This is a genomic window from Bacillus cereus group sp. BfR-BA-01522 (genome assembly GCF_022662635.1).
GTDB classification, from domain to species: domain Bacteria; phylum Bacillota; class Bacilli; order Bacillales; family Bacillaceae_G; genus Bacillus_A; species Bacillus_A cytotoxicus.
Genome location: NZ_JAKUDY010000002.1, coordinates 288,357 through 346,027, shown reverse-complemented (window position 1 = coordinate 346,027; position 57,671 = coordinate 288,357). Strand labels below are relative to the sequence as shown.

Here is a 57,671-nt window from a genome sequence, read left to right as displayed (position 1 = left end):
ACAATCCATTTCCTAACATCTTGTACTTGCATAGCATTCGCTTCTACTACCTCAGCCGTTTTCTTTAATAACTTCGTAATTTTTTTTCGCTCATCTAACTTTTCATATGGAGCGATAAAAATCATGATCGAAAATGGAGATGGTTCAGCAATATATTCCTCAAGGATTTTTATATTTTGCTCCAATTTTTCTTTCTGTGATGTTAAAAATAACGGGGACTTTATTAATAATATTTTTCGCTCTCCAAAGAATGGAAGCGTCCTTGCATCCTCTACTACATCCTCTAAATACGCCTCTTCTAAATCATATGTAACAATATTAAAATCACGATCTTCTTCGGCAAGTGCCTCTACTGTAATTAAATCGATTGTTTCATTTATAAAATAGGCTTCCGTTCCATACAATAAATAAAACGGAGCAAACTGTTTCTTTTTAATTTTCTTATGTATATCACTCATACTTTTCCTACTCCCTAATTTGGCAATATACCTTTATACTACTGGTGGATGTAATGTTTTACAAGTCCAAAGGAACAGGTATTTGCCTGTTCCTTTATTTATATAAAACGCCACGCAATAAGCCCCGGGAATCTTATTGGTGTGCGGTAAACCACTTTACTTTTATTATTTACAGCAACCCTCCAAGTATAAGTACCAACTGTTAACATACTTGGTAATGTAAATCTTTCTTATTTTTTGGGATATTCACCTTCTAAAAAAGAGAATACACGGGATACTCTTACTATCTATGCGGAGAAATTGTAGATTTTTTTCTGACAATATTTTATACTAAAGTGGAATGTTGGGGAGGGATGCTAAATGAATGAATTTGAGCAAAACGTTCAAAGCAAACGTAATGATGCTGTTGATTCAGGGGTAGGATTTATCGTCTCATTTGGTTTTTTCGCAACACTTTTTATTATTGCAACAATCATTAAATTTATAGGTTCCTAAAGACCGCTACTTGCGGTCTTTTTTCATCCTTTTCTGTGTTTCATCATATGTTAATTTGCTTTGAAATGTTCCATTCTTTCCTTGAAAAGTATACAAAATGGCTCCTTCCCTATCTGTCCGCCACACTTCCACTTGCATTTCCTCAAGGCGCTTTAATACTTGGTCATGCGGATGTCCATATCGATTATGCTCTCCTACCGAAATAATCGCTTTCTTCGGCTGAATAAGCCGCAAAAACGGGGCAGTAGAAGATGTCTTGCTCCCATGATGCCCAACTTTTAGTATGTCCGCTCGCAAGTTTGGATATTGTTTTACTATACGTTCCTCACCCTTTTCTTCTAAATCTCCTGTAAACAACCATGTAAATTCTCCTATTTTCGCCCATAGAACAATAGAAGAATCATTATCACTTGTTTCGCTTCCCTCTGGTGATAATACTCTAAATTCCACTTCATCAACTTTCCATCCGTCGCCTTCTTTCACCTTATTGATTCGCATGTCTTTTTTCTGCGCAAGGTACTTCAATTCAGCTTCTAATACAGAATCTTTTCTCTTTTTTCCAAATATAATTTCTTTTACATCAAGAGCTGCTACTACCTCTTTAGCCGCTCCCATATGATCGACATCACCATGTGTCACAATCAACTTATCAATCGTGCGAATTCCTTGCTTTTGTAAAAAAGGAATGAGCACATCATCCCCAATAGAAAATTCATGTTTCTTCTGTTGCCAATGTTCTTTTTTTATCGGAATTGTCCCTCCTGTATCAATAAGATACACTTCTTTATCATACGGAAGGCGAATCAATATCGCATCACCTTGTCCCACATCAATAAATGTCACGCTGCCACTTGCGCGAAAATATGGAGATAGATAATGACACATACATAAAAAAAAGAAGATACCAAAGGCGAAATATAAAAATATTTTCCTAATCGCTCTTTCCCACACGATACATATAATAATGATACTAAAGGAATAAAGCACTACAAGAAATGGAGGAGTTTGTCCAAACGTAAACCGTACAAAAGGAAAGGCTTCACAATACTGCAAAACATCATTAGACATGCGTAAACATATAGATAGTAGATGTGCAATTCCTTTTGCCAGCGGAGGGAAAATCATCATACATAAAAAAATAATGATGCTACACGGTAATACAATACAAGACAGGAATGGAACATAAATCAAATTGAGGGGAATACTGTATGGAGAAAAATAACCGAAATGATAGAGCGTAATCGGGATACTGGCAAGTTGTGAAATAAGAGAAAGGATGATTGCATTTTGAATCACTCCGCGGTTATGCTGTAACAATGTATTTGCAGATAACAATAACGCCAAACTACCAATAAACGAAAATTGAAATCCAATATCAAAAAGCATGTATGGATCATATATGAGCATGAATATAGCTGTTACACTAATCGCATCTATACTGAATAAACGAAAGGAATGCATCACCCCTATGAGCAATAAAGTACCCATAATAGAAGCTCGCATAACAGAAGGAGATGCCCCCGCAAAAAACATATACAGCGGGATACAAATTATAAGAGCAGTTGTTGTTCTTTCCCTTGTTACACCAATTCGAAGCAAAACAAAATATACAATTGCCGATAGTAATACAATGTGTGAACCTGAAATAGCAAGCAAGTGAATCAAACCAAACTGTTGATATTGTTGTTCCACTTCATATGACATGAATTGGCGGTCTCCAAATAATAGTGCATTCATAAATGCACCCGATTGTTCGGGAAACATTTCTGCAACTGCCAACGTTGCTTTTTGTCTCAATTGAAAAAGCCAATTTACAAATGTAACATGATTGTTGCTACAATCCATTATTGCGGTTGCCTCAAACAAAAAATGAATCCTTTGTTTGTACAAGTAATTTTTATAATCAAATCCATAAAAATTCCGAGCGCTTGGCGGTTCCTTTAACGCTCCTCTAAAAGTACATACCATCCCCACACGTAACCCGCGCAGCACATTCTTTTCCTTCTCTGACTGCATGTTATAAAATAGCTGCACTTTATTTTTTGAGTTATCTTCTATTTGAAAAGAGAGGCGATTCCCATTAATAAGAGGAGTATTTAGAATCACACCCGTTATGGATTCTAAATCATAACGTATAGAAGGCTTATTTTCCTGTTCAATATATGATGTATAAAGAAAACTACTAAGACACGCTACTATACAGAACATGAGGGTTTGACGCGAAGTACGGTATGTGCAGAATAAAAAATAGCACCCAAATAAAATCGTACCCAATAATTGGGACGAAGAACAGGCAATTGCAATTCCTATTACAAAAGAAATTGCAATATAGCCCCATTGCCTACGCAACTCATTCTCACTCCTTATAGCATTTGTTTCGCTTTTGTGAATACTCGTTGTAGTTCGTCCATTGTTAAATCTTCTTTTTCTAACGAAGAAAACAGTTCTTTCAATTGCGTATGACGCTCTTGTTGCTCTAATGATGCAATATCATATTCTAAAGGAACATGTTTTACAGTCACATTTGCTTGTTTAAATAACTCTATCGCATACGGATGATTTTTATAATCTTGCGCATAATACACGGCCGTAATACCGCTTTGAATAATCGCTTTACAGCATTGCAAACAAGGAAAATGCGTAACGTAAATTTCAGCACCCTCTGTTTTTACACCAAATTTCGCACACTGTAATAAAGCATTCATTTCTGCATGTATTGTACGCACACAATGATTATCAATGACATAGCACCCTTCATCTATACAATGAACACCGCCCTTAATTGAACCGTTATAACCACCTGCAATAATTCGCTTGTCGCGGACAATTGTCGCTCCTACTGCAAGCCTTGTACATGTGCTACGTAGCGATAACAAATGGCTTTGCGTCATAAAATATTGATCCCAAGAAATTCGTTCCATATCTTCACCCACCTTTTTGTCTATCTGTAGTGTAGCGAAAGAAGAAAAAGCTCGTCAATATTTTATTATATTCCCATAAAATTTGCAGTCGTATAATCAAAGAGGGCTTTACACTCCTTTCATCTTTTGAAATTCATATGGTACGACTCCCGTTTTGCTTTATGGAATCATAATTTGATCTTTCATCTTTTCAAGTGATTTCTCTCCAATCCCATCTATCTCCAACAAATCTTCTATCTTTTGAAATGCTCCATGCTCTTCGCGATATTTTATAATTGCCTCCGCTTTCCTCGGACCGATTCCTGTTATGTTTTCAAGCTGTTCTTTTGAAGCTTGATTGATCGATATCTTTCCAGATTGTTGAACCGGTAGCGTTGTTTCATGTAATCGTTCTCCTTTTTTAGGAATATATAAAAGCATTTGATCCTGCATAATTTGAGCTAAATTTACTTGTGTTACATCCGCTTCTGGCAAAAACCCTCCTGCTTTTTCAATACCATCTTTCACGCGAGAACCTTCTCTTAGCTCATAAACTCCCTCTCTTTGCACAGCCCCTTTTATATCAACTATAATTTCTTTTTTCTGCTCTTTTGTTTCCAATTCTTTTGATTTATTTTTCTCTTCGCGTTTCATAGCTGTCGCTGATTGAAGTTGAACCGTTGCTTTCTCTTCTTGATTGTTTGTCTGCCATAAAAAAAGAACAATCACACATCCAGCAGCTCCTAATAAAGCTAACCACTTCTTTTGTAAATTCCACATCATTTTATTCCTCCCATTCATAAATTCACAACATAGTTCATATTGTTTAGGAGAAAGATGTTACGAAGGAGGGATGAAACATTGAACATCGGAATCATAGGGACAGGAAACATGGGAAATATACTCATTGATGCTTTTTTAGAAACACGCGCTGTCAAACCTTCGTGCCTCACTATTATTAATCGTACGCCTGCCAAAGCATATCATATAAAAGAGAAGTATCCTTCTATTTGTATAGCAAAAACAGTGCAAGAAGTAATAGAACGTTCAGAACTTGTTTTTATTTGCGTCAAACCTTTAGATATTTATCCTATTTTAAAACAACATACCGCCTACTTGACCGATGAAAAATGTTTAATTTCTATCACTAGTCCTATATCAGCCAGCCAATTAGAAAAAGTGGTTTCTTGTCACGTTGCACGCATTATTCCAAGCATTACAAACCGAGCATTCTCTGGCGCTTCCCTATTCACATTTGGAAAAAACTGTTCTGAGGAATGGAAAGAACAATTACTGAACTTATTCAAAAATATTTCTACACCTATAATCATTGAAGAAGATATTACGCGCGTTTCATCTGATATTGCAAGTTGCGGACCAGCGTTCTTTAGTTATTTATTACAGGCCTTTATTGACGCAGCGGTAGAGCAAACAAAAATTACTCACGAAGAAGCTACTACTTTAGCAAGTGAAATGGTCATTGGGATGGGGAAATTGCTTGAAAAGGAAATTTTCACATTACCGACATTACAAGAAAAAGTATGTGTAAAAGGTGGGGTCACTGGAGAAGGAATCCAAATTTTAAAAGAACACGGCGGGGATATGTTCCACAAGTTATTCGAACGAACACATAAAAAATATGCAGAAGATTTAGCTGGTGCAGAAGAGCAATTTAGCAGGCACACGTAAAGAATACGCCATCTATATATAAAATCCTTTATTTTCTCTTATTTTTGCAAAATAAAACGAAAAGCAACCAATGAATAGGTTGCTTTTCGTTTTATCCATTCTTTTTCACCATAAAAAAGATGCGTTCTGTCTGTTCTGTTACTTCCATACGTTCAAAATCACCCATAACACGGATTACAGAAAAACCCGCTTCTTCAAGCCATTTCGTAATCAATTCAACCGGATATGCACGCTGGATATGATATTCATCAAATCGGTGATATACCCCTTCTTCTGGATCTTGGACAAAGAATGATAATTCATGTTCCACACTATCTGGTACTTCTCCAGGAAAACAGTTCCAAATAAGGGCTATCTCTTCTCCATTTACTGTATACGTTTCATTTTGAAAGATGTGATGAACTTTATATAAAGAATGCACATCAAATAAAAATAAACCATCTTTCCGTAAATGTTGAAATACTCTCTTAAATGTTTCTTGTATCCCTTCTTCTTGCAATACATAATTTAATGAATCACAAAAAATCGTTACACAATCGAATTCTCCAGGAACATCTAACTCTCTCATATCCTGTTGATAAAATGGGATGAAATGCCCTTTTGCTCCTAATTTTTGCTGGGCAACTGCTAACATTTCTTCCGAAAGGTCTACACCAGTCATATCATAGCCTTTTTGTACAAGTGGAAGCGTTACATTCCCAGTACCACAAGCTACATCAAGGATTTTCGTTTCTTTCATCCCCGCCTGCTGCAAACTCTCCTCTGTAAACTCTACCCACTTGTCGTATGGGACATCATTCATAAGTTTATCGTACAGTAATGCGAATTGCTCATATCTCATTGGCTTAACTCTTCTGTAATATCTTCGCGCGGTACGTCGCCCCATAGGCGCTCTAGATTATAATGATCACGCTCATCTTTATGGAATACATGTGCTACAACATCACCAAGATCTACAAGAACCCAGCGCGCCTCATCAAACCCTTCCATACGCTTTACATCAATTTGAAATTCATGTGCCTTCGCTTTAATTTCACGCGCGATTGCTTGTACTTGCTTATCAGAATTCCCATGACAAATGATAAAGTAATCAGCAATTGGTGAAATCCCTTGCATATTTAATACTACGATGTCCTCTGCTCGTTTATCATCAGCTGCCTTTGCTGCTAGCATTAATAAGTCTTTATTATTCATCCAGTAATTTCCTCCTTTACAACTGCATTATACGTTTGAAATGTTAACGGATAAATCGTTTGGTTCTTTTCCATTAAAAATTGAATCGTACGCTTTAATGCAAATAATAATGCTTTATTTATATCCTCCTGCGCTAACTTTCGCGCCTCATCCACGCCTGGAAACTTGCGTCCAGGTTCAATATAGTCTGCTACATAAATAACCTTATCAAGCATTGTCATCTTCTCATGTCCACTCGTATGATATGTAATAGCTTGCAAAATTTCTGGATCTGTAATGCCTACTTCTTTTTCTACTAAGTATGCCCCAACCGGTGCATGCCATAACTCTTTATTATATTGAAGCAAATCTTTTGGCAAATCCGTCCGTTTAATGATATCTTCCATTTCTTGAATTGGTTTACACTTCGCATAATCATGAAAAATAGCAGCCATCTCTGCTTTTTTCTCATCCACACCATATCGCTGAGCCAATTCAATCGCTGTTTCCATTACACCAATCGTATGTATATAGCGCTTTTCATGCATTTGTTTTTTTACAATCTCAAGAGCTTTGTCACGATTCATACAACCCATTCCTCTCAATATATGACTGTACTTGTTCTGGAAGCAAATATTTACACGTCTTCTTATTCTTATACCTCTCTCGCAGTAAAGATGAAGAAACAGCAAATTCCGGAATTTCTATCGTCAAAATTTTATAAGGTGTCTGTAAAGTATAGCCCGGCCTTGCAACGCCAACAAACGTTACAAGTTCAAGCAGTTTTTCGATGTTATACCACTTTGGCAAATACTCCACCATATCACCGCCAATAATAAAATAAAACGTTGTATCCGGGTGCTTCTTCGTTAATTGTAACATAGTGTCATATGTATAAGATGGTCCTTCTCTCTCAAGCTCCTCTAAACAAAGTGAAAAATAGCCTTCTTTCTCTATTGCTAACTCCAACATCTTTCGTCGATCTTCTGCGCTTGTAACATTTCGATTCCTCTTATGAGGCGGTATTTGATTAGGTAAAAACCAAACTTCATCCAATTCTAATGTATGATACACTTCATTCGCAATTAACAAATGTCCATAATGCGGCGGGTCAAATGTACCACCAATAATTCCGATCTTTTTCAAAGGAAATGCCTCCTTTATTTTATCCCGCTATTTTGGGGCAACCCGATTCATGAGGGCCTTTAATCAGCGAGGAATCCTCCCTACTGATCAAAGTTTCACTTTCTCCCCCTCAAGAACTGCTCTTTTGGAAAAGCTTACTTCTGTTCATTTCATCTACAATACGTATTTTTTCGAAAAAAAACTATACAAGTCCTCGACGATTATGGAAGTTGAATTTGCTTATTTTCTCTTGATTCTTTATATAAAACGATTGTACTTCCAATCACTTGAACAATTTCTGCCCCCGCACCTTGTGCTAGTTCTTCTGCAACTTCACGGCGGTCAAACTCACAGTTTTGCAATACGCTCACTTTAAATAATTCACGAGCCTCTAATGCATCTGCAATTTGTTTAATCATATTTTCATTTACGCCACCTTTTCCTACTTGAAAAATCGGTGTTAAATGATGCGCCTTTGCACGTAAAAATCTTTTTTGTTTTCCTGTTAACATATCATTATCCTCCAAGCTTTCTTATTACTAATTGTTTCATTCTATTAATGTCTGGCATCATTCCAGTCCACATCTCAAAGGCAAGTGCCCCTTGATAAACAAACATATCAATACCGTTTTGAACAATCGCTCCACTCAATTTTGCATCATGTAAGAACTTCGTTTCAAAAGGATTATAAATAATATCAGAAACAATTGCCCCTTGTTTTAAAGAGCCAATTTGCATTGGCGTATGTTGTACATGTGGATGCATACCTATCGTTGTCGTTTGAATCAGCACATCATAATTCTCTTGTGCTTCCGTCGCTTTCTCTAGTGAAAGCGCCTTTGAAACAACCCGTTCTTTGCTACTTGCAATCAACTGCTTTGCTGTTTCTACCGTCCGGTTGGCAATATCGATTTCTTTTACTCCTGCAGCTACTAGCGAACAATAAATAGCACGACATGCACCACCTGCACCGAGTAATAACATACGTTTGTGACGTAAGGGTTCTTTACTAATAGCCTGCAAAGAACGAACATACCCAATTCCATCTGTATTATAACCAACAAGCTTGCCGTTTCGATGAACAACAGTATTTACTGCACCGATTTGCTTTGCTAACGGATCGATTTCATCTAAATATTTCATAATAGCAACTTTATGTGGAGTCGTTACATTGATCCCTGAAACTCCTAACGCCTTTAACCCTTTCACAGCTTCCCCTAGCATCTCTTCTTCTACAAGAAACGCATGATAATGAGCATCTATTCCTAAATGTTCAAACGCATCATTATGCATAAGCGGTGATAAGGAATGTCCAATTGGATTTCCGATTACACCATATAATTGTTTCATAAATCCCTCTCCATTTAAATTAAAGATTTACGTAATGAAACACTAACTCCTTTTGGTATATGAGCAACAATTTTTGCTCCTGGTTCGTTCACAGTAACCCATCCTAATCCAGAAAATACAACATCTGTTTTTGGCTCACGAATATTAAATTCATATTTCACAAATTCAGGCATGCTTTCTAATTCCTCTGGAGTTGGTGGATTTAATAATTCCCCAGCATGTTTTTCATGTAATTGATCTGCTTTTTCTAGCTTTGTACGATGAATTGTTAAACGGTTTGAGAAATAGCAAGTAAATGAACGACGACCACCGCTCACATAATCAAAGCGTGCCAATCCACTAAAGAATAATGTTTGTTCTTCATTTAATTGGAATACCATTGGCTTAATCTCTTTTGTTGGTGTAATTATTTTTAAGCTTTGCTTCCCAACATAATGAGCCATTTGATGATGATTAATAATTCCCGGTGTATCATATAAAGAAGACGTATCATCTAATGGGATATCAATTAAATCTAACGTTGTTCCTGGAAAATGAGATGTTGTAATCACATTTTCAGTTTCTTCGCTAAATTCTTTAATCATGCGATTAATAAATGTTGATTTCCCAACATTCGTACATCCTACAACATATACATCTTTACCGTTTCGATACTTTTCAATCGCCTCTGCAAGTTCTTGAATACCTTGCCCTTTCGCTGCACTAATTAAAAAGACATCTTCCGCTTTTAAACCAAGCTGCTTTGCACTATAGCGCATCCAATGTTTCATCTTATCATGTTTTACAGATTTCGGAATTAAATCCGCCTTATTTCCTACAAGTAACACTTTGTTGTTCCCAACAAAGCGATGTAATCCTGGTAACCAACTTCCATTAAAATCAAAAATATCAACAATTTTAACAACTAATGCCTCTGACTGGCCAATTCCATTTAAAATACGTAAAAAGTCATCATCCGTTAGCGACACGTCCTGGATTTCATTATAATTCTTTAAACGGAAACAACGTTGACAAATTACTTGCTCTTTTTGCAAAGATGAAGCCGGTGCATATCCAACTTCACTTTTGTTTTCTGTCTGAATCTCTACACCACAACCAATACATTTAATCGTTTCAATCAAACTTTATTCCTCCCAATGAATTAAACCTTTTTTCTTCATGTTTTTCATAATTCTTCGCTCAATTTTTCGATTGAAGCGCGTTACTAATCCATCCGTTTGTGCAACTGGTACAACTAAAATCGTATGTAGCCCAACTCGATTGCCACCTAATACATCTGTTAAAATCTGATCTCCAATGACTACAACTTCCTCTGGCTTCAAATTCATTTGTTCTATTGCACGTTTAAACGCACGAACAAACGGCTTACGTGCACTATGAATAAATGGAATTCCAAGTGGTTCTGCAAAATCCTTTACTCGTTTTTCATTATTATTTGACACAACCGTTACTTGAATGTTTTGTTCCTTCATTTTCAAAAACCATTGTTCAAGCTGCGGCGTGGCATTAGGACGATCCCATTCAATTAACGTGTTATCTAAATCTGTAATAACGCCTTTAATTCCACGTTTTTTTAGCTCTTCTGGTTGAATATGATATACGTTTTTCACGTATTCATTTGGTAAAAATAGTTTCAATTTCTTTCACCTCTTTGAGGATTTTTCATAAAATTTTTCGACAACATTTTTCGATAGACAGCATGTGGATAAACTTGTACACATTTTCCACATTAATATTTCAGTCAATTTAGAAATTATTAACATTTCATACACAATTTATCCACGACACTTTGTGGATAACCATGCGTTTGTGACCATCATATTTTTTTGATACATTAGATGCAACAAAGAACCTATCCTTAATTACTAGGAGGTGACTCATCTTGAATACAAATCATATAGAACAGTTATCTACCGAATTACTCACTGAGTCTTATTATAAAGCAAAAGAACTAAAATTAAATCCTGACTTTATTTTACTTATAAAACAAGAAATCATTAGACGTTCATTAGAGGACAAGCTTGTCAAATCTTCTTAAGTACATATAAAATAATGCCTTATTTGTAAAAAGAGCCATCGGTAAGATGGCTCTTAACTAAAATGAACTTTCCAACTTTCAGGAATTTTCATTAGACACATTGACACATCTCACTTCCTTGAGTCCATACAAGCTTATTATAGACTTCTACTGTTCACTACTATGAGGTTAATCGAGTTGCAATCTTTTCGCCTACACGGAGTTCTTGACCGCTTGTTAACGTTGAAACAGCTTCGATCATTCCTTTTTCAAACAGCAGAACAACTGTCGACCCAAATGTAAAGTATGCCATCTCTTCACCTTTTTGAACAGTGTTTCGTTTATGAAGAAGTTCAATACTGTTTACAAACATAGCTCCTACTTTTACTAGCGCCATACGCTTTCCTTCACTATCTACTTCTGTAACAGAACGATAATTCTTTGACAAAGGTTCTTTCCCATATTTCATGCCTGCTGCATTTACAGGATATGATTTTCCCCCTAGCTCAAACCGCTCTGTCACAGTACCGGAAAGTGGACTATGAATGCGATGATAATGACTTGGACTTAAATAAATCACCACATATGTACCGCCGGCATAACGACTCGCTCTTTCTTCATTGCCAAGCATATCTACAATCGAATAGCGCTTCCCTTTAATATCAAATGTTTTCGATTCTTCAATCGGTCCAAAATCTGCAAAAATTCCATCAACAGGGCTAACAACAGCTGCTGCCTCTGCATGAATCATTCGCTTTCCTTCTTTTAATTTACGTGTAAATAACTCATGTAACGTTCGATATTCTTTTAAATCTTTTTCCATCTCATCTTGATTAATTTGAAACACTTTTGCATAAGAGGGAATAATAATAGAACTGAAACGAGACTGTGCAAATTTACGTAATATATAAGAAGTAAAACGCCCATTTGTAAGTTCAATCATCAGTCGATATAATGTACGTCGCAAACTGCGAAACCTCCTAATCATTCTTAAAATAACAATTACATATAGCTTTCCCTTCTTTTCTTGCGATATCATGCCGTTTATCTAAATAAACACCTTTACGTTATTACAGACAGTCTACATATTATACAAGAAAAATATAGCCTCTTTCATAAAGTGAAACTATAAGCAGCAAGATTTTCCCTTTCCCGCTGATTATGAACCTTTACCAATCAAACGATTACGGACAATCAAACTCCTATCTATCATCTTTATTTTTCTTTCAATCTACAATGAAAGTCTCACTGCCCGATACTGTTGGATAAATTCGTTAGCACCTTCTAATATTACAGATAGAATCCATCATTTTCAACAGTGAACATATATTTCTTCTTTTCGCTTCGCTTTTTATCACCTGCATCAAAAGAAAAAAGGAACGACTGCCGTATCAATGCAGTCGTTCCTTTTTCTTATTCCTTTGCTTTCATCTCTTTCTCCGCCCTCACAAATTCATGAAACATTTTCATCAGTGCTCGCTTCTCAATTCTTGATACATAGCTCCTGGAAATCCCAAGCGCCTTTGCGATTTCTCGCTGCGTTTTCTCCTTATCCAGTCCGAGTCCAAAACGCTTTACAATAACTTCTTTCTCCCTCTCATCTAAAATATCAATGTACTCTTTAATTTTTTCTAACTCCATACTAAGTTGAATCATATCGATCACGTCTTCTGATTCAGATTTCAAAATATCGATAAGTGATATTTCATTACCCTCTTTATCTTGCCCAATCGGGTCATGAAGTGAAACATCCTTTTTTGTTTTCTTCAAAACGCGGAGATGCATTAAAATTTCATTTTCAATACAGCGTGCTGCATATGTTGCAAGCTTTGTTCCTTTCCCTGCTGAATAGCTTTCAATCGCTTTAATAAGCCCAATTGTGCCGATTGAGATTAAATCTTCTGCATCTTCACCTGTGTTTTCAAATTTCTTAACAATGTGGGCTACAAGCCGCAAGTTATGTTCAATCAATAAGTTTCTCGCTTGAGCATCCCCTTGCTCCATTAACTCTAAGTACTTTTTTTCGTCATCTGGTGACAATGGTTGTGGAAACGCATTGTTTTTCACATAAGAAACAAACACAAACACTTCACGAACCATATATCCAATTGCGGCGAATAAACTCAAACCCTTCACCCCCGCCAAAATAGTGGTCTTTACTATATGTATGTGGGCGTGAAGTTGTTTGTGTCTGTACCCATTTAAATATGAAAATTCATCATTAAAACATATTACCTGTGCGTGGAGAAGTTAAACATCAACGTGCTCACGATTTTGCGGTAGAGACTGATGATAAATATATATGCTGTAGAAAAAGGAATACTTAAATTTCATTAAAACCAATTCACTTACTATTTGAGAGAGGTATTAAAAAGTCCATCGAGAGTCCTCAATGGACTTTTTGGCAAACTTACTTACTCCAAATCTTTTCTCCTGTATGGGCGTCAATATAGCGAATTTCTTTTCTATTTTCATAATCTGCACCATATCCCTCACTTATGTTCCCAGTCGTTGGCACATAGACAAGCTGATACTGAGGCGGATTGGTCTCACATTCTTCAAACCACTTCAACCGTACATGAAGCGCCTGACAGTACGTATCTAATGCTGTTTCTTGATTTACTTTTACATTTGTGTCATAACTGAGTAGCTGTTCAATTACCTGTTGCGATACGCCACGATACATGTCTACTTCTCCTGATGATGCATCAATAACAACGCTCACCATCTCACCTTCAATACGAATCCCATTCACGTACACATAAAAATTAAAATGCCCTAGATCCTCATCATCCTCTTGGTTCTTCCAAATGCGAAGATGTTCTTCAAAATGTGGAAACACTTTCCCTAAAAATTGCAATGCTTTTTCCAAACATTGCTTACGTGTTAATATTGGTTCTTCGCACGCAGTCTTTCCCCACTTACAGTATGTAAGCAATTGATTTGTCTCTTGATCAATTGTTATAGTCGTTGCCTCTTCATACTGTAAGATAGGAATGTGTTGTCTACAATATGTATCAAAAGATTTATCGTTATCTTTTCGATGCTTTTCTTCCGTTGACACCTTTGTCCAAACGCTTGTCAATTCTCTTCCTTCTGACTTTTCATGTACTTTTTTCATTTTTGTCGTATCTATATGCAGTAGTTGATAAACGTCGGTTGCCATTTCCACTTTTTCTTTCAAAGATGGCAATGAGGCTGTTTCAATTATATAATGACTCCTATCATGTAAGTCTGCTCCTGTGCACGGATTTATAAAAGCATGTGCTGTAATCGGCTCATATACAAGATTGTATCCATCCTTCATTTCGCGATTTTCATATGTAAGCCATCCGTTAGAAAGATGTACAAAAACAAGTTCCACTTCCTGTTTTTTTCGCAATTTGTCTAAAATAACCTCCTTCTTAATAATGGAACTTGGCCAAGTTGGTCTTTCTTTTATTCCTTTGTTTCTAAATGTAATAATATTTCCGAGTAGATCTATTTCCACTACGCAACCCGTTCGAGGTAAAGGGCATCCATGTACTTCTTGTTTATATTCAACGGCAATACACTCTTTTTTTGAAGTTACATATATAAAGTTACACTCTCCATGTATATAAGGTGCATGTTTTTTTATAAATGCATCTGCAATTTCCTTCGCTTTTGATTCAGCAATTCCGTTTTGTTTTTGCATTGTTTCTTTACAAATAGATAATTCTAATAATTCTCCATCCTCTTTCCGCAAACATACTTGAATGCTTTCCTCTGGTTTACCACATTTCTCCCACCAAAGAAGATGTACCTCTTCATTCATTTTTTTATCATCTACAACAAGCACATATTCATCTGGAATTTCAATAATATGCGCAACTTGCTCTTTTCTTTTTTGATCGTTTGCATTCATCATATCCTCTCCCATCCTCTGTCTATCCTTTTTATTATTCCATAAAATGGAATGGACATTTATAAAAAAACAGCTAGATATTTCTAGCTGCCTTACTTCGTTTCACGATGCAATGTTACTCGCTTTAATCGTGGACAATATTTTTTTAATTCGATACGTTCCGGATTATTTCGTTTATTCTTTTTGGTAATATAATTACGATCTCCGCATTCTGTACAAGCTAATGTAATATTGACACGCATATGCCCCCTCCTTTCTAATTCAAGTTTGCAACTAAAACGTAATCATTACGATTTATATCATATACAGAAACATCCCTTTTGTCAATTACATACGAAAAATTTTCTATGCATATTATCTATACTCTATCGTTTTCCGACAGAAAACTTCCACTTCAAGGAATATGAAGGGCATCTCCCAATGATTACTTGAGAGATGAATGTCGATTGGCATTAGCGAACATCTTTGCTACAACGGAATTTCTATATCTTTAAAAATTTTATCGCAGATCGTCTAGCATTTGCTAATTTTTCAAAACCAACAATCATTTTTATTCAATATACAAATAAGAGGTTAACTAACCTATCATGCGTAAAGATGTAATTAAAATATCTCAGATCCAAGTAATTCTTGTACTCACTATAAAAAAGACAAACAATCGAAACAATTAGTTCATACGAAATTCACATCAATCTATTACTATTACAATTGTACATAATCAATTTGCTAACAATTTTTTAAATCGATATAGAAAATGGAGATGAAAGGAGTTAAAGAATATGAAAGCCAAATATCGTTTCATGATTTCATCATTTGCAGCATGTGCTTATATGATTTGGTATTTAGTATAATAAGCAACCTAAGTTGTAAATATGAAAAAGGTGTGTATATAAATGGAGTATAACCAATCAACTATTAACTATTGGAAAACATTTGTATTACCATATACATTTGCTTTAGAAGAATTAAAAACAAAATTTGAAATTATGAATCGGGAAGCTCAGTTCCTAGAAGACTATAACCCGTTTGAACATATAAAAACAAGACTAAAACAACCAGAAAGCATCATAAAGAAGTTGGAACGTAAAAATTTGGCTCCAACAATCGCAAATGCTCAAAAACATTTACATGATATTATCGGCATTCGAATTACATGTTGCTTTGTAGAAGACATTTATCATTTAAAACAAGTGATTGAAAATCGTGAAGATATGCAAGTCATAGAGGTAAAAGATTATATAGCCTCTCCGAAGCAAAATGGGTATAAAAGTTTGCATATGATCATCAAGTATCCATTATTATTGAATTCTGGTACAAAGGATGTCTTTGCTGAAATTCAGCTACGTACACTGGCAATGGATTTTTGGGCAAGCTTAGAACATAAGCTCTATTATAAATATGAAGGAAACATCCCTGAATATTTAAAGGATGAACTACATGATGCTGCCATGAAAGCTGAAGAGTTGGATAATAAAATGGCAACAATTCGCCAAGATATCGATGAAATTGAAGCATGTGCAAATCAAATTTCATTGCCATTATAAGGTTAAAAATTAATCCATGTTTTTTCCTTCTAAAAAAATAAAGTGAAACTTTAATCAGTGGGGGTTTTCTTCATCCCCCACTGATTATGAGCCCTCACCAATCAGGCTGCCCTAAAATAGCGGGATAAAAAAGCGAGGCAAATTGCCTCGCTTTTTTTCACAATTAGCGTCTACCTTTATTCGGGTCACCACCACCCACAATATCAAATACACGTTTTGCTAAGTTTGTATTTTCTTGAACACCTGAGAATAAGTATTTACCTGGACCAAATGCATATACATTTACATCCTCGCCGGTATGTCCGCCTGTTGTCCATCCCGTAACAGATCGTTTATTGAAGATATTTTCAATTGCGTTATCAATCTTCGTCACATCTTTTGACGGAGCAATCTCATTTACTGCTTGAATTTCTTCTGGCGTTAGTTCTAAATCAATATACTTTTTCAATGTCTCTTCTACATTGGCACCTTTTGCAATTTCATTTGCCATGAAATCTGGCGTACGTTTAGCAGCTTTCAGAGGATCTACTTTAAAGTTATATTCACCATTTGCGCCTAAAGAGAAGCCTCCTGTAGAATGATCAGCCGTTGCTACAACTAACGTATGCTTATCCTTTTTCGCAAATTCAATTGCCGCTTTAAATGCTTTTTCAAAGTCTTCCATTTCGCTCATCGCTGCAACAACATCATTATCGTGACCAGCCCAATCGATTTGGCTCCCTTCTACCATCAAGAAGAAACCTTTATCATTTTTCTTTAAGCGATCAATTGCTGCATTTGTCATTTCTTCTAATGAAGGTGTTTTATCATTGCGATCAATCATTTTATCTAAACCACCTGGTGCAAATAAACCAAGAATTTGATCGTTTTTATCCTTTAACAATTGCTCTCGATCTGTTACATAACTATAACCAGATTTTTTAAATTCCTCTGTAAGGTTACGATCCTTTCTCACAAAGTTTTTCATGCCGCCACCAAGCATAACATCTATTTTATGTTTTCCATTAATTTTTTCATCAAAGTAATCATCTGCAATACCATCCATATTTTTACGGTTCGTATCATGAGCACCAAACGCAGCTGGCGTTGCATGCGTAATTTCAGAAGTCGCAACTAACCCTGTTGCTTTCCCTTGTTCTTTTGCCTGCTCAAGCACGGTTTTGACTTCCGCTTTATCATTATCAACTGAAATTGCTGCATTATATGTTTTGATACCAGCTGACATTGCTGTTGCAGCCGATGCAGAGTCCGTAATATTTTCATGCTCATCTTCTGGATATGTTTTTTGCGTCCCTACAAGATGTTTATCAAATTCTGTCGGCTCCATTCCAAATGTTTTTGGATCGTCCTTCATATAACGATGAGCTGTCATATAAGAAGGGCCCATCCCATCCCCAATTAATACAATAACGTTCTTGATTTTCGCGTTATTCTCTTTGCTATCTGCTTTAATTGTTTCCGAATGTGTAAAGTTCCATGTTGCAACTGAAGTAATTGCTAACGATGCAACAACAGCAAATGGCCATGCTTTCTTTATCATTTTCTTCACTTTTTGTCCCCCCAACAGATTATTCAGTTCCCACTACCCAATCTACTGAAAAACTGTTAAGAAAAGATTAGGCTCACGTAAACATTTTGTTAAGTTATGTAAATTATCGTTATAATTTGTATAACTTTGTCCTTTCCTATCAAGTATTTTGACCTTTACAAAAAACGAGTTTATCTTCCTTTTCTTATGATAAAATATTTGTATCCATTTTAGACAAAGCAAGCAGTATAAACCGAAATATCTTTCATAACTAAAGTTTACTTAACTAAAAAGAAATGAGGTGCGATTCTATGAAAATACAACGATTAAACAACTTTGACATTCCAGATTTACTATCCCTTTGTGAGTCCGTTGGATGGTTGCAACCTAAGTCTTTCATGCAAAAACAATTTGAACTGTATCTTTCAATCGGGACATTATTAGGCTATATAAAAAATAAAAAACTCATTGCCGCTGGCGGGGTATTTCCCTTTCAACCAGCATATTCTTCTATCGGTATGTTAATCGTTCATCCAAATTTTCAGAGACAAGGTATTGGCCGCGCCTTACTAGAACATTGTTTACAATTCGCCGATTCTTCTCTTCCTACTATTCTTATTGCTACCGACGCCGGCGTACCTTTATATCAATCATTTAGGTTTGAAACAATAACAAATGTCCATCGCTTTGAAAAACTCGTTATAAATCCAACTATGAAATCCCGCCATTTTAAGACAATTACGCCACGCGATTTTGACTCTCTCATCCAGCTTGATCAAACCGCAACAGGTGCCAATCGACGGCAACTTTATTCATTATTACTCCCTAGAATAGCATTCTCTCTCAAACTCGAAACGAATGGTACTATAGATGCCTTTACACTCTGTATACAAAAAGGAAATATTCTATGTGTAACACCTCTTATCGCGAAAAAGGAAGAAGATGCTATTCTATTATTACAGCAACTCTCTCAAATGTGGAATGGTGTGATTCGGATTGATGTCCCGCAATCACACATCACATTTCGCACTTCCTTACAAAATGAACAATTTCAGGAAACATTACGTTCTCCACTTATGATAAGAAATGGAAAACACCTTCCTGGAAATCGTGATATGCTATTTACTATGATAGATGCAGCCTTATGCTAGAAAGGGGACACATCTTTGAATAAAATAAAATGCTATATCGTCGGCTGTCTCGCTCTTATGCTATTCGCATCATGTAGCGCGGCAGAAAAACCGGTAAAACAAGCAAAAGATATCTTTACCGCTGCAGTCACTACCAATGAAAAAATGGTAGAAATAGATGGACAAACCATTTATTTTAAACAAATCGGTGACAAAAAACCTCCGCTACTTATGATTCATGGTTTCGGCGGATCATCAGATGGCTTTCAAAAAATTTACTCAAATTTAGCAAAAGATCATACAATTATTGCTGTTGATGCTTTAGGATTTGGAAAATCATCAAAACCGATGGATTTTTACTATTCTTTCCCAACTCACGCAAATTTATATTATAAATTAATGAAAAAACTAGGTTATGATAAATTTGCAATACTCGGCCATTCTATGGGGGGAGAAATTTCTCTCAATTTAACATATTTATACCCTGAAGCAGTCACGCACCTTATTTTAGCAGATGCTACAGGCGCTACTTCATTAACGAATAAAAACGGATCACCTAAACCAAAGTTATCTGCAGATTTAAGCAATGTTTCTTCTATTTCCGATTACGATGAAAATAAAGTGAAATTTAAACGAAATGATGAAAAGCATTACAACAAAATGAAATTATGGCCTCGCCGTCTAAATATTAATGCGGCGGAAATAACCACTCCGACCTTAATTATTTGGGGAAGAAATGACAATCGCGTTTCTTGGAAAGAAGGAGAAATATATCATCAATTCTTGAAAAATAGCACTTTCCATATTATCGAAAAAGGCTATCATGCTCCATTCCGTCAAGAGCCAGAAGAATTTGTCGGGTATGTAAACAAGTTCTTTGAAAAAAATCCTATTTCACCAATAAAATAATCAAAAGGGTATCCCGTATATGAGATACCCTTTTCCTATATTAAGCAACTTGTTTCTGTCGCTTTTTTTGTTTTGAACCGAATAATTTTGCTACAATCCAGCCGTCAAGTCCCAGTTTGCCAGCATTCATACTCGAAACAAGAATAAGCATAGATAAAATAACCATTTGCGGATTCACACCAATAGACCCACTAAACATATAGGAAAAGTTCATTACAAGACCAAAAAAGATAGCTGTTTTTGTTAAACAACCTACGATTAAGCCTATTCCAACTAGAATTTCTCCCCATGTTACAAGCGTATTGAATAGATCTACATTCGGAATTGCGAAATCTTGTAAAAATGATGCCCACCAAGTTTGTACAGCCGGTTGTGCTCCTTTTGATTTTTCAATGGCTCCTTGTAAATACCCTGTCGCATCAAATCCCTTTCCTTGTAATTTACCGATTCCAGCCATTAGCCATGTATAACCAAGATAAACACGAATAATCGCTAATACAAAAGAAACCGCTTTGTTTTCTCTTAAAAATTGAATAAACATTTCTTCCTCCTATAGTTGTAATTGATTTAGTTACATTAAATATAATAACATTAGTTACTTATTTTTTAAATGTTAATTATGAATGGTTTTTGACAATTATATAAAACATCTAAAGCTAATATTTATATAGTTACTTCTATTACATATAAAAACTTGAAAATATCATACCACAATTGATAATTATTTTCATTAAAAGAATGTAAAAAAATTATGTAATAAATGTGAAACATGCTCATCCTATATGGAATAAGCACGCCATTTTTTTCATCTATATAATTGGAAAGTATACGTTTCATCATCTATTGTTTTTGCTGTTTGAAATGCTTCCGTAATCGTTTGTTTATGATTAATTAGCCCATAAAATAGGCGAATGATAAACATTAATGCTGCATTTCCATCGACATCATCTACCGAACCAATATAAGTTTTTGCTCCGCTATTTAGAAATGCTTCTGCAAGTTTCCTATTTCCTAATGTACATCCACTATTAAAAATATGCTTATTATGCAATCTTGCATATTTGCTAATTTCTGTTACACCAAAGTTTCCTCTCGGTTCATTTTCTTCATATACTTCTTCAGCTAATTCTCCCATTATCATTTCTCCTTCGTCGCCATGGAAACAAAAAACAATATAATTTATATCGTCATACAAAACTTCTCCCGAAAGAACTTCCATCAAATCTCGCGGCCGGCCAATCCAATAGGTAATCACTCTCGCCCCAAAACACTCAAGTGTCGATCGCAGTGATTGTGCTTCTAGATCGGAATAATCACCGACTACTAATGCAATATTCATATACTCCCTCCACTCATCGCTTTCATTCATATATACCTGTTTCTTCTAAAAAATCCTCTCTTGTTAACATGTTTTTTTGGCAAATACTGCCTATATGCTGTAATTGTTCCCTCATGGGATACAAGATAAATTCTGTTTGCATATAATGTATAGCACCATCTTATGCATTCGTCTGCTAGATTCATAAAGTCTTGTTCTAATATTGTATTGATTCCTTCCATAACAGATTATTCTTACTATCTCCTACTAAGAAATTAGGAAATAACTTTTGAATGAGCTTCCAATTTAACAACTAATCACATGGTAAAGTTCGAAGGATCAGACTTACAATTAGCACATTATTTTCATTCAGAGGTAAATTCTTTCGAAGTAACAACGCTTGTTGCTTCCCTTCTGTTGTCAAATAAGGATGCTCGATTTGCAAGCTTGCTGGCACATTTTTGGTATGTACTCCTTGACCATGCCTTACAAAAAAGTTTCATCTCTCACCTCTTTTGTATGAAATTCTATATATACTATCATACTAGTTTCAATAACGACAGCCTAATCCCTTCCACTTACAGTATTCCCCTCAAAAAATTTCATACATAAAATCATTTATCTCCCCCTAAACCTCTAATCATCATTTCTACCACAATTGGTTATAGTAACAGAGAGAACACGAAACTTTGAGGAGGAATCATTCATGAATAGTTCAAATGATTACTTAAACACATTGCATGAAAAGCAAGCAAAAGATGAACAAAACAGAAAGCGGCAAGGAAATGGAAACCCTGGAAAAAAGAAGCCAAATAAAACGCATAAATAATTAGAAGAAACCCACCTAAAAGTATATTTTAGGTGGGTTTCTTAAAATTCTTTAACAGAAGCGACCATTTCGGTTTTGTAATATGTTCTCCTTTTGTTACTTGTGTTTCCTTACCGTTTATTTTTACCCATAAATCATGATCGCGGATAAAATATACAAATTATAAGAAAAAAACACTTTTTACACATTTTCTTTCTCTCCTTATCATTCCCCCATCGCTATATTTTAGATAAGATACAATTTTAATCAGTGGCGCTTCCTTCATCTCTACTCAGTACGAACCTTCGCCAACTAAGCTATCCTAAAATAGCAGGATGAATAGGGGTACTACTATTTCATCTTCCTGATCAAATAATCTAGCACTAACTTTTTTGTTTCTCACAAAACAAATGTTAAATAATTCAAAATTTTATGATAAAATTTTCATAAGCGATTATATTTTTTTTAAATGGTGGTGATAGATTTTGTAAAGGGCGATATTTCAGTGAATTTCTACTGACAGAAAGAACTTACAATCAATTGATTAGAGAAAAAAGGAGGATGTAGAAATGAAGAAGACAGAAATTCCAGCGCATTTAAAGCCTTTTGTGTCTAAGCAACATTATGATCAGTACACACCCATTAATCATGCTGTATGGCGCTATATTATGAGGCAAAACCATAACTTTCTAAAAGATGTGGCTCATCCAGCTTATGTGAACGGATTAAAATCATCTGGTATTAATATAGACGCAATTCCAAAAGTGGAAGAAATGAATGAATGTTTAGCACCAAGCGGTTGGGGAGCTGTAACGATTGATGGTCTGATTCCCGGAGTCGCATTTTTTGACTTTCAAGGTCATGGTTTACTACCAATCGCAACAGATATTCGCAAAGTAGAAAATATTGAATATACACCAGCACCTGATATCGTTCATGAAGCAGCAGGTCATGCTCCCATCTTACTTGATCCTACATATGCCAAGTATGTAAAACGCTTTGGACAAATTGGAGCAAAAGCTTTCTCAACAAAGGAAGAGCATGATGCCTTTGAAGCAGTTCGTACACTCACCATTGTAAAAGAAAGTCCAACTTCAACACCTGAAGAAATTGAAGCAGCGGAAAAAGAAGTAATCGAAAAACAAAAACTAGTTTCAGGTGTATCAGAAGCGGAACAAATTTCTCGCCTTTTTTGGTGGACAGTTGAATATGGACTGATTGGCGATCTAGACAATCCTAAAATTTACGGAGCTGGTCTACTGTCTTCTGTAGGCGAAAGTAAGTATTGTTTAACAGATGCTGTTGAAAAAGTTCCATTCTCGCTCGAAGCTTGCATAAAGACAACATACGATGTGACGAAAATGCAGCCGCAATTATTTGTCTGTCAGTCATTTGAAGAACTGATAGAAGCACTTGAAGCATTTTCTAAAACAATGGCTTTTCAGACGGGTGGTGCGGAAGGATTAGAAAAAGCAATTCGCTCTGAAAACATAGCGACTGCTGAACTAAGTAGTGGTTTACAAATTACAGGTACATTCTCAGAAATGGTGCAAAATGAGGTTGGTGAAGTAATTTATCTAAAAACCAATACACCAACCGCTTTAGCATTCAATCATAAGCAACTGCCTCATCACTCAACAGCTGTACACGAAGATGGATTTGGTACACCAATTGGTTTATTGCAAAACAATATAGCATTAGAAGATTGTACAGAGGAATCTTTACAATCATTAGGTATTCTAATTGGAAACAATACTGATCTTTCCTTTGCAAGCGGTGTTCACGTAAAAGGAACTGTAACTGATATTATAAAACAGGATGAGAAAGTCGTTCTTATTTCCTTTACAAATTGCACTGTTGTTTATAAAGATCACTTATTATTTGATGCTTCATGGGGAACATTTGATATGGCAGTTGGTTCTAACATTACATCTGTATTCCCAGGTGCAGCCGATGCAGCCTCATTCTTCCCCATGGATGAAGAAATAGAAAAAACCCCCGCATCACTTTCACTATCAGAGCTAGATCGTATGTATCAAATGGTTCGAGATATTCGAAATAAAGGTGAGCTGCAAGATTCAGATGTAGCACAATTAGTAGCCATACATGAAGTATTAAATCAATTCTATAAAAAAGAATGGCTACTTCGCCTTGAAATATTAGAGTTGCTTGTAGAATATAACAAAGATCAAAAAACAGCCTCTTTCTTACTGCAACAACTCTCTACATTTACAGAAAATGAGTCTGTACAACGTTTAATCCATAATGGACTTGCTTTACTTCCAATAAAGGATGTGAAAAATAATGCAACGATTAACAGATCATGAAGTACAAGAGGAATTAAAGAAGCTAGATAAATGGACAGTGAAAGATGAAAAATGGATTGAAAGAAAATATATGTTTTCCGACTACTTAAAAGGTGTCGAATTTGTCTCTGAAGTCGCCAAACTATCAGAAGAACATAATCACCATCCATTTATCCTTATTCAGTATAAAGCAGTAATTCTCACTTTGTCATCATGGAATACAAAAGGACTAACAAAACTTGATTTTGATTTAGCAAAACAATTTGATGACCTCTTTTTACAGAATGAAAAAGCGATTATAAAAAAATAAGAAGAAGCCGCGCTTAGGCTTCTTCTTTTGTAATCAAGTGAATACGATGACCAAATGGATCCTCAACTTGTAATACTCCGTCTTTGTACGTTGCAATAATACCAATATCTTTTAAGCTTTTACATACCTTTTCTGTTTCCGTTTCATTTGCTAATACAATTGTAAAATATTTCAAGCCGATAGAATTTGGCATTTGTGATGGCACTCCTTCACCTTGCCATGTATTTAAACCGACATGATGATGATACCCACCAGCAGAAACAAACAACGCACCATTTCGAGGTGGAATCGTTATATCAAATCCTAGACCATCTACATAAAATTGTCTTGCTTCTTCTAAATCAGATACATGGAAATGAATATGTCCTATCACTGTACCACTCGGGAATCCACTCCATGCCTCTCCTTGCTGTAATAATCCTTCACCATCTAACGGGTTACTAACAAACGGGATCTCTCCATTTTCATCACGCCATACTTCTCTTTGGCGATCATGATAAATTTCTATTCCATTCCCATCTGGGTCAGCTAAATAAAGAGCCTCACTAAAGTAATGATCTGCCCCACCATGCAACGGATATATCTTCTCTACAAGATGACGCAGAACATTTGCTAACTCTTGTCTCGTCGGTAATAAAATTGCATAGTGATATAGACCTGTGCGATTTTTCTGTTTCGGTAAAGCATCTTTTTGTTCTTCTATTATAAGAAGTGGTTCATTTGCATTTGTACCAAGTGTAACGATTGTCTCTTCTTCTTGAATTACTGTGAATTGTAATACATTCGTATAAAACTCTAGTGATCTTTTTATATTTGATACGTATAGATGAACAATACCAAGTGCTGTGTTGGGATGAAGCTGAAAGCTCATATTGTTATACCCCCGCAAAGATTAGTCTTTTTTAAACATAGTTGCTTTTAAGAAATTATCTATAAAACCATCAGCTTTTGCAATAAATAGGTGAAGTCCCATTGCTAATAATGCAAGATCTAATTCAAAACCAGGATTTTTCCCATCTCCTAATAAACCAGCTGACCATTTTACTTTTACAATTGCTCCAACCATAATGATTGCAAATAATAGTCCAACATATCTTACACCTAAACCGATAATTAATAATAAGCCGCCAATTAATTCCATTGTTGCTACGCCATAAGCAAGTCCACCCGGTAAACCGATACTTGTAAACCATCCTGCAATATTTTCAATTCCTGATTGGAATTTTACTAAACCGTGCATGAAGAACGTTACTCCTAACACGATACGAATAATTAAGTTACCAATACGTTGATTCATTTCTTTCTCTCCTTTATAGTTTTGTTATATAAAACTTTTATTAACATTACAAAACATATAATAAATTTTTTTATTCGTCAATTCATTTTTTAAGAAAAAATATATTTTTTTTGCTATGATACAAATAGTTGTTACAAAAAGGAGATTGATTTTATGAATATTGGTTCTGCAATACGCGAAATTCGTCAACGCAGAGGCATCACAATCGCTCAAATTTGTGAAGGGACAGGACTTTCTAAAGGGTTTATGAGCCAGGTTGAAAATAATAAAACTTCACCATCTATCTCAACTTTAGAAACGATTTCCAATTTCCTAAATGTTCCTCTTCCTTATTTATTGCTTGAACAAAAAAATCGTATGAAAATTGTCAAAAAAGAAGAGCGGAAATATAGCGTATATGGAAAAGATAAGCAAAGAATTGAACATGTAGCAGAACAAGGTGGTCTGCGCTTATCTTTAGTAGAGATTCCTGTTGAATTCCCGAAAGAGAATAAACCAAACGCTCATGAAGGAGAAGAATGTCATCTTGTTTTACGTGGAAAATTAGAAGTACAGCATGGAGAAGATATTGCAATTGTAGAAGAAGGTGATTCGTTTTCTTGGAGTGCTTGTGTGCCTCATATTGTTCGAAATATTGGGGAAGAACCTGCATTACTACTCATCTCTAGCCATGCAGAAAATCGAAAACACATTTACTAATTACTCTAAAACCAATAAAGTGAAACTTTGATCATTGAGGGCTTCTTCCTCACCAATCGAGCTGTTACGAACAGGAAAAAAGCTTGTTTTTCCTTTGAAAACAAGCCTTTTTCCTGCTCTTATCCCTTTAAATATATAGATTTTCCAACGCATTATCATTCGCTTTATCCTAATATATCTACTCCTCAAGGTTGTTCTTATTGTATAATATATCAGAATATTCTTATATGTTTTTATGCAACTCTAGAAGTATCACTTTCTGCTCCTCATCACTCCGCTCTTTTGATCGCATAGACAAGAACATCCTTCCCATGAAATGAGGCTGTTTGTTCATAGCTCAATCCCGTTTTTCTAGCAACAAAGATAGAAGCGGGATGATCTGGGTTGATAAGGGAAATTAATTTTTTTAGTCTTAGCGCTTGAAATCCATAGTCCCGAAATGCTACTGCTGCTTCTTTTGCATAACCTTTTCTCCAATATGCAGGAAGTAACCAATAGCCAATTTCAATTTCTTCTTTACCGTCTACTTGTTGCCGCACAAGTCCCGCATGTCCAATCGGTACTGCTGTCTCTTTTTCGATCATTAGAAATAGTCCTAAACCATTTTGATAACCTGGAAGAACCCAGTTTTCGAGGTTTTTTTTGCACTGCATATATGTTTTAGGTGTCCCATTTCCAATATAGCGCATTACTTTTTCATTTCCCCATAACGAAGCATAAAAGTCTAAATCAGCCATTGTATATTTCCGAAACTGCAAACGATCTGTATGAAACATACTACTACCTCCTTCTTGTAGATTCTCTTTCTATTATCGCAACTGGCAATCGGATTTGCTGTACATGTTCTTTTCGCGACTGTTTGTGCAATAAAAAAATTGAATGTTGGGCCATGCTTCTAATAGATGTCTGTATTGTTGTTATGTTAGGAGTCATAATCATTGAAAGAGGTTGATTATCAAATCCAATCACTCCTAAATCTTGTGGAACATGAATATGTAATCGTTGTGCTGTCATAATCATACCTGCAGCTATTTCATCACTACCTGTAAAGATTGCATCTGGAATATCGCGCATGGAGGAAATACTATATATCACCTTTTCTCCATCCTTTAATTCAAAACAGTTTGAAAACACCCATTCTTGCTGTAACTGTAGGCCATATTCCTTTAATGCTCTTTTATAACCTTTATACCTTTGGCGCTGTGCTTTACTTTTTAATGTATCGTAACAAAAACCTATCCTTGTATATCCTTTTTCAATCAAATGTTTCGTTCCCATATATCCCGCTAACTCTTCATTAAATTGAACTGTACAAATCTTTTCTGTTTCAACATGTTCATTACAAATAACAATTTTCCCGAAGTGCATTGCCTCTTCTACTTCTCCAATCGGTAACGAAAGTGTCATAAAAATTAATGCATCTAATTTTTTCGTCTTAATGTAGTGTAAAAATTCTCTCTCCTTATCCATCTCATAATTTGACTGTAAAATCACAATATCGTAATGATCTTTTTTTAATATATAACTTAATTCTTGAATTAACTGGCTAAAAAAAGGATGATATATATTTGGAACAACTACACCAACTAAATTTGTTTGAAGACGCCTCAAATCTTTAGCCGTTGCTATTGGTACATAGTTTTGTTCCTCAATAATTGCTTCTACCCTTGCCCGCAATTCTGGACGGACATAAGGATGACGATTGAGTACTCGAGAAACCGTCGCTTTTGATACTCCAGCTAACTTCGCAATATCTTCAATGGTAGAAATGGTAATTCCCCCTTGATCTGTGATACATTTCAGAATGTACAGTATATTGTAAGTTTTACATCTATTATAAACGAGGTGAACAAAAATATGGGGAAAATTCAACTTTTAACAGAAAGAAGTTATTGAGGGAAAAGCAAGTTGCTTTTCATACTGCAAATGATAAACGTGGTGCAGAGGAACTAAATCTCTATGCTGCCTTTATTATTACAGCGATATACAAGTCTTGACGAAAAAAAGCAGTAAACAAAACTTGTTTACTGCTTCCATATGATAACTAGTATAAAGAAAACTACAGGTTTGAGGGGGGTGTAGAATTTTCAGATATATACTAGATATTCCATTTGGTTCTAATCATTCCAAAATCTCACATGAAAACTATCTTCTATTACATTATAATTGATAAAGATTATCATTGTCAATGTAAAACGCATACATTTTCTACACAAATTTTATCTATATAAAAAAACGCTACAAAAAGATATATTCTTCTTGTAGCGTTTCATCTATTCATACTCGTTCTCCTCTAACTGATCACGCAACACTTTAATACGTTTAAAAAAGAAAAACGCCATTCCTAAAAACAAAACAATAACACCCATCATCGCAAAGAATTGTACCGTTTCTCTTCCTCCATTTGGAATCAATAAACCAATCATAAAAAAGGTGGATATTGCAAGGAGGACTTGACCGAAGCGAGTATAATCTGCGATTTTTTGTTGCAATTCTTTCAACTTTTACCACTCCTCCCTATCACTTTATCATATTCTAATAGTTTTTGAAGCAAGTAAATACAGTCAATGAGGGAGAAGTTTGCCAAAAAAAAGAGCCGTTATTCACGGCTCTTTCATTATGCCAACGCTTGCGCTAAATCTTCAATTAAATCTTGACCATCTTCAATACCGACAGAAATACGAATTAATGTATCTGTAATACCTAGTTCTTTACGGCGGTCAGCTGGAATAGAAGCATGTGTCATTTGTGCCGGGATTGAAATTAAGCTTTCAACAGCCCCTAAACTTTCAGCAAGTGTGAAATATTGTACTTTCTCAAGTACCTTATTTAATGTTTCTTCACTATCTACATCGAATGAAATAATAGCACCGTATCCGTTTGCCTGTTCCTTTGCTAGTGCATGATTCGGATGCGATTCAAGCCCTGGATAGTATACTTTATTAACCTTTGGATGGTTATTTAAAAACTCGGCAATTGCACGTGAGTTTACTTCATGTTCTTCCATGCGAATACCTAATGTTTTTAAACCGCGTAGTAATAAGAAACTATCTTGTGGTCCAAGAACACCACCTGTTGAATTTTGAACAAAATGAAGATCTTCTGCTAATTGCGGACTATTTACAACAACTAAACCAGCAACTACATCACTATGTCCCCCTAAGTATTTCGTTGCACTGTGAAGGACAATATCTGCTCCCAGAGAAATAGGTGACTGCCAATAAGGAGTCATAAATGTGTTATCAATAATTGTTAGCAAACCCTTTTCTTTGGCAAATGTAGAAATTGCTTTGATATCTGTAATCTTTAATAGTGGGTTTGTTGGTGTTTCAACATAAATCGCTTTTGTATTTGGACGTACTGCCGTAGCTACTTCATCCAAATTTGTCGTATCTACAAATGTATGTTCAACACCAAAGCGGTTCAATACTTTTGTCACAACACGATATGTTCCACCATACACATCATCCGTTAAAATGATATGATCTCCTTTTGAGAATAACATGATTGTTGCTGTAATTGCAGCCATTCCGGATCCAAATGCAAATCCCGCATGACCGTTTTCTAGTACTGCAATCATTTCTTCTAAAGCTGCACGTGTTGGGTTTCCTGTGCGTGAATATTCATAACCTTTATGCTTACCAACTGCTTCTTGTCTGTACGTACTTGTTTGATAAATGGGCACATTGACAGATCCAGTTGAAGGTTCTCCTATGCGAATACCATGAATTAATTTTGTTTTTGCTCTCATTTTTATTCCCATCCTTTGTATATATCTTTACTTAAGTAACGCTCACTGCTATCTGGAAAGATCGTTACAATATTTGTGCCTGGTTTTGCTTTCTCCGCTTCTAGCAAACTTGCATGAAATGCAGCGCCTGATGAACTTCCTACAAGGAGTCCTTCTTTTTGTGCTAATTCTTTCACACGTTTAAAGGCATGTTTATCAGAAATCGTATAAATTTCATTAAAGTAAGACGGCTTTAAAAACGGCGGAATAAATTCAAGACCAATCCCTTCCGTTTCATGTGAACCTGCTTCACCACCATTTAAAATAGATCCTTCTGGTTCTACAATAACCGTTTTTACATTGGAATTTTGTTCTTTTAAATACGATGCAGTACCCATAAATGTACCACCAGTACCTGCACCTGCTACAAATATATCTACTTCTCCGTTTAAAGCTTCCCAAATTTCAGGTCCCAGTGTTTTAAAATAAGCACGTGGGTTTGCCTCGTTAGCAAACTGACTTGGAGAATATGAATTTGGAATTTCTTTGACTAACTCTTTTGCTTTTTCAATTGCCCCTGTCATTCCTTGTTCAGTTGGTGTGTGAACAACTTTTGCACCAAGTGCTTTCATTAGCTCTTGTTTTTCAATGCTAAATTTCTCTGGCACACAAACAATAACATGTAAGCCATGCTCTAGTGCAGCAAGTGCCAGTCCAATACCAGTATTCCCTGCTGTTGGCTCAATAAGCGTTCCACCTTTTGTGACAAGCCCTTTCGCTAATGCATCTTCAATTAATTCTTTTCCGAGACGATCTTTCACACTTCCACCTGGATTATAAAATTCAAGTTTCGCAAATAATCGAACACCATCTGGAAGTGAAAAACGAGTAATTTCTACCATCGGTGTATGACCAATTAATTCATGAACCCCACGATACACCTTCATCGTGTTCTCCTCCTTACTTGCCAATAAAGAAAAGGCAACTGTATGTAATTCTTTATATGAAACAGTTGCCTTTTTGTTACATTACTTTAACTCTTTCAATACTTTTACGATAAAGTTTGTAGAATGAAGAGCTGCTTGATCTAAAAATTGGTCAAATGAAACATTTGATTCTTTACCAGCAATATCAGAAAGTGCACGAATAATAACAAACGGAACGTTATATTGATGGCATACTTGTGCAACAGCTGCTGCTTCCATTTCTACTGCGTAAAGATTTTCAAATTTACCACGAATTGCTGCAACTCGGTTTGGATCACTCATAAATGAGTCACCCGTTGCAATCATTCCTTTAACCACTTGAATATTTTCTTCTTCCTTCATGCATTGCTCTGCCAATGCAACTAATTCTTTATCCGCTTTAAATCCTGGTGGCATGCCTGGCACTTGACCGTATTCATAATTAAATGCCGTTACATCCACATCATGATGACGAACCTCAGTTGAAATGACAACATCCCCAACATTTAAAGCGTGATGGAAGCCACCAGCTGAACCTGTATTGATTACTTTTTCAGGTTGATATCTTTCTAACAAAATTGTCGTAGACATCGCTGCGTTCACTTTACCAATACCGGATTTTAACAAGATTACTTCATGTCCTACTAACATTCCTTTTGTAAATTCACAGCCAGCAACGCTTTCTGTTTCTGCTTGTTCTAATTTATCACGTAAAATACGCACTTCTTCTTCCATTGCTCCAATTACAGCAATTCTCAATCTAATCCCTCTTTCTATTGCTTAGTTGCCTCCATAACCCAAACGAAATGATTTAGTCTCGTAAATGTAACATGGAAGCCATTCTTTTCAAAAATAGATTGCATGATTGGAATACGTGTATAGTATTCTGTTTGCAAATCATTGGCTAACTGATGAAAACCTCGTTGTTTTGCAGTTTCTACAGTCTTATCATATGCTTCTTGATCTACAAATATCGTATCAGCAAAGACTATTTTACCACCTTTGTTTAGTAATTGACTATATTTCGCAATCGCCCTATCTTTTTCTTCATCTGTTAAATGATGAAATGCATAAGTACTAACAATCGTATCAATCGTATTTGGGACATCAAATTTGAGAAAATCTCCCTCTGTAATTGTAAATCCTTCTGGCAATTTTTCTTTTGCAATTGCACGCATTTCACGCGACGGTTCTATACCGTAAACAGTGCGGCCAGCAAGTAATAATTTATTTGTTAAGTTGCCAGTGCCAACACCAAATTCCAATACATTTCCAAATGATTTGTTTACTACATCCTCTAAAATTTCCTCATAATGAGCGAAAACTTCTTTATATTGTATATCTTCACCCTGTACGAATGAGTCGTATGTATGAGCCCATTCATCAAATAAACCATTAAATTCTGTACCCATGAAAATTCCCCTTTTTCTTATCGGTTTTATCAGTATGATATGCTTTCTTTCCTAAAATGTCAATCTAAATGTACATGGTATTTCTGTCTTTTCTTTGCTACACTAAGTGTGATTAATACAGGAGAGGAGTGTTTCTTCATGTCATTCACCTTTGAAATGTTAGAGGATAAAGTAGAATTTTTTGAAGCAACCGACTTAGTTTCTTTAGAGAAAAAGATTAACGAACAAATAGATAATAATAAAGCACTGATGCTTGAAGTTCATCGCGTTTCTCACCAAATGGTTATGGATCCAGAAAGCAAACGTCCATATTATAGTGCCGTTGTTCATTTTAAGCTAAAAAAATTACGTTAACTAAAAAAGAGAAAGGTTCTTTTAAGAACCTTTCTCTTTTTTAGTTTAGAGTTTGAACAAGTGTTGGCTTCCAACCCTCATTCTGTACCCATTCAATATTTACATAATATCTTTTTCCTGTTTGCTTATCTTGAACATTACCATACGCTTTTTCTTTTCCATTATTTCCAATGCGATGAATAATTAATTGTTCTACAGGAATTTCAATTGCAGAAGAAATTGCTTGATTCATTTCATTCCAATCTGCTGTTCCTTTTTTAAATGTCATTGCCGGCGTTGCGCCTTGCGTTGTGCCTACTGGTTTCCAAGAAGGTTTTGTATAGGCATCAGTCGCCTTTGGAAGTGTTTTTTCAGCTGCCACTTTTTCATTTGCCTTTGCTTCTTCCTCAGCTTTTTTCCTAGCTTCCTCTTCTGCCTTTTGCTTCTCTTCTTCAGCTTTTTTCTGTTCTTCTTCCTCTGCTTTTTCTTTTTCTTTTTCTTTCGCTTTTTTATCCTCAGATTTGTTCTCTTTCTTTGTTTCCTGAGATACTTTCTTATCTTGAGAAGATGCTTGTTCTGTTGTATCAGCAGTAAAGAAGACTTGATAAGCTACAACAATGACTGCTAATAATACAATCGCAATCGCAATATTTAAAACACCGTTTTGACGACGTTTTTGTTGTTTCTGTTGGAATCTAGATCCTCCTGCCATTCTTCAAACCTCCATGCAGTTTTTCCTACTTGCTATTGTAACATTAAATCTAAAAAGGTTGAACAATTACAAACATTTTTTCACAAACTGAAAACATTTTACATACAATTGCAAGATTACTGTGCATGCTCTAATTGATAAATCGCTTCTACAAACTCTTTGAAAATGGATGTTACTATATTTTGGTTTTGAGTTGTTTCAATATCCACTACAACTAAAGCATATTTAGGGTTATCATAAGGAAAATAACCAGCGAACCATCGATTTACTTTATTTCCCTTTCCGGTTTGTGCTGTACCGGACTTTCCAGCAACTGATACAGGTAAGCCTTGAAAAGCTGAACCCGTCCCTTCCTTCATTGTTACTACACTCCGTAACAATTGTTGTAACTTTGTTATCGTTGTATAAGAAAGGCGCTTTCCTTCTACCTTGTGATCTTTAAATTGAAAAAAACTCGTTCCATTCTTATATCGAATTTCTTTTACAGCCTTTACTTCACGTTTCTCTCCGCCCCGAGCAATCGTTGCCATCATATTTGCGACTGCTAACGGCGAAATTCGTACATCTTTTTGTCCAATTGCAGTTTGTACAATTGCTTTATAGCTTCTTTTATTTTCTTCCTCCCCCCAAACAACAGCTTTTTTTTCTTCTGGCAACTGTTTAAACTTTAATGCATGAAATACCGGTCCCGTCCAGCCAACGTCCCCACTTCCACCGAGCGCTTTTAAATATGTTTCCATCACACTTTTATCAAGCTGCATTAATTCATTCCCGAGTTCAGCAAACGTTCGGTTACAACTTCTAGCAAAACTCTCTTTAAAGTTTAATTTTCCCATCATTACTTCTGGAATATCTTCACCATACAAATCTGTATCACAATTAAACATTCTGTTAGGCTGAAGTAATTTTTGATCTATTGCTGCCGCAGCTATCACCGTCTTAAAAATAGACCCTGGAAAATGAGGTGTTACCATTTGGTTTTCCAACGCCTGTTCATATGTACTCTTATCATTTTGCTGTATAGACGGCTTACTTACCATAGCTAAAATTTCATTATTTTCCACATCTAATAGTACTAATCCGCCCCTTTTCATCCTATAAATTTCCAGGAGCGCTTCTGCTTTTTGTTGCATCCGTTTATGAAGCGTTGTTTGAATCGTGACAGGATAAAACGGATTTCCAGGAGAGGTAAGTTTCGCATGCTTTCCAAAAATGGGCTCCCCCCGTCTATCCACTTGATATAATATTTTTGCTTCACCATCAGTCATTAAAAATTCATCAAATGACTGTTGTAACCCTGAAATACCGACAGGGGTTTGATTAGATAACTTATGTTTCTTTCCATATCGTTTTTGAAACTCCCTCTCATTTTCTCCTACTACACCAATGAAATGTTCTGCTTCGGATGTTTGTTTTAACCTTACTTCAGTCGCTACCATCCCTAACATATTTTCACGATTTATCTTTTCCATCTGTTCTTTCGTTAACTGAAACGGCTGATCACCTCTTTGAAATAGGAATGGTTTTCTTTTATTTTTCATTTGCAAATGTATGTCTTGCCCTGACACACCAATGATATGCGCAATTTTTTGTAACATGTCATTTTTTATTTGCAAGAACGGAAAAATTATTAAAGCGGGATAGCTTTTTTCACCGATTCTTTCTCCATTTCGATCAACAAAATGCCCCCTCCCTTCATCCACTGTAAAAGCTTGTGTACGCTGGGTGACACTCTTTTCAATTAAATTAATTTGCCTATCTGTAAATGATTCAGTAGATATAAGTTGTATTTGCGCCAGTCTACCAAGCAAAAGGAGCATAATACATGTAAAACATAATAAAATGATAACAATTCTTCGCTTCATTTTCATAAAAAAACACCTCGTCTTTTCAGTTTAGACGAGGCATTATTCTTTTTATACAAAACTTCCTATTACCTTTGATTTGCTGGTTGCTTTAAAAACTTCCTCAAAATTGACTTATATGTCTCTTCATCTATCCCTGCATTTTTAGCAACCTCAATTGAAGTATTGGTTACCCGTATTGCGGCATTTAAATATTCTTTATGTAAACCGTCCATTTCACTTCTTTTTTCCTTTGCATTTTCAACTGTTACAGAATCAATGCATGCAATCATTTTGTCTACAATCTGTAAATAAGCATTTTCAGTATTTATGAGCTTTTGAATATCATCTTTATTCTTAACTTTAGATTGTTTTAAAAATGTATATGCTTGATTTACTTGATCCTTGAGCACTTTATCATTATTTTTTGCCTGGTCTTGTAACATAGCCTTCATATCATCGATTCTCTTTTGATCCATTGTATCTCGTAGCAAAAACTCTGGATTGCCAATTGCGTAATCATATTTAATCGTTACATCTTGAAACATTTGCATTACAATAGCTAACTGATATTCTAAAGCAAAGTCTTCAAATTTTTGCTCCTTTTTATCTTCTTTTAGTTCCAAATTTTCCTTTGTACGATTTGACGTTGAAGTTTCGGCATCATTCTTTTTCTCTTCTTGTTTCGGTTTCGCTTCGTTTGATGTAGTTGTTTTCTCCGTAGAACCGCATGCAGCTAATCCTGTCATCAGGATCCCACAAGTAATTGTTGTAAATAATTTCTTTTTCATGAACGTTCCTTCTTCCTTATCCCTTTTAAAATCTCTTCATAGCGCAAAATATAATTATATACTATCAAAATTAAAACTCTTTTAATGTCGCATTATGTCGAATTTATCAAAAATTAAAACATTACAGATGTTTATATAGCAATTTTCACTTATAATCTGCCTTTCCTTCGTTTAGAGAAGGAGCTTCTCAGTGAAAATAAAAAAAGTTCACTCATAGGAGTGAACTTTTTTTATTATTTTACAGAGATAATTTCAACTTGCATTTCTCCGCCTGGTGTTTGGATGACTACTTTCTCACCAATTTGCTTACCTAATAGGCTTTTTGCAATTGGAGAATCGTTAGAAATTCTTCCTTCAAATGGATCAGCCTCTGCACTACCAACGATTGTGTAAGCTTCTTCATCTCCGTCTGGAAGTTCTTTAAATGTTACTGTTTTCCCCAATGTAACAACTGTAGATTCTTCGCCAGTATCCTCAATGATTACTGCATTACGAATCATGTTTTCTAACTGCGTGATACGACCTTCTACGAATGCTTGTTCATCTTTCGCTGCATCGTACTCAGAGTTCTCAGAAAGGTCCCCGAAGCTACGTGCAATTTTAATACGTTCTACAACTTCTTTACGTCTTACTGTTTTTAATTGTTCTAGTTCGTTTTCTAATTTTTCTTTACCCTCTTGTGTCATAGGGTATGTTTTTTCTGTTGCCATTCTTTTTCCACTCCTTTTATATACCAATCCCCCGAGAAAAGAGGAGTTCAAATATGAAAACTCCTCCGCATTTCCAATAGCGGAGGTTTCTAGTACATATGCACTAGCGGAGTTGTCACATACAACCCCGTCTTTTCTAATTCTTCCTCATATAAAGAAGATATGTATGGAAAGTTGATATAAATATGCCCTCATCTATATACAGATGTGGTTGCATGTATCATTGTATTCGATAGGAAAGGAAAAAATCCCTTCCTATCGAATATCTTTTACTATGCTATTACAAATTCACTTTTTCTTCAAGAATTGTTGCGATTTTTGTAACCATAATATCAATTGCAACGTGATTTTGTCCCCCTTCTGGGATAATGATGTCCGCAAATTTCTTAGAAGGCTCAATAAATTGGTTATGCATTGGGCGTACAACATTTACATATTGTTCAATGACCGAATCCATTGTGCGTCCACGCTCTTTAATATCGCGTTGCATACGACGTAAAATACGAAGATCTGCGTCTGTATCAACAAAAAGTTTGATGTCCATTAATTCACAAAGGCGCGGATCCTCTAGTACAAGAATCCCTTCTAAAATAATGACATCTTTCGGTTCAACCGGAATCACTTCCTCAGAACGCGTATGCAAAGTATAATCATATACAGGTTTTTCAATCATTTTATATGCAAGTAATTGGTGCAAGTGTTCGATTAGTAAATCATTATCAAAAGCTAATGGATGATCGTAATTTGTTTTTAAACGTTCTTCCATAGGTAAATGACTTTGGTCTTTATAATAATAATCTTGCTCCAAAATTAAGATGGAATGACCTTGAAAATGATCAAAAATTGCTTTTGTTACGCTTGTCTTACCTGATCCTGAACCACCAGCAATTCCAATTACAACAGGCTTATTCGTCCCCATTCAACTACCACTCTTTCTTATTGATATATGCTTTTGCGCATCATATTGTTCACATACACTGGTCGATCCACTTTGATTTTCACGATTTGCAGCGGGTGTCTTGCTGCATCTAATTCATTTCCATCCTCATCCCAAATTTTCTCCACCGTTTGTGTAAAGTTTTCTATTTCTGGTCCAAAGAACTCCACTTCATGGCCTGGTTTAAAATAATTACGTTGTTCGATTGTTGCAATGCCTGTTTCTTCATTATAATCTAACACTAAACCAGCAAAATCATACGTTGTTTTCTTACTATGATTTCCATACATTTGTTCTTGATATCCTGGTACACCTTCAAAGAAAGCTGGAGCTGTGTCACGATTTGCACATTTATCCAATTCGTCTAACCATTCTTGTTTAAATTCAAAATTATCAGGATCTGCGCAGTACGTATCGATTACTTTACGATATACCGTTGCTACAGTTGCAATGTAATGGATAGATTTCATACGTCCTTCAACTTTTAAGCTGTCAATTCCGATTTCAATCATTTTTGGAATCGAAAGAATTAAATTTAAATCTTTCGGACTCATCGCGAAAGGAGCATCTCCTTCTTGGAACAACGATAATTCTTGTGCATCTTTATGTTGGGAGACTGTTTGAATTAAGTCGTAATCCCAGCGACAAGATTGGCAACAACCACCGCGGTTAGAGTCGCGTGCTGTCATATGGTTACTTAATGTACATCTTCCAGAATACGCAATACACATTGCCCCATGGACAAATGCCTCAATTTCAATATCAACGTGTTCTTTTATTTCTTTCATTTCTTCATATCCAACTTCACGCGCTAATACAAGGCGATGTAATCCTTCCTCTTTCCAATATTGCGCTGCTTTCCAGTTAGATAGTGATTGTTGCGTACTTAAATGTACTTCAACAGAAGGTGCGACTCGCTTACATGTTTCAATAATAAGAGGGTCTGCAACGATAATACCTGTTACACCAGCTTTTTCAATGCCTCTTAAATATTCTTCTAGCCCTTCCATGTTCTCATTATGTGCAAAAATATTTGTTGTTACATATATCTTTGCACCATATTTCTTAGCAAATTCAACGCCTTCTGCCATCTCTTCTAATGTGAAGTTTCCAGCATTGGAACGAAGACCAAATTCTTGCCCACCTAAATATACAGCATCTGCACCGTAATGGATAGCTATTTTTAATTTCTCTAAATTTCCTGCTGGGATTAACAATTCAGGTTTCTTCACAATAACGCGCTTGCCATCAATTACTCGTGAAATTTCTTGCATTGTCATATTCTACACCCTCCTCGTTTAGTAAACCGTTTCTTTAAAGAAGAATCCTGTATCAAGCGGACGATTTACTGGTTGCATCTCTTCTATCTCTTTATATAAATTGTCTTTTATGTCATAATACGCATCGCGATCTTCTACACATAAATCAATTGCTTTACGGTATTTCTTTGTAACCTCAACAATATATTCAGAGCTTTTTAATACACCATCAATTTTTAAGCAATCTATTTCTGCATCGATTAGTTCATCTAATTCATCAATAAAGCAAATATCATTTGGACTCATAATATGCGTACCATTTGCATCTTCATAAATTGGGTATTTATTATTACGTTCTTTATCATATAAAAACATATTTTCTTCGTATTTTTTCTTTTCAATTTCCAAATGACGTCCTTGATATTCAAAGTAGTTCCCAACTAGTGAGCGTTTTGATTGAAACATACATGTCATACCGTGAATTTGTACTTCTACTTCTACCTCTGCATGTTCTTTTAATTCAATAATTTCATCTAAACTTAACTCACGTGCGAGCACAGCACGTTTTGCCCCTTTACGTCCCCAATAATTACATGAAAACCAGTTCGTTGCCGTCGTTTCTGTATTCCAATGCAACGGCATGTTCGGTGCTACTTCACGAGCTGTCATAAGTACAGCTGGATCTCCAAAAACAATCGCATCTACTTGTACATCTCGTAAAAATGAAACATAGTCTTTTAAAGCTTCTACTTTTTCATTGTGAAACACAGCATTCATCGCTACATAAACTTTCATATCGTGCTCATGCGCAATATTTACAGCTTGCTTCACATCTTCACGAGAAAACTCACCAGCTAATCGTAAGCCAAACTCTTGTTCACCAATTATAACCGCATCTGCCCCTGCCTTCGCAAGAAGTTCAATATCTGCAATCACTCTTGGTGTTACTAACAATTCAGGTTTTTTCATACCTTTGTCATCCTTTCTTTTTGCTCACTGCTACTCCGTCACCAATCGGGAAAATTGTCGTATCATATCCCTTATGGTTCATAAGCCATTCATTATACGTCTTAATACGGCGAATTAAACCACGTGTACGTCTATTTTCAATCTTCTCTTTTGTCGTTACGAGTCCGTGATATAACACATTATCTGAAATAATAACGCCACCTGGATTTAATAACGGCTCATATAAATCAAAAAAGCGACGATATTGTCCTTTTGCAGCGTCAATAAAAATAACATCAAACGTTCCGTGTTCCTTTACTTGCTCGCCCGTTTCTAATGCATCACCGTAAATAACGGAAATGCGTTCTTTAACAGGAGAACGCTCTATATATTCAAGTGCTTTTTCATATCGATCACTATTGCGCTCTACTGTCACAATGCGTGAATTTGGAATTGCTTGCATCATACGAATACTAGAATAACCAATTGCTGTTCCTAGCTCTAATATGCTTTTCGGTTCAATCAAACGTAAAAATTGAAGCATAAATTCCATACCAAGGCGATCCATAATCGGCACATGATGTTCACTCGCATATTCTTCCATTTCAAGAATAAGTTCGTCTTTTTCAGTAATAAATGATAATAAGTATTCGTTAACTGCATCCTTCATAAATGGTCCTCCTTATTTATACGGAGAAGTGCCTCTATGACGTGTCAGTCTTTCTTCACACATAGAATGCAATAAAAATACAAGCCTGCTTCACCCTTAGCTTGTACGTCCCGTTTTAATATTAAAAACGATTCTTCTGCCACTTTTTAACCCGATATATTTTAACATAAAAAAGAAGGATATGCGACTTTTTTCGCTATCCTTCTCATTTCATTATTTTTGTGTAATGTATTTCTGCTTTAGTGCATTATGTTCTTCTAATGTTTTTGCATAATACACTTCACCATTTGGTGCTGCTAAGAAATAATAATAATCCGTTTGTGCAGGCTCTAACGCTGCTTGTACAGACTGCTTACCAGAGTTTGCAATCGGTCCAACCGGAAGCCCTTTTACCACATACGTATTATATGGCGAATTTACTTTTAAATCTTTATATAATACACGCTCTTTATGCTTTCCAAGCGCATACAATACAGTCGGATCTGTCTGTAATGGCATTCCTTTTGTTAAACGATTGTAAAAAACACTAGCAATCTTTTGACGATCTGTAAATCCTGTTGCTTCTTCTTCAATTAAAGAAGATAACGTTAACAGCTGATGAACATCAAAATTTTTCTCCTTCATTTTCGCTTCATTTTTCACAATAAGTGCGTTTGTTTTTTCAAGCATTGCTGTTACAATTTCTTCTAATGTTGTATCTTTTTTATAAAAAGAGTATGTTGCTGGATATAAATAGCCTTCTAACGGATATTTTATGTTGCTGTCAAAAATTTTATTTGTTAATAATGCCGGATACTTTTGCTGCAATTTTTGAACAAATGATTTATCATTTAATTGACGTACTACATCATCTTTATTCCATTTTAATTCCTTCGCAATCGTATCGGCAATTTCGACAACTTGTGTCCCTTCTTTAATCGTTATTTTATACGCTACTGGACGATGTACATTTCCAGATGACATTTGTTCCATCACTTCATCTACATTCATTGAAGTATGTAATAAGTATGTACCAGCCTGAAGGTTTTTCGATTTTGCCTTTGCATAAATACTAAATACCGTACCATTTTTAATGGCACCCTTTTCCTCTAAGATTTCTCCAATTTGACTTATAGATGAACCTTTTGGAATCTCAACTACAATTTCCTGTTTCTTACTACGATCAATCGGTTTCAATGCAGATGAAATGTACGCATAGACTGACGCACAACATACAAATAGTGCAATAATCATTACGAAAGCGACGCGTCTACGCTTCTTCTTCATTTGATTTTGTATCAAAGTCCTTCCTCCTTATTCCATTGTAGACCATATGTATATCTTCTATACAATGCTCTACAGCACCAAAGCAAAGCTCCATTCATTTGTACATAGTTGTTATTTTATACAATCCGTATTATTATACTATAAATTACAACATGGTTTCGACAAAAAATCTTTCATTGAACACATGAATATAAAAAAGATGGACTGCACATGCAGCCCATCTTTTTTATATTATTCTTCTTCGTCTTCTGCAGCAAGAGTGTTAAACATTTCTTGGACCATTTCCCACTCTTCTTCAGATTCGATTGGAAGCAATGTACCACCAGCTTCATCTTCGTTTTGCTCGTATGCCATTGCATCATAAATTGGATCTCCATCTTCGTCTACTTCACCGATTGGTGAGAACACAACATATGATTTGTTTCCAAATTTTTCAGCATCAAACGTGAAAATAATTTCACATAAATGCTCATTTCCTTTTTCGTCAACAATTGTAATTTGATTTTCTTCCATTCTGGTCACCTCTTATTTGCTATCTAAATATCCTTGTAAAATCACGACTGCAGCCATTTTATCAACGACTTGCTTTCGTTTTTTTCGGCTTACATCAGCCGAAATGAGAAGTCGTTCCGCTGCCATTGTTGACAAGCGTTCGTCCCAAAGTATAACTTCTAGTTGCAAAAGTTCACGTAAACTTTCAGCATATCTTTGACAAGCTTCACCGCGCGGACCGATTGTTCCATTCATATTCTTTGGCAACCCTACTACTATCTTGTCCACATTATACTGTTTTACTAGTTCAGAAACTCGATCAAAACCGAAAATTTCTCGTTCTTCGTTAATTTTAATCGTTTCTAAACCTTGCGCGGTCCAGCCCATTTCGTCGCTAATTGCAACGCCAACTGTTTTTGTACCAACATCTAAACCTAATATTCGCATAAACTACTCCTCACGATGTTGCTTCAAATAAGACTTCACAAGTTCTTCAATTAACTCATCACGTTCTAGTTTGCGAATAATATTACGCGCGTCTTTGTGACGAGGTATGTATGCTGGGTCTCCGCTTAATAAATAACCGACAATTTGATTAATCGGATTATAGCCTTTTTCTTGAAGTGCATCATACACAGTTAAAAGTACATCATTTACATGGACACTCTGTTTTTCATCTTGAATGCTAAACTTCATTGTTTTATCAAAACCGTCCATTTAAAGCACCTCACTTATCAAGTAGTAAATATAGGGAGAAGACTATTTCCTCTCCCTACTATTGTACACTACTCTCTCTTTATTTTGAAACAGATTTAACGTACTCTTGTACAAAAGCTAGAGCTTCGTCTACTTGCGCTGGATTTTTACCGCCCGCTTGAGCCATATCAGGACGGCCACCACCGCCGCCACCGCAGCGAGAGGCAACTTCTTTTACAAGTTTTCCCGCGTGATATCCTTGACCAACTAGATCTTTCGTTACACCTGCTAAGATATTTACTTTATCATCATTTACAGCTGCTAATACAATTACTGCAGATTCTAACTTATTTTTCAAGTCATCCATCATTGTACGTAAGTTATTCATATCTGCAACATTTACTTTCGTCGCTAATACATTAATCCCATCCACTGAGACAACTGCATCTGTTAAATTTCCAGCTTCAATATTACTTAACTTAGCAGCAAGAGATTCATTTTCTTTTTGAAGTTGTTTCACCTCAGCAAATAAACCATCCACTCTTGTTAAAATATCTTTCGGATTTGTTTTCATTTTCCCTGCAGCCTCTTTTAATAAACTTACTTGATCGTTCATTAATTCGTATGCCGCTTTACCAGTTACTGCTTCGATACGACGTGTTCCTGCACCGATACCAGACTCAGCAACAATTTTGAAAATACCGATAGAAGCTGTGTTATCAACATGGCAACCACCACAAAGTTCTAAGCTGTAATCACCAACTTGAACAACGCGAACAACATCTCCATATTTTTCACCGAATAATGCCATTGCACCCATTTCTTTTGCTTCTTCAATTGCCTTTTGAGAAATTTCCACATCAATACTTTCCCAAATTTTCTCGTTTACAATACGCTCAATTTTTTCTAATTCATCAGCTTGTACTTGACCGAAGTGAGAGAAATCAAAGCGTAAACGTTCTGCTGTAACAAGAGAACCCGCTTGGTTAACATGTGTTCCAAGCACATCTTTTAAAGCTTGATGCAACAGGTGAGTTGCTGTATGGTTCTTCACAATGCTACTGCGATTTTTCGTATCAATCACAGCTTTCACAGTTGCATCTTTCGTTAATACTCCTTCTTCCACAACTACTTTGTGTAAGTTTTGACCATTTGGTGCTTTTTGTACATCTTTTACAAGAACTTTCACACCGTCTGTAAGAAGGTAACCACTGTCTGCAATTTGCCCACCGCTTTCAGCGTAGAATGGCGTTACATCAAGCATTAATTGTCCTTCTTCACCTGCTTGTAAGCTGTCTGTATACTCACCATTTTTCACAAGTGCCACTACATTGCTTTCTGTTGCAACAGTGCCGTAACCAACGAATTCACTTGCTACTTTAATTTCCCCAAGAACACCGCCTTGAACTTGCATAGAATCAACATCTTGACGAGCCGCACGTGCACGTTCACGTTGTTTTTCCATCTCTGCTTCAAATCCTGCATGATCAACTGTCATACCAGCTTCTTCAGCATATTCTTCTGTTAATTCAACCGGGAATCCATATGTGTCATATAGACGGAATGCATCTACTCCAGAAATAACGGTTGTTTTTTCTTCTTTCGCTTTTGCAATTACTTCTGCTAAAATCGCTTCACCGTCATGAAGTGTTTCATGGAAACGCTCTTCTTCATTTTTCACAACTTTTGCAATGAAATCTTTCTTTTCAAGAACTTCTGGATAAAAGTCTTTCATCACTTCTCCAACAACGGGTACTAATTCATACATAAATGGACGGTTCATGTTTAATTTTTTCGCATAACGAACAGCGCGACGTAATAAACGACGTAATACATAACCACGACCTTCGTTAGAAGGAAGAGCCCCATCACCAACAGCAAATGTTACAGTACGAATATGGTCTGCAATCACTTTAAATGCCATATCTTTCTCTGCGTCGCCACTACGATACTTCTCACCAGAGATTGATTCTGTTGCACCAATCATCGGCATGAATAAATCTGTATCAAAGTTTGTAGGCACGTTTTGAACGATAGATGTCATACGCTCTAGGCCCATTCCTGTATCGATGTTTTTCTTTGGAAGTGGTGTATAAGAACCGTCTGGGTTATGGTTAAATTGAGAGAACACAAGGTTCCATACTTCTAAGTATCGCTCATTTTCACCACCAGGATATAATTCTGGATCACTTGGATCATTACCATAAGCTTCACCGCGATCATAGAAAATCTCAGTATTCGGTCCACTTGGTCCTTCACCAATATCCCAGAAGTTTTCTTCTAAACGAATAATACGTTCTTTCGGAACACCTATTTTTTCATGCCAAATTGTAAAGGCTTCTTCATCTTCTGGGTGAATTGTAACAGATAATAATTCTTTATCGAATCCAATCCATTTGTCGCTCGTTAAAAATTCCCAAGCCCATGTAATTGCCTCTTCTTTAAAATAATCACCGATTGAAAAGTTTCCTAGCATTTCAAAGAATGTATGGTGACGAGCTGTTTTCCCAACGTTTTCAATATCGTTGGTACGAATTGATTTTTGTGCATTTGTAATACGTGGATTTTGTGGAATAACACGTCCATCAAAGTATTTTTTTAATGTCGCTACGCCACTATTGATCCATAAAAGAGATGGATCTTCATGTGGAACTAATGATGCACTCGGTTCAATCGCATGCCCTTTTTCCTTAAAAAAATCTAAAAACATTTGACGAATTTGTGCGCCTGTTAATTGTTTCATCTACATTTCCTCCTTTAAAAAATTCCATAAAAACAAAAAACTCTCGCCCCTATAAAAGGGACGAGAGTTAACTCGCGATACCACCCTAATTATGAAATAAAAAGCGGAAGCGTCTCGCTTAAAAGCGGAAGAAATTGAACCAGTCGAACAGAAAGACGCTTTTTGTCTTTCCGTGAGATTGGGAAATTTCAGAGCTTTTAGACGCTGAAGCTAGATTGCATACCGTAATATGCATTTATTTCATCACCTCATGGTGCCGTAACGTGGCAAGACGGCAGGGATTAGCTGCTCTCAGGAGTAGCGTTCTGTCATCCTTCATTTAAAACTTCTTTCAGCCAATGGAAGTTTCTCTCTACAAATGGACTATGACATACTCGTTCCGTCATCAATTTCAAATCAGTATAAAATACATTTTATGATGGAAACTGACATAAGTTTCTACTATATGCCAAAATTGTAGCGAATTCGTTTCTATTTGTCAACGTCTCCAAAGAGGCTTGATATGAACAACTACAGTTCGAATAACCGCTAAAATTGGAACAGATATTAAAAGACCGACAATTCCACCTACCTCGCCACCAACAAGCAAGGCAAGCATAATGACAACTGGATGCATGCGCAACGATTTCCCAACAATATACGGAGATAAAATATTACTTTCAACAAATTGCAAAATTGCTAGTGCAATCCCAGCTTTAATGAATAAACTTGTAGATACTGTTGCTGCAATCATTAACGTTGGAATAGCTCCTAAAATAGGACCAAAGTATGGAATAATATCTGTAACCCCGACAACAATCCCAAGAAGCAATGGATATTTCATACCGATAAACCAAAATGCAAGAGCGGACACACCACCTAAAACTAAACAAACAAATAATTGTCCGCGAATATAACTCCCTAATGATTTATCGATTTCTTTGGCTAATATTTGTCCCGTATCTCGCCATTTATAAGGGATTAATTTCCAAAAAACATGATAAAACGCCCCATAATCTTTCAGTATGTAAAACACAATGAACGGAATAAGAAAAATGATGAGCAAAGAGTCAAGCACACCGCGGGCCGTACTCATCACTTTATTTAATAAGGATTGTATTTTCATTTCAATTCCAACAAAAATTTGCTTTACTTTATCATGAATAAACGAAGGGAAATTATCCGTTTGTTCTGTGACACCATCCATCCATGAATCGTACATTTTCATAAACTCAGGAAATTGCTTATTCATTTCTTGCAACTGGCTAATGACAACTGGTGTTCCTTTATAAATCCCGTAACCAAGGCCGCCAAAAAAGAGAATATAAATGAGTAAAATCGCAAGGGTACGAGGCATTCCTTGTTTATGTAACTTCTCAATTAAAGGATGCAGTAAATAAGCTATAAAACAAGCAATGAAAAACGGTGTAATTGCTACTTTACATACAAATATAATAGGCGCCCATAATGGTTTGATTTTTAAAAAAACAAGTAAACATAGAAATACTAATAACAATAACCCTAGTCGATAAATCCAAATGATTTTAAGATTCTTCAAACGAAAAACCTCCTCTTCTCTTATTTTGAAAAGAAACCGAGCAGGTTATGTGCAAAACTTTAAAAAATCATTGGACTAAAATATTTTCAGACAGACCATACTGTTTCTAAAAGATGGACATATATTTAACCTAACAAGAACAACTACTCTGAGACTACAACATAATAAAATGATAGTCAGGAGGAACAAAATGGTCTGGTTTATGCTTAGCTTGTCGGCACTTTGTATGATTCTTGAATGGATTTGCATTGGTCTAGGAATTTGGAAAGGTTTCTTTACACATACAGCACGTAAAGAGCGCGCAAAACATTTATGGTATTATGGTGTACTTGGCATTGGTTGTTACGGCCTTTCTCATGTATTTTCAGAAATCGGACTTTTTTATTTGCATATAAGTGCATAAAAAAACTCCCTGCATTTTTAGGGAGTTTTTCATTTTATAAAAGCCGTCACAAGTACGACTTAATCATTTTGCGTGCTTTTTTCATATTGCGCTTTGAAAACAAATCTTGTTTGCGAGCATATCGATATGCTGCCGCTCCAATTCCTAATGCAATAAATGAATTGCGTAGATTCAAAGTAAATCCCCCTTTTCGTTATCCAATCGTTCTTTCATCCTCATCAAATAAATCATCAAGAGAACTTAACGAACCATCTTCTTCTACTTGATGTGTATGGATTTTCCCCTTTGAAATCGATAATTCGATATAACAATTCCAACAATAAAATTGATTCACACCGATTTTTCCAATATCTTTTCCTTTGCAATTTGGACAACTAAACATATGGCTTCCATCTCCTTACGTTCTCCCAGATTCTATTCGCCATTATGTCCAAACTGCATTCATTTATACATGTTAGCAACTTTCAATATGATACACTTGAAAGCTTCACTATATAATTTCACCTCGTTACATAAAATCATACGGTGAAATGTTTTCCACGTCCATTTCTTCTCCATTAATAACAACCATCTGTGCTTCGCCTTTTGCCTCTTGCAAACGACTTCCTAAAGTTGTTTGCCGCATGGCATCATCGAGACGGTTCACTCCAGATCGAAAAGCTTCTTCTTCTCCGCAGATAATCAAAAACTTTTTACTTCTTGTAATACCCGTATAAATTAAATTCCGACGCAACATGCGGTTATAACTTTTTACAATCGGCATAATTACAATCGGAAATTCACTCCCTTGCGACTTATGAATGGAGCAGCAATATGCATGTGTAATTTGATTCAAATCAGCCTTCGTATATGTCACTTCAATGCCATCAAATGAAACAACAACCATATCTTGTTGCTCTACATTTTCCTTCGCGTAAAATATAGAAATAATTTCGCCAATATCTCCATTAAACACTTGACTTTCCGGTTGATTGACTAATTGAAGAACCTTATCGCCTCTTCTATATACAACATCACCATAAGCAATTTCTTTACTCTTTTCTTGTTTCGGGTTAAAGACTTGTTGCAATGCCTCATTTAACACATTAATCCCTGCCGATCCGCGATACATAGGTGCTAACACTTGCACATCTTTTGCACTAAATCCCTTTACTTTTGCGCTTTCACACACTCGTTTTACAACATCAACAATTTGATTCCCCGTGCACGCAATAAAGGAACGATCTTGTTTATTTTTCGTTACATCTGGCGGTAATGTTCCATTCTTTATCGCATGAGCAAGTTGAACAACAGATGACCCTTCAGCTTGCCGATAAATTTCGGTCAGTTTTACCGTTGGAATGATACCGGCGTTTAATAAATCTTTTAATACTTGTCCCGGTCCTACAGATGGCAATTGATCTTCATCGCCAACAATAATGACTTGCATATTTGTCGGCAATGATTTCAAAAGCTGATTTGCAAGCCAAATATCGACCATAGAAAATTCATCGACAATAAGAAGTTTCCCCTGCACCGGATCTGTTTCATTTCGCTGAAACGAGCCTTCGGGCGTCCAACCAAGCAAACGGTGAATTGTACATGCAGGAAGACCTGTTGATTCGCTCATTCGCTTTGCCGCACGACCTGTTGGAGCTGTTAATAAAATCGGAAATGGATTATCATCGCTATAATCTTTAGGATTTAACGATAATCCATGTAGCGATGCATACATTTCGACAATTCCTTTAATAACTGTTGTCTTTCCTGTTCCTGGGCCACCGGTTAACAGCATCATCGGTTGATGAAGTGCTGTTTGAATCGCCTCTTGCTGAAGCGGTGCATACTGTACTTTCATCTGCTCTTCGATCTTACCTAACGTTAACAACACTTCTGCCTCGGGAAATGACGGCGTTTCTTTTTGGCTCATCAGGCGATGAATCGACTTCACAACACCTTTCTCAGAATAATATAAAGAAGCCAAATAAATACGCTCTTCCTCTATAATGATTTTCCCTTCGCCTTGCATCATTTCGATGCATTGCACAATATCTTCTTCCGTCACAGTCCCTTCTCGGTTATTTAAAAGGGACATCGTTTCACGTACAAGCTGCTCCTTCTCCATATAAACATGACCATATTGAAGCGATACATTCTCCAACGTATAAAAACATCCCGCTCGTACACGATCATTATGATTTCCTGATATCCCAAGAGCACGTCCTATATCGTCTGCTCTTCCAAAGCCAATTCCGTCAACTTCTTCAATCAACTGGTACGGATTATTTCGAATAACTTCTAGTGTCATTTCTTTATATTGCTGATAAATTTTAATGGAAAGCTTTGTCCCAAATCCATAACCATTTAAAAAGCTCATCACTTTTTCAAGCCCTTGATGCTCAATGATCGTCTCATATATTTCTTGCGCTTTTTGCTTATTGACGACACCTTCTAGCGCAGCCGGATCATCCATAATTTTAGAAATGGCGTGTTCTCCAAGATGATTGACAATTTTTTCAGCTGTTCGCTTCCCAATTCCTTTAAATAAATCGCTCGCTAAATATTGCACCATTCCTGTTTTCGTTTGGGGCAATTCTTTTTTAAATGTTTCAACTTGATATTGCTTCCCATATTTAGGATGCTCTTTAAAATACCCTGTTAATGTAAATACTTCATCTTCATGCATACGGGGAAAATGACCGTTGATCATTACTTTTTTTTCGTCATATGCTTCATTTGTTTCAATGACTTTCATACTGACAACGGAATAGAGGTTTTCTTCGTTGTGGAAAATAGTATGAAGAACTTGCGCTTTTATAAACTTTCTCTCTTCCTCAAACAAATCCATGGCATGTTGATTCTCCATCGTTCCTCTGCTACTCCTTTCCGACTTCTGTACTCTAATGAGCAGTAGCCCCCACCTAACTGACCTTTAGATGGAGGGGAACTGCTCATTAATGCTGTTTTTATTTACTTTCTTGTTCTAACAAACGAATACCATTCCCAGCTAAAAAGTGATCTGGCTGGATTTTCGTTGCTTTTTTAAATAAAGCAAGCGCCTTTTCCTTATTCTCTTCAAACACGTAAGCAACACCTAAATTATAATACGCATCAGCATGTTCTTTATCCATTTGTAATACCTTTTCAAAATACGGTTTCGCCTCTTTAACATGCTCTAATCGCGCAAGGCATAATCCGCATTGAAATGCTGCCTCGACATCCATTTCATCCAATTCCGCAGCTCTTTGTAGAAATGGCAACGCAAGGCGATCATTTCCAAGCTGCACATGTGTAATCCCAAGCATAAATACGATATCAGCTGATTGCAAACCACCTTGCATTGCCTGTTCAAACATTGCTTTTGCTTCTTGGAATTGCTCTCGACTATAATATATGTTCCCAAGTCCATAATAGGCAGTAGCTGATTTTTCATCTAACTCTAATGCACGTTTATAAAATAAAATTGCACGCTCGCTATCGCCTAACACATCTAGTAAATTGGCAAAGTTAATATATCCTAGAGCATCTTTTGGATTTTCTTCAATTGCCTCTGTAAAGTTTTTGGCTGCTTCTTCCCAATTTCCTTCTTGCATATATCGAATGCCTATTTCAAGCTTATTTGACATGTTCTTCACCTCTACAACAAATTATAACAAAGATTCTATTTTGTAAGCGAACAAAAATTCGCTCTTTAAAAAAGAAACCCCTGACCGCTAATCGGCAGAGGTTTCTCCGTTTTATCCTAGGTAGTCTAACTGTTTACCACTTCGGTATACTTCATCAATTGTTGCACCGCCTAAGCATTCATCTCCATCATAGAAAACGACTGCTTGTCCTGGTGTAATCGCCCGAATTGGTTCATCACAAAGAATACGGATTGTATTTTCATCTACGATTTGAACCGTTACACCGTTATCTTCTTGACGATAACGGAATTTTGCTGTGCACTTAAATTCTTTTTCTTTCGCTCTATCGCTTACCCAGTTTACATTTGTCGCAATGACTTCATCGCCGTATAAAAGTTCATTATGGAACCCTTGATCAACATATAAGATATTCTCTTTCAAGTTTTTCCCAACAACAAACCACGGGTCACCATTACCACCAATACCAAGGCCATGACGTTGCCCGATTGTATAGTACATCAGACCATCATGTTTCCCTTTTACTTCACCAGATAATGTTTGCATCACACCTGGTTGAGCAGGTAAGTAGTTGCTTAAGAAATCTTTAAAGTTGCGCTCACCGATAAAGCAAATACCTGTACTATCTTTTTTCGTAGCTGTTGCTAAACCGGCTTCTTTCGCCATTTCACGAATTTGCGGTTTCTTTAATTCACCTAATGGAAACATCGTTTTAGATAATTGTTCTTGACCTAACTGATTTAAGAAATACGTTTGATCTTTATTATCATCTACACCGCGCAACATTTTATATTCGCCGTCCATATAAGCTACACGTGCATAATGTCCTGTTGCGACATAGTCTGCACCAAGCGCCATCGCATGCTCTAAAAAGGCTTTAAATTTAATTTCCTTGTTGCACATTACATCTGGATTCGGAGTACGACCAGCTCGGTACTCATCTAAAAAGTACGTAAATACTTTATCCCAATATTGCTTTTCAAAGTTTACTGCATAATACGGGATGCCGATTTGATTACAAACTTCAATAACATCATTGTAATCTTCTGTTGCTGTACAGACACCATTTTCGTCTGTATCATCCCAGTTCTTCATAAAAATTCCGATTACATCATATCCTTGCTCTTTTAGTAAAAGCGCAGCTACAGATGAATCGACGCCACCAGACATCCCGATGACAACGCGCGTTTCGTGAGGTAGTTTGTTCATCATGTCACCTCCCATGCTAGTTTTGCGAGAATCGCTTCACGATTTTCACTGTTTCGTACGCCGCTTTTTCTACTTGTTCTTTCGTATTCCCAAGCCCAAAACTAAAGCGTACGGATGAACGTATTTTATCGGAATCTTTTCCAAACATCGCCACTAATACGTGTGATGGATCAATCGAACCAGCTGTACAAGCAGAACCACTTGATACTGCAATACCAGCTAAATCTAAGTTCACAAGAAACGGTTCAATATTCATCCCTGTGAAACTTACATTCAACACATGCGGCAAGCGATATTCTACATTTCCGTTTACCTCAAAAGTAATGTCTTCTTTTTGAAAGACAGCTATCATTATATCTTTAAATTCTTCATAGTGGGCACTTTTTTGCTCACGCGTTTCCTCCGCAAGTGAAATAGCATGCCCAAGCCCGACAATACTTGGCACATTTTCCGTACCTGCCCGGCGCTTTCGCTCTTGTTCTCCACCTGTTAATAAAGGTTCAAATTTCACTTGTGCGTTCGCATATAAAAAACCGACACCTTTTGGACCATTAATCTTATGAGCAGAAATGGATAATAAATCAATTCCCAGTTCTTGTACGTCAATCTTCATTAAACCATAGGCTTGTACAGCATCTGTATGGAAATAAGCTTGATGTTCTTTTAAAAGTTCTCCAATTTCTGCAATTGGTTGAACGGTTCCCACTTCATTATTTCCAAACATAACAGATACAAGAATCGTTTGATCCGTTAACGCCGCCTTCACATCATCCATTTGCACGCGCCCTGTTTCATCAACGGGCAAATATGTCACTTCAAATCCCTCGCGCTCTAGCACCTCGCATGTATGCAAAATAGCGTGATGTTCAATCTTTGTCGTAATAATATGGTTCCCTTTATGACGATTTGCACGCGTTACACCTAAAAGCGCTAAATTGTCAGCCTCTGTACCGCCGCTTGTAAAAATAATTTCATTTGGATTGGCATTAATGCTGCGCGCACAAGTGCGTCTTGCTTCATCTACAGCATGGCGGGCTTGTCGTCCATAAAAATGAATACTAGAGGGGTTTCCAAACATTTCCGTCATATATGGAATCATCTTTTCGACCACTTCTGGATGAACTTTAGATGTTGCTGCATGATCTAAGTAAATGCGTTCCATTCAATCTCCTTCTTTCCAAATCGTTTCACAAGGAATTAAATGTAAAACATATAACCCCCATTATTTTCTTCCTCATAGCGTACTAAATCTTCCAATGTTGTACTATCTAATACTTCTTGTACTGCATCACGAACACGCATCCATAGTTGACGCTGTGCGGGCTCTTCCTCCTCTAGCATCTCAACGACGCTAATTGGCCCTTCCAACACACGAATTACATCGCCTGCCGTTATATTAGCTGGTTGATCAGACAATACATAACCACCATATGCCCCGCGCGTACTTTTTACAAGACGAGCATTGCGAAGCGGGGAAATTAATTGCTCTAAATAATGCTCAGATAAATCGTGCGCTTTAGCAATTGATTTTAATGAAATCGGTCCTTCACCAAACTTTTTCGCAAGATCGATCATAATCGTTAAACCATAGCGGCCTTTTGTTGAAATTTTCATCTATTTCGCACCTCTTTTCAAAATGTCACTTCTATTTGGTTATCGCTTATTTATCAAAAGAACACAATTTAAAATCCTATGAAATTATAGCATAATATAGTATTATAAGAAATTTCAACTTGTGTATTCAACATGATAGCATAAAATCACATTGAAAAACTCAGAAATCATTACAATTGAGGGAAAAATAAAACTATTTACCTATATCCTTCTTTCAAGCTCACGTCTATTTTAATTTCCAGTCAAAAAAATGATAACATAGACTTACATTCTATATAACTTAAGGGAGACGAATACAATGAAACAACCACTCGCACACCGAATGCGCCCAACAAATATTTCAGAAATTATCGGGCAACAACATTTAGTTGGTGAAGGGAAAATTTTATGGCGAATGGTTCAAGCCAACCATTTTCAGTCGATGATTTTATACGGTCCTCCTGGCACAGGAAAAACATCGATTGCTAGTGCTATTGCTGGTAGTACCGGGACACCATTTCGTCTATTAAACGCGGTAACACACAACAAAAAAGATATGGAAGTTGTCGTACAAGAAGCAAAAATGCACCGCCACCTTGTGTTAATTTTAGATGAGGTACTTGTATAACGATATCTGGTCTTAAATAAAAACTTTATAAAAAAACCAAACAAATAGAGTATACCCTTCTCCTTTAACTCACTATATAAGAACATACTATAGAGGAACATCTAAATCTTTAAGTTCACAAAGAAATGCAGCATATGAATTGATAAAGTTTTTAAATTATATAAACAAGCAGATAGAAAATGAAGCAACAGAATTTGTGAATTTAAAACAGGAAGGCTTATTTGGATTAAGGCTAATTCATGGATCACAATTTATATCCTATTTATCACTAAAAGCGAGAAATGAAGAATTATCTTCTGATTATATATATAGGATAGAAAGCTACTTAATTAAATTCTATCAATGGCTCTCCACTAACCAAATTATTCATGAAAAGATTAATGCAGAAAAAGACTCCCCATTCAACAACCTAGAGTTAGGTACAATTTATCCTGGCCGAGACGAAAGAGTATCAGAAAAATTAGTGGATTTTGGAGAAAACCGATATGAGCTAGTTCAAAGATTTATTAAAATTGCTCAAGACGTTGCACCCGATATAGTACTAGGGATTTGTTTTCAATTCTTTGGGGGCTTACGAGCAGGAGAAGTTGTAAATTTAACTAAAGAAGCAATCGAATCACCATACTATTGGGACCATACAAACTTAGGAGAGCGTAAATTCATTTTAAAAATAAGGGAAAGACATTCAGAGTTATTCAAAAACAAGACAAACCTACAACATGAAGGTGTAAAACGTCCTCGCAATCAAGCTTTATTAACTAATCCACTTCTTTCTCTGGTGTACAAAGAACATAAACAACACTTAAAAAGACTGAACAATCAAAATGAAACAAAAAATCCAAATGCATTGTTCATTGCAAAAAGAACAGGAGAACCAATGTCAGGAAAAACTTATACAGAATTATTTAATAAAGTCAAAAAAGAGTTTTTAAAGAAGATAAGTGATGAAGGCAGAACAGAAGATTATTTGTTCCTAATTAATAAAAAATGGTCTACCCATATTGGACGAGGTATTTTCACCAACTTTCTTCTCCAAATTGGTGCTACTATTCCTGAGATTGCAATTGCTAGAGGAGATAAAAACCTAAGTTCAGTAATGAGTTATGTAGAAGACAAAAATGCCCTGCAATTAACAAAAGAAGCCATTGATAACATACGAATAGCGGCCGAAATGAAGAATGCAGATATTAATAAAAAGAATATAGATAATTTTAATTTGGGGGAAGTGAAAAAATGAAGCTACAAGCTATTTCTATAGAAAAAGCTGTTCAGCATCTTGAAGAGTATCAAAAAGAGATAAAATGCTTACAACATTATAAAAACCAATACAAAACATTTCCTTCCATTAAAAATGAAAATGAAGAATTACTAGGTGGCTTTGGAAACAAAATGATTGAGCGCTTAGGAAATGAAAGTATAATCTCTCAGAAGAAAATCAAAGGAGAATGTTTATACTCTCTATATTCATTAGCTAAGTATCACTTATCATTAAAGCTATTAAAAAAACATTTCTATACCATTCCAGAAGCCTTCTTAGAGTTAACTAACGCAGAAACAGATAATCATCTCTCTCCATCTATGTTTAAAGCACGTTTTTATTACTTACACAACAATGGTTATATAAGTCTTATATCGCTTAATCATAAAGTTGACTACAATACACTTTTTATCCCTAAACGGGAAATTGCAAAATTTAAAAAAGAGTATATCTCAATAGTACATGCTGCTCAAGAAGCTGATGTTATCTTGGCAACCTTTAAACAATACTGGCTTAACAAATACCCCAAAGACATTGTTCAATTCTATCAAATGAATGCTAATTATATATACCTAAATAAAAAAGATTGGCAGTCATTTCTAAAAGAAAAAAGAAGAGTTGGATATATAACAAAAGAACAAGTTGCAAAAACCCTTGGTATTACCGCAGACAGTGTTGAAAAGGTAGTAAAAGAGTACAACATTGTAACTGTAAAAGAAAAAGGGTCTCCGATTACCTATATAAAAAAAGAAGATGTCCAACTGCTCATCGATAAACAAAATGAATTGTGGAAAAAAGTACGAAATGAATACCTTACTACAAACGAAGCAGCCAAAACACTCAATATTTCTCGTAAAACATTAGCACAAAAATTTATTAAAGATGAAATACATTCAATCTTTATCCCTCCCCTTATATGCACCAATCGAGATGGCATTAATTTTCGCACTCGTCGAGCTTTAATACATTT

The 57,671-nt window shown here is 35.9% G+C and carries 63 protein-coding genes and 2 pseudogenes (2 of these 65 cut by a window edge); 15 read left to right on the top strand and 50 right to left on the bottom strand.

The features are described 5' to 3' along the window. Positions 1-458, bottom strand: partial view of a DNA polymerase III subunit delta gene (gene holA / locus MR059_RS04370; RefSeq protein ID WP_012095514.1) — the start only. 553 nt of this gene lie to the left of the window's left edge; 458 of the gene's 1,011 nt are visible here — the first part of the coding sequence; the start codon lies at positions 456-458; its stop codon lies beyond the left edge, outside the window. Positions 459-818: 360 nt separating this feature from the next. Between holA and MR059_RS04365 the strand changes: the two genes are divergently transcribed. Then, the gene (locus MR059_RS04365; protein WP_041810028.1) at positions 819-953 is read left to right on the top strand and encodes a YqzM family protein; all 135 of its coding nucleotides are present in this window, start codon (positions 819-821) and stop codon (positions 951-953) included. 6 nt (positions 954-959) lie between these two features. On the opposite strand, the gene MR059_RS04360 is transcribed toward MR059_RS04365, so the two are convergent. From MR059_RS04360 to MR059_RS04350, 3 genes are all read right to left on the bottom strand, one after another. Next, entirely contained in the window at positions 960-3,302 is a 2,343-nt protein-coding gene (locus MR059_RS04360) for a DNA internalization-related competence protein ComEC/Rec2 (RefSeq protein WP_012095515.1), read from the bottom strand. Between the two features lie 14 nt (positions 3,303-3,316). Beyond that, positions 3,317-3,874: a ComE operon protein 2 gene (locus MR059_RS04355; RefSeq protein ID WP_012095516.1), complete on the bottom strand. Its 558-nt coding sequence runs from the start codon at positions 3,872-3,874 to the stop codon at positions 3,317-3,319. A gap of 159 nt (positions 3,875-4,033) precedes the next feature. Then, positions 4,034-4,636: a helix-hairpin-helix domain-containing protein gene (locus MR059_RS04350; RefSeq protein ID WP_012095517.1), complete on the bottom strand. Its 603-nt coding sequence runs from the start codon at positions 4,634-4,636 to the stop codon at positions 4,034-4,036. A 78-nt stretch (positions 4,637-4,714) separates the two neighbouring features. Here MR059_RS04350 and comER point away from each other — a divergent pair, with 78 nt between their 5' ends. Then, positions 4,715-5,542 (top strand): late competence protein ComER, encoded by an 828-nt coding sequence (comER, locus tag MR059_RS04345; RefSeq protein WP_041810029.1) that lies wholly within the window; start codon positions 4,715-4,717, stop codon positions 5,540-5,542. A gap of 91 nt (positions 5,543-5,633) precedes the next feature. Here the strand turns inward: comER and MR059_RS04340 are convergent, their stop codons facing one another. The 8 genes from MR059_RS04340 to MR059_RS04305 form a co-directional block, all read right to left on the bottom strand. Continuing rightward, complete coding sequence (locus tag MR059_RS04340) at positions 5,634-6,383, bottom strand: class I SAM-dependent methyltransferase (protein ID WP_012095519.1); 750 nt, start codon at positions 6,381-6,383, stop codon at positions 5,634-5,636. Continuing rightward, positions 6,380-6,736: a ribosome silencing factor gene (gene rsfS, locus MR059_RS04335; RefSeq protein ID WP_012095520.1), complete on the bottom strand. Its 357-nt coding sequence runs from the start codon at positions 6,734-6,736 to the stop codon at positions 6,380-6,382. Before rsfS ends, MR059_RS04340 begins: the two co-directional genes overlap by 4 nt. Continuing rightward, positions 6,733-7,302 (bottom strand): bis(5'-nucleosyl)-tetraphosphatase (symmetrical) YqeK, encoded by a 570-nt coding sequence (gene yqeK, locus MR059_RS04330; RefSeq protein WP_012095521.1) that lies wholly within the window; start codon positions 7,300-7,302, stop codon positions 6,733-6,735. Before yqeK ends, rsfS begins: the two co-directional genes overlap by 4 nt. Then, on the bottom strand, positions 7,292-7,861 hold the full coding sequence (locus MR059_RS04325; protein ID WP_012095522.1) for a nicotinate-nucleotide adenylyltransferase: 570 nt from the start codon (positions 7,859-7,861) through the stop codon (positions 7,292-7,294). Before MR059_RS04325 ends, yqeK begins: the two co-directional genes overlap by 11 nt. Before the next feature lie 200 nt (positions 7,862-8,061). Beyond that, positions 8,062-8,352 (bottom strand): ribosome assembly RNA-binding protein YhbY, encoded by a 291-nt coding sequence (gene yhbY, locus MR059_RS04320; RefSeq protein WP_012095523.1) that lies wholly within the window; start codon positions 8,350-8,352, stop codon positions 8,062-8,064. A gap of 4 nt (positions 8,353-8,356) precedes the next feature. Next, positions 8,357-9,190 carry a shikimate dehydrogenase gene (aroE, locus tag MR059_RS04315; RefSeq protein ID WP_012095524.1) on the bottom strand — a complete coding sequence of 278 codons (834 nt, stop codon included), beginning with the start codon at positions 9,188-9,190 and terminating at the stop codon, positions 8,357-8,359. A 14-nt stretch (positions 9,191-9,204) separates the two neighbouring features. Next, a complete protein-coding gene (gene yqeH / locus MR059_RS04310; protein WP_012095525.1) occupies positions 9,205-10,311 on the bottom strand; it encodes a ribosome biogenesis GTPase YqeH in 1,107 nt (368 codons plus the stop codon). A gap of 3 nt (positions 10,312-10,314) precedes the next feature. After that, positions 10,315-10,827 carry a YqeG family HAD IIIA-type phosphatase gene (locus MR059_RS04305; RefSeq protein WP_012095526.1) on the bottom strand — a complete coding sequence of 171 codons (513 nt, stop codon included), beginning with the start codon at positions 10,825-10,827 and terminating at the stop codon, positions 10,315-10,317. 245 nt (positions 10,828-11,072) lie between these two features. On the opposite strand from MR059_RS04305, the gene sda reads away from it, so the two are divergent. After that, the gene (gene sda, locus MR059_RS04300) at positions 11,073-11,228 is read left to right on the top strand and encodes a sporulation histidine kinase inhibitor Sda (protein ID WP_012095527.1); all 156 of its coding nucleotides are present in this window, start codon (positions 11,073-11,075) and stop codon (positions 11,226-11,228) included. Positions 11,229-11,388: 160 nt separating this feature from the next. On the opposite strand, the gene MR059_RS04295 is transcribed toward sda, so the two are convergent. From MR059_RS04295 to rpmG, 4 genes are all read right to left on the bottom strand, one after another. Continuing rightward, positions 11,389-12,174: a phosphatidylserine decarboxylase gene (locus tag MR059_RS04295; RefSeq protein ID WP_012095528.1), complete on the bottom strand. Its 786-nt coding sequence runs from the start codon at positions 12,172-12,174 to the stop codon at positions 11,389-11,391. A 446-nt stretch (positions 12,175-12,620) separates the two neighbouring features. Beyond that, positions 12,621-13,334, bottom strand: coding sequence for an RNA polymerase sporulation sigma factor SigK (gene sigK / locus MR059_RS04290; protein ID WP_012095529.1), 714 nt, complete (start codon positions 13,332-13,334; stop codon positions 12,621-12,623). 283 nt (positions 13,335-13,617) lie between these two features. Then, positions 13,618-15,093, bottom strand: coding sequence for a YcdB/YcdC domain-containing protein (locus tag MR059_RS04285; protein WP_242161573.1), 1,476 nt, complete (start codon positions 15,091-15,093; stop codon positions 13,618-13,620). Between the two features lie 92 nt (positions 15,094-15,185). Continuing rightward, entirely contained in the window at positions 15,186-15,335 is a 150-nt protein-coding gene (rpmG, locus tag MR059_RS04280) for a 50S ribosomal protein L33 (protein ID WP_001265619.1), read from the bottom strand. 651 nt (positions 15,336-15,986) lie between these two features. Between rpmG and MR059_RS04275 the strand changes: the two genes are divergently transcribed. Then, positions 15,987-16,637, top strand: coding sequence for a GTP pyrophosphokinase (locus MR059_RS04275; protein WP_012095531.1), 651 nt, complete (start codon positions 15,987-15,989; stop codon positions 16,635-16,637). 163 nt (positions 16,638-16,800) lie between these two features. On the opposite strand, the gene MR059_RS04270 is transcribed toward MR059_RS04275, so the two are convergent. Further along, positions 16,801-18,186, bottom strand: a complete 1,386-nt coding sequence (locus MR059_RS04270; RefSeq protein ID WP_012095532.1) for an alkaline phosphatase — start codon at positions 18,184-18,186, stop codon at positions 16,801-16,803. A 290-nt stretch (positions 18,187-18,476) separates the two neighbouring features. Between MR059_RS04270 and MR059_RS04265 the strand changes: the two genes are divergently transcribed. Both MR059_RS04265 and MR059_RS04260 read left to right on the top strand, forming a co-directional pair. After that, complete coding sequence (locus tag MR059_RS04265; protein WP_012095533.1) at positions 18,477-19,316, top strand: GNAT family N-acetyltransferase; 840 nt, start codon at positions 18,477-18,479, stop codon at positions 19,314-19,316. A gap of 57 nt (positions 19,317-19,373) precedes the next feature. Next, a complete protein-coding gene (locus MR059_RS04260) occupies positions 19,374-20,204 on the top strand; it encodes an alpha/beta fold hydrolase (RefSeq protein ID WP_048723930.1) in 831 nt (276 codons plus the stop codon). A 40-nt stretch (positions 20,205-20,244) separates the two neighbouring features. Here the strand turns inward: MR059_RS04260 and MR059_RS04255 are convergent, their stop codons facing one another. From MR059_RS04255 to MR059_RS04245, 3 genes and pseudogenes are all read right to left on the bottom strand, one after another. Continuing rightward, a complete protein-coding gene (locus MR059_RS04255) occupies positions 20,245-20,745 on the bottom strand; it encodes a DoxX family protein (RefSeq protein WP_012095535.1) in 501 nt (166 codons plus the stop codon). Between the two features lie 264 nt (positions 20,746-21,009). Further along, complete coding sequence (locus MR059_RS04250) at positions 21,010-21,543, bottom strand: hypothetical protein (protein WP_012095536.1); 534 nt, start codon at positions 21,541-21,543, stop codon at positions 21,010-21,012. Between the two features lie 22 nt (positions 21,544-21,565). Then, positions 21,566-21,979: pseudogene (locus MR059_RS04245) on the bottom strand (histidine phosphatase family protein). Positions 21,980-22,228: 249 nt separating this feature from the next. Between MR059_RS04245 and MR059_RS04240 the strand changes: the two are divergent. From MR059_RS04240 to MR059_RS04230, 3 genes are all read left to right on the top strand, one after another. Further along, on the top strand, positions 22,229-22,351 hold the full coding sequence (locus MR059_RS04240) for a DUF4023 domain-containing protein (protein WP_041810033.1): 123 nt from the start codon (positions 22,229-22,231) through the stop codon (positions 22,349-22,351). Positions 22,352-22,899: 548 nt separating this feature from the next. Further along, a complete protein-coding gene (locus MR059_RS04235; RefSeq protein ID WP_242161571.1) occupies positions 22,900-24,657 on the top strand; it encodes an aromatic amino acid hydroxylase in 1,758 nt (585 codons plus the stop codon). Continuing rightward, a complete protein-coding gene (locus MR059_RS04230) occupies positions 24,632-24,946 on the top strand; it encodes a 4a-hydroxytetrahydrobiopterin dehydratase (RefSeq protein WP_242161601.1) in 315 nt (104 codons plus the stop codon). The genes MR059_RS04235 and MR059_RS04230 overlap by 26 nt, the downstream gene beginning before the upstream one ends. A 13-nt stretch (positions 24,947-24,959) precedes the next feature. Here the strand turns inward: MR059_RS04230 and MR059_RS04225 are convergent, their stop codons facing one another. Both MR059_RS04225 and MR059_RS04220 read right to left on the bottom strand, forming a co-directional pair. After that, positions 24,960-25,817, bottom strand: coding sequence for a VOC family protein (locus tag MR059_RS04225; RefSeq protein WP_242161569.1), 858 nt, complete (start codon positions 25,815-25,817; stop codon positions 24,960-24,962). A gap of 21 nt (positions 25,818-25,838) precedes the next feature. Beyond that, entirely contained in the window at positions 25,839-26,243 is a 405-nt protein-coding gene (locus MR059_RS04220) for a DoxX family protein (protein WP_012095540.1), read from the bottom strand. A gap of 153 nt (positions 26,244-26,396) precedes the next feature. Here MR059_RS04220 and MR059_RS04215 point away from each other — a divergent pair, with 153 nt between their 5' ends. After that, positions 26,397-26,942, top strand: a complete 546-nt coding sequence (locus MR059_RS04215) for a helix-turn-helix domain-containing protein (RefSeq protein ID WP_012095541.1) — start codon at positions 26,397-26,399, stop codon at positions 26,940-26,942. A gap of 269 nt (positions 26,943-27,211) precedes the next feature. Here the strand turns inward: MR059_RS04215 and MR059_RS04210 are convergent, their stop codons facing one another. From MR059_RS04210 to MR059_RS04180, 7 genes are all read right to left on the bottom strand, one after another. Further along, positions 27,212-27,718 carry a GNAT family N-acetyltransferase gene (locus MR059_RS04210; RefSeq protein WP_012095542.1) on the bottom strand — a complete coding sequence of 169 codons (507 nt, stop codon included), beginning with the start codon at positions 27,716-27,718 and terminating at the stop codon, positions 27,212-27,214. A 4-nt stretch (positions 27,719-27,722) separates the two neighbouring features. Then, the gene (locus MR059_RS04205) at positions 27,723-28,814 is read right to left on the bottom strand and encodes a LacI family DNA-binding transcriptional regulator (RefSeq protein ID WP_012095543.1); all 1,092 of its coding nucleotides are present in this window, start codon (positions 28,812-28,814) and stop codon (positions 27,723-27,725) included. Between the two features lie 401 nt (positions 28,815-29,215). Next, on the bottom strand, positions 29,216-29,443 hold the full coding sequence (locus tag MR059_RS04200) for a YrhC family protein (protein WP_012095544.1): 228 nt from the start codon (positions 29,441-29,443) through the stop codon (positions 29,216-29,218). 116 nt (positions 29,444-29,559) lie between these two features. After that, the gene (locus MR059_RS04195; protein ID WP_012095545.1) at positions 29,560-30,693 is read right to left on the bottom strand and encodes a bifunctional cystathionine gamma-lyase/homocysteine desulfhydrase; all 1,134 of its coding nucleotides are present in this window, start codon (positions 30,691-30,693) and stop codon (positions 29,560-29,562) included. A gap of 2 nt (positions 30,694-30,695) precedes the next feature. Next, positions 30,696-31,619, bottom strand: coding sequence for an O-acetylserine dependent cystathionine beta-synthase (locus MR059_RS04190; RefSeq protein WP_012095546.1), 924 nt, complete (start codon positions 31,617-31,619; stop codon positions 30,696-30,698). Between the two features lie 81 nt (positions 31,620-31,700). Then, entirely contained in the window at positions 31,701-32,396 is a 696-nt protein-coding gene (mtnN, locus tag MR059_RS04185) for a 5'-methylthioadenosine/S-adenosylhomocysteine nucleosidase (protein ID WP_048723815.1), read from the bottom strand. 14 nt (positions 32,397-32,410) lie between these two features. After that, positions 32,411-33,049 (bottom strand): class I SAM-dependent DNA methyltransferase, encoded by a 639-nt coding sequence (locus tag MR059_RS04180; RefSeq protein ID WP_012095548.1) that lies wholly within the window; start codon positions 33,047-33,049, stop codon positions 32,411-32,413. A 138-nt stretch (positions 33,050-33,187) separates the two neighbouring features. On the opposite strand from MR059_RS04180, the gene MR059_RS04175 reads away from it, so the two are divergent. Then, positions 33,188-33,403, top strand: coding sequence for a YrzA family protein (locus MR059_RS04175; RefSeq protein WP_012095549.1), 216 nt, complete (start codon positions 33,188-33,190; stop codon positions 33,401-33,403). Between the two features lie 40 nt (positions 33,404-33,443). On the opposite strand, the gene MR059_RS04170 is transcribed toward MR059_RS04175, so the two are convergent. From MR059_RS04170 to MR059_RS04105, 14 genes are all read right to left on the bottom strand, one after another. Next, positions 33,444-34,094 (bottom strand): YrrS family protein, encoded by a 651-nt coding sequence (locus MR059_RS04170; protein ID WP_242161567.1) that lies wholly within the window; start codon positions 34,092-34,094, stop codon positions 33,444-33,446. A gap of 116 nt (positions 34,095-34,210) precedes the next feature. Continuing rightward, positions 34,211-35,965 (bottom strand): peptidoglycan D,D-transpeptidase FtsI family protein, encoded by a 1,755-nt coding sequence (locus MR059_RS04165; protein ID WP_242161565.1) that lies wholly within the window; start codon positions 35,963-35,965, stop codon positions 34,211-34,213. Between the two features lie 62 nt (positions 35,966-36,027). Next, positions 36,028-36,729, bottom strand: coding sequence for a hypothetical protein (locus MR059_RS04160; RefSeq protein WP_041810037.1), 702 nt, complete (start codon positions 36,727-36,729; stop codon positions 36,028-36,030). Between the two features lie 233 nt (positions 36,730-36,962). Beyond that, entirely contained in the window at positions 36,963-37,439 is a 477-nt protein-coding gene (gene greA / locus MR059_RS04155) for a transcription elongation factor GreA (protein ID WP_012095553.1), read from the bottom strand. Between the two features lie 280 nt (positions 37,440-37,719). Next, complete coding sequence (gene udk, locus MR059_RS04150) at positions 37,720-38,358, bottom strand: uridine kinase (protein ID WP_012095554.1); 639 nt, start codon at positions 38,356-38,358, stop codon at positions 37,720-37,722. A 17-nt stretch (positions 38,359-38,375) separates the two neighbouring features. Then, complete coding sequence (locus tag MR059_RS04145) at positions 38,376-39,656, bottom strand: peptidase U32 family protein (protein WP_012095555.1); 1,281 nt, start codon at positions 39,654-39,656, stop codon at positions 38,376-38,378. An 18-nt stretch (positions 39,657-39,674) separates the two neighbouring features. Continuing rightward, positions 39,675-40,604, bottom strand: a complete 930-nt coding sequence (locus MR059_RS04140) for a peptidase U32 family protein (protein WP_242161563.1) — start codon at positions 40,602-40,604, stop codon at positions 39,675-39,677. Positions 40,605-40,611: 7 nt separating this feature from the next. Further along, a complete protein-coding gene (locus tag MR059_RS04135) occupies positions 40,612-41,253 on the bottom strand; it encodes an O-methyltransferase (protein ID WP_012095557.1) in 642 nt (213 codons plus the stop codon). A gap of 213 nt (positions 41,254-41,466) precedes the next feature. Beyond that, positions 41,467-42,534 carry an endolytic transglycosylase MltG gene (gene mltG, locus MR059_RS04130; RefSeq protein WP_012095558.1) on the bottom strand — a complete coding sequence of 356 codons (1,068 nt, stop codon included), beginning with the start codon at positions 42,532-42,534 and terminating at the stop codon, positions 41,467-41,469. 216 nt (positions 42,535-42,750) lie between these two features. After that, a complete protein-coding gene (locus MR059_RS04125) occupies positions 42,751-43,032 on the bottom strand; it encodes a DUF1292 domain-containing protein (protein ID WP_012095559.1) in 282 nt (93 codons plus the stop codon). A 12-nt stretch (positions 43,033-43,044) separates the two neighbouring features. Next, on the bottom strand, positions 43,045-43,458 hold the full coding sequence (gene ruvX / locus MR059_RS04120) for a Holliday junction resolvase RuvX (RefSeq protein WP_012095560.1): 414 nt from the start codon (positions 43,456-43,458) through the stop codon (positions 43,045-43,047). 3 nt (positions 43,459-43,461) lie between these two features. Next, positions 43,462-43,728: an IreB family regulatory phosphoprotein gene (locus MR059_RS04115; protein WP_012095561.1), complete on the bottom strand. Its 267-nt coding sequence runs from the start codon at positions 43,726-43,728 to the stop codon at positions 43,462-43,464. A 79-nt stretch (positions 43,729-43,807) separates the two neighbouring features. Continuing rightward, positions 43,808-46,450 carry an alanine--tRNA ligase gene (gene alaS, locus MR059_RS04110; RefSeq protein ID WP_012095562.1) on the bottom strand — a complete coding sequence of 881 codons (2,643 nt, stop codon included), beginning with the start codon at positions 46,448-46,450 and terminating at the stop codon, positions 43,808-43,810. A 478-nt stretch (positions 46,451-46,928) separates the two neighbouring features. Then, on the bottom strand, positions 46,929-47,987 hold the full coding sequence (locus MR059_RS04105) for an AI-2E family transporter (protein WP_048724207.1): 1,059 nt from the start codon (positions 47,985-47,987) through the stop codon (positions 46,929-46,931). 190 nt (positions 47,988-48,177) lie between these two features. On the opposite strand from MR059_RS04105, the gene MR059_RS04100 reads away from it, so the two are divergent. Next, complete coding sequence (locus MR059_RS04100) at positions 48,178-48,390, top strand: hypothetical protein (RefSeq protein ID WP_012095564.1); 213 nt, start codon at positions 48,178-48,180, stop codon at positions 48,388-48,390. A gap of 46 nt (positions 48,391-48,436) precedes the next feature. Here MR059_RS04100 and MR059_RS04095 read toward each other — a convergent pair whose 3' ends face one another. The 7 genes from MR059_RS04095 to cymR all read right to left on the bottom strand — a co-directional run bounded on the left by MR059_RS04095 (position 48,437) and on the right by cymR (position 54,836). Further along, positions 48,437-48,565: a YrzQ family protein gene (locus MR059_RS04095; protein ID WP_012095565.1), complete on the bottom strand. Its 129-nt coding sequence runs from the start codon at positions 48,563-48,565 to the stop codon at positions 48,437-48,439. Between the two features lie 18 nt (positions 48,566-48,583). Continuing rightward, a complete protein-coding gene (locus tag MR059_RS04090) occupies positions 48,584-48,772 on the bottom strand; it encodes a hypothetical protein (protein ID WP_012095566.1) in 189 nt (62 codons plus the stop codon). Between the two features lie 126 nt (positions 48,773-48,898). Continuing rightward, a complete protein-coding gene (gene recD2 / locus MR059_RS04085) occupies positions 48,899-51,235 on the bottom strand; it encodes an SF1B family DNA helicase RecD2 (protein WP_041810038.1) in 2,337 nt (778 codons plus the stop codon). Positions 51,236-51,335: 100 nt separating this feature from the next. Continuing rightward, the gene (locus tag MR059_RS04080; RefSeq protein ID WP_012095568.1) at positions 51,336-51,995 is read right to left on the bottom strand and encodes a tetratricopeptide repeat protein; all 660 of its coding nucleotides are present in this window, start codon (positions 51,993-51,995) and stop codon (positions 51,336-51,338) included. A gap of 111 nt (positions 51,996-52,106) precedes the next feature. Beyond that, positions 52,107-53,222 carry a tRNA 2-thiouridine(34) synthase MnmA gene (mnmA, locus tag MR059_RS04075; protein ID WP_048724205.1) on the bottom strand — a complete coding sequence of 372 codons (1,116 nt, stop codon included), beginning with the start codon at positions 53,220-53,222 and terminating at the stop codon, positions 52,107-52,109. A gap of 16 nt (positions 53,223-53,238) precedes the next feature. Continuing rightward, on the bottom strand, positions 53,239-54,384 hold the full coding sequence (locus MR059_RS04070; protein ID WP_012095570.1) for a cysteine desulfurase family protein: 1,146 nt from the start codon (positions 54,382-54,384) through the stop codon (positions 53,239-53,241). Between the two features lie 35 nt (positions 54,385-54,419). Then, positions 54,420-54,836 (bottom strand): cysteine metabolism transcriptional regulator CymR, encoded by a 417-nt coding sequence (gene cymR / locus MR059_RS04065; protein WP_012095571.1) that lies wholly within the window; start codon positions 54,834-54,836, stop codon positions 54,420-54,422. 298 nt (positions 54,837-55,134) lie between these two features. On the opposite strand from cymR, the pseudogene MR059_RS04060 reads away from it, so the two are divergent. From MR059_RS04060 to MR059_RS04050, 3 genes and pseudogenes are all read left to right on the top strand, one after another. Further along, positions 55,135-55,434 (top strand): annotated as a pseudogene (locus tag MR059_RS04060) (AAA family ATPase); the annotation flags it as partial. A 148-nt stretch (positions 55,435-55,582) separates the two neighbouring features. Beyond that, a complete protein-coding gene (locus tag MR059_RS04055) occupies positions 55,583-56,680 on the top strand; it encodes a site-specific integrase (RefSeq protein ID WP_242161561.1) in 1,098 nt (365 codons plus the stop codon). Then, positions 56,677-57,671 carry the 5' end (the start) of a hypothetical protein gene (locus MR059_RS04050; protein ID WP_242161559.1) on the top strand. Its footprint extends 1,732 nt past the window's final position, so the window shows 995 of its 2,727 coding nt (coding positions 1-995); the start codon lies at positions 56,677-56,679; the stop codon falls past the right edge of the window. Before MR059_RS04055 ends, MR059_RS04050 begins: the two co-directional genes overlap by 4 nt.

What these genes read in the sequence shown, in the direction of transcription:
- aroE (WP_012095524.1), bottom strand. Translation starts at nt 9,190, where the DNA reads ATGAAACAATTATATGGTGTAATCGGAAATCCAATTGGACATTCCTTA.
- rpmG (WP_001265619.1), bottom strand. Translation starts at nt 15,335, where the DNA reads ATGCGTGTCAATATTACATTAGCTTGTACAGAATGCGGAGATCGTAAT.
- MR059_RS04145 (WP_012095555.1), bottom strand. Translation starts at nt 39,656, where the DNA reads ATGACAATGCAAGAAATTTCACGAGTAATTGATGGCAAGCGCGTTATT.
- MR059_RS04255 (WP_012095535.1), bottom strand. Translation starts at nt 20,745, where the DNA reads ATGTTTATTCAATTTTTAAGAGAAAACAAAGCGGTTTCTTTTGTATTA.
- MR059_RS04340 (WP_012095519.1), bottom strand. Translation starts at nt 6,383, where the DNA reads ATGAGATATGAGCAATTCGCATTACTGTACGATAAACTTATGAATGAT.
- alaS (WP_012095562.1), bottom strand. Translation starts at nt 46,450, where the DNA reads ATGAAACAATTAACAGGCGCACAAATTCGTCAAATGTTTTTAGATTTT.
- yhbY (WP_012095523.1), bottom strand. Translation starts at nt 8,352, where the DNA reads ATGTTAACAGGAAAACAAAAAAGATTTTTACGTGCAAAGGCGCATCAT.
- udk (WP_012095554.1), bottom strand. Translation starts at nt 38,358, where the DNA reads ATGGGGACGAATAAGCCTGTTGTAATTGGAATTGCTGGTGGTTCAGGA.
- MR059_RS04070 (WP_012095570.1), bottom strand. Translation starts at nt 54,384, where the DNA reads ATGGAACGCATTTACTTAGATCATGCAGCAACATCTAAAGTTCATCCA.
- MR059_RS04160 (WP_041810037.1), bottom strand. Translation starts at nt 36,729, where the DNA reads ATGAAAAAGAAATTATTTACAACAATTACTTGTGGGATCCTGATGACA.
- MR059_RS04250 (WP_012095536.1), bottom strand. Translation starts at nt 21,543, where the DNA reads ATGAATATTGCATTAGTAGTCGGTGATTATTCCGATCTAGAAGCACAA.
- MR059_RS04240 (WP_041810033.1), top strand. Translation starts at nt 22,229, where the DNA reads ATGAATAGTTCAAATGATTACTTAAACACATTGCATGAAAAGCAAGCA.
- MR059_RS04210 (WP_012095542.1), bottom strand. Translation starts at nt 27,718, where the DNA reads ATGTTTCATACAGATCGTTTGCAGTTTCGGAAATATACAATGGCTGAT.
- MR059_RS04170 (WP_242161567.1), bottom strand. Translation starts at nt 34,094, where the DNA reads ATGGCAGGAGGATCTAGATTCCAACAGAAACAACAAAAACGTCGTCAA.
- MR059_RS04235 (WP_242161571.1), top strand. Translation starts at nt 22,900, where the DNA reads ATGAAGAAGACAGAAATTCCAGCGCATTTAAAGCCTTTTGTGTCTAAG.
- yqeK (WP_012095521.1), bottom strand. Translation starts at nt 7,302, where the DNA reads ATGAATCGTGACAAAGCTCTTGAGATTGTAAAAAAACAAATGCATGAA.
- MR059_RS04260 (WP_048723930.1), top strand. Translation starts at nt 19,374, where the DNA reads ATGCTATTCGCATCATGTAGCGCGGCAGAAAAACCGGTAAAACAAGCA.
- MR059_RS04080 (WP_012095568.1), bottom strand. Translation starts at nt 51,995, where the DNA reads ATGTCAAATAAGCTTGAAATAGGCATTCGATATATGCAAGAAGGAAAT.
- MR059_RS04225 (WP_242161569.1), bottom strand. Translation starts at nt 25,817, where the DNA reads ATGAGCTTTCAGCTTCATCCCAACACAGCACTTGGTATTGTTCATCTA.
- MR059_RS04355 (WP_012095516.1), bottom strand. Translation starts at nt 3,874, where the DNA reads ATGGAACGAATTTCTTGGGATCAATATTTTATGACGCAAAGCCATTTG.
- MR059_RS04350 (WP_012095517.1), bottom strand. Translation starts at nt 4,636, where the DNA reads ATGATGTGGAATTTACAAAAGAAGTGGTTAGCTTTATTAGGAGCTGCT.
- MR059_RS04195 (WP_012095545.1), bottom strand. Translation starts at nt 30,693, where the DNA reads ATGAGAGCAAAAACAAAATTAATTCATGGTATTCGCATAGGAGAACCT.
- MR059_RS04115 (WP_012095561.1), bottom strand. Translation starts at nt 43,728, where the DNA reads ATGGACGGTTTTGATAAAACAATGAAGTTTAGCATTCAAGATGAAAAA.
- MR059_RS04100 (WP_012095564.1), top strand. Translation starts at nt 48,178, where the DNA reads ATGGTCTGGTTTATGCTTAGCTTGTCGGCACTTTGTATGATTCTTGAA.
- MR059_RS04220 (WP_012095540.1), bottom strand. Translation starts at nt 26,243, where the DNA reads ATGAATCAACGTATTGGTAACTTAATTATTCGTATCGTGTTAGGAGTA.
- MR059_RS04265 (WP_012095533.1), top strand. Translation starts at nt 18,477, where the DNA reads ATGAAAATACAACGATTAAACAACTTTGACATTCCAGATTTACTATCC.
- recD2 (WP_041810038.1), bottom strand. Translation starts at nt 51,235, where the DNA reads ATGGAGAATCAACATGCCATGGATTTGTTTGAGGAAGAGAGAAAGTTT.
- MR059_RS04140 (WP_242161563.1), bottom strand. Translation starts at nt 40,604, where the DNA reads ATGAAAAAACCTGAATTGTTAGTAACACCAAGAGTGATTGCAGATATT.
- MR059_RS04175 (WP_012095549.1), top strand. Translation starts at nt 33,188, where the DNA reads ATGTCATTCACCTTTGAAATGTTAGAGGATAAAGTAGAATTTTTTGAA.
- rsfS (WP_012095520.1), bottom strand. Translation starts at nt 6,736, where the DNA reads ATGAATAATAAAGACTTATTAATGCTAGCAGCAAAGGCAGCTGATGAT.
- MR059_RS04215 (WP_012095541.1), top strand. Translation starts at nt 26,397, where the DNA reads ATGAATATTGGTTCTGCAATACGCGAAATTCGTCAACGCAGAGGCATC.
- MR059_RS04135 (WP_012095557.1), bottom strand. Translation starts at nt 41,253, where the DNA reads ATGAAGGATGCAGTTAACGAATACTTATTATCATTTATTACTGAAAAA.
- MR059_RS04365 (WP_041810028.1), top strand. Translation starts at nt 819, where the DNA reads ATGAATGAATTTGAGCAAAACGTTCAAAGCAAACGTAATGATGCTGTT.
- MR059_RS04190 (WP_012095546.1), bottom strand. Translation starts at nt 31,619, where the DNA reads ATGAAGGTGTATCGTGGGGTTCATGAATTAATTGGTCATACACCGATG.
- MR059_RS04275 (WP_012095531.1), top strand. Translation starts at nt 15,987, where the DNA reads ATGGAGTATAACCAATCAACTATTAACTATTGGAAAACATTTGTATTA.
- MR059_RS04180 (WP_012095548.1), bottom strand. Translation starts at nt 33,049, where the DNA reads ATGGGTACAGAATTTAATGGTTTATTTGATGAATGGGCTCATACATAC.
- MR059_RS04285 (WP_242161573.1), bottom strand. Translation starts at nt 15,093, where the DNA reads ATGAATGCAAACGATCAAAAAAGAAAAGAGCAAGTTGCGCATATTATT.
- ruvX (WP_012095560.1), bottom strand. Translation starts at nt 43,458, where the DNA reads ATGCGAATATTAGGTTTAGATGTTGGTACAAAAACAGTTGGCGTTGCA.
- greA (WP_012095553.1), bottom strand. Translation starts at nt 37,439, where the DNA reads ATGGCAACAGAAAAAACATACCCTATGACACAAGAGGGTAAAGAAAAA.
- MR059_RS04165 (WP_242161565.1), bottom strand. Translation starts at nt 35,965, where the DNA reads ATGAAAATGAAGCGAAGAATTGTTATCATTTTATTATGTTTTACATGT.
- mnmA (WP_048724205.1), bottom strand. Translation starts at nt 53,222, where the DNA reads ATGAACAAACTACCTCACGAAACGCGCGTTGTCATCGGGATGTCTGGT.
- MR059_RS04125 (WP_012095559.1), bottom strand. Translation starts at nt 43,032, where the DNA reads ATGGAAGAAAATCAAATTACAATTGTTGACGAAAAAGGAAATGAGCAT.
- MR059_RS04090 (WP_012095566.1), bottom strand. Translation starts at nt 48,772, where the DNA reads ATGTTTAGTTGTCCAAATTGCAAAGGAAAAGATATTGGAAAAATCGGT.
- cymR (WP_012095571.1), bottom strand. Translation starts at nt 54,836, where the DNA reads ATGAAAATTTCAACAAAAGGCCGCTATGGTTTAACGATTATGATCGAT.